58 protein-coding genes (2 of these 58 running past the window's edge) are annotated in these 56,605 nt (G+C 64.9%); 22 read left to right on the forward strand and 36 right to left on the reverse strand.

Features of this window, described 5'->3' with window-relative positions; genetic code table 11:
• The 7 genes from QA635_RS25555 to QA635_RS25585 form a co-directional block, all read right to left on the reverse strand.
• Positions 1-249 carry the 5' end (the start) of an amino acid permease gene (locus tag QA635_RS25555; protein WP_425249206.1) on the reverse strand. It extends 1,251 nt beyond the left edge of the window, so 249 of the gene's 1,500 nt are visible here — the first part of the coding sequence; it begins with the start codon at positions 247-249; the stop codon falls past the left edge of the window.
• 146 nt (positions 250-395) lie between these two features.
• Positions 396-704 (reverse strand): BA14K family protein, encoded by a 309-nt coding sequence (locus QA635_RS25560; RefSeq protein WP_283062039.1) that lies wholly within the window; start codon positions 702-704, stop codon positions 396-398.
• A 136-nt stretch (positions 705-840) separates the two neighbouring features.
• Complete coding sequence (locus QA635_RS25565) at positions 841-1,338, reverse strand: c-type cytochrome (RefSeq protein ID WP_283071802.1); 498 nt, start codon at positions 1,336-1,338, stop codon at positions 841-843.
• Between the two features lie 34 nt (positions 1,339-1,372).
• Complete coding sequence (soxC, locus tag QA635_RS25570; RefSeq protein WP_283062041.1) at positions 1,373-2,650, reverse strand: sulfite dehydrogenase; 1,278 nt, start codon at positions 2,648-2,650, stop codon at positions 1,373-1,375.
• 221 nt (positions 2,651-2,871) lie between these two features.
• Entirely contained in the window at positions 2,872-3,342 is a 471-nt protein-coding gene (locus tag QA635_RS25575) for a DUF1801 domain-containing protein (RefSeq protein ID WP_283071804.1), read from the reverse strand.
• A gap of 159 nt (positions 3,343-3,501) precedes the next feature.
• Positions 3,502-4,458: a catechol 2,3-dioxygenase gene (locus QA635_RS25580; RefSeq protein ID WP_283062043.1), complete on the reverse strand. Its 957-nt coding sequence runs from the start codon at positions 4,456-4,458 to the stop codon at positions 3,502-3,504.
• A gap of 179 nt (positions 4,459-4,637) precedes the next feature.
• Entirely contained in the window at positions 4,638-6,530 is a 1,893-nt protein-coding gene (locus QA635_RS25585; protein WP_283062046.1) for a putative bifunctional diguanylate cyclase/phosphodiesterase, read from the reverse strand.
• Between the two features lie 398 nt (positions 6,531-6,928).
• Here QA635_RS25585 and QA635_RS25590 point away from each other — a divergent pair, with 398 nt between their 5' ends.
• From QA635_RS25590 to QA635_RS25600, 3 genes are all read left to right on the forward strand, one after another.
• Positions 6,929-8,677, forward strand: coding sequence for an ATP-binding protein (locus QA635_RS25590; RefSeq protein WP_283062048.1), 1,749 nt, complete (start codon positions 6,929-6,931; stop codon positions 8,675-8,677).
• Between the two features lie 98 nt (positions 8,678-8,775).
• A complete protein-coding gene (locus QA635_RS25595) occupies positions 8,776-9,354 on the forward strand; it encodes a peroxidase-related enzyme (RefSeq protein ID WP_283062050.1) in 579 nt (192 codons plus the stop codon).
• 8 nt (positions 9,355-9,362) lie between these two features.
• Positions 9,363-9,875, forward strand: a complete 513-nt coding sequence (locus QA635_RS25600) for an MgtC/SapB family protein (RefSeq protein ID WP_225160662.1) — start codon at positions 9,363-9,365, stop codon at positions 9,873-9,875.
• Here the strand turns inward: QA635_RS25600 and QA635_RS25605 are convergent.
• Positions 9,836-10,462, reverse strand: coding sequence for a ParB-like protein (locus QA635_RS25605; protein ID WP_057019711.1), 627 nt, complete (start codon positions 10,460-10,462; stop codon positions 9,836-9,838). The two genes, QA635_RS25600 and QA635_RS25605, sit on opposite strands and share 40 nt — an antisense overlap.
• 420 nt (positions 10,463-10,882) lie before the next feature.
• Here QA635_RS25605 and QA635_RS25610 point away from each other — a divergent pair, with 420 nt between their 5' ends.
• From QA635_RS25610 to QA635_RS25635, 6 genes are all read left to right on the forward strand, one after another.
• Complete coding sequence (locus tag QA635_RS25610) at positions 10,883-11,224, forward strand: hypothetical protein (protein WP_057019710.1); 342 nt, start codon at positions 10,883-10,885, stop codon at positions 11,222-11,224.
• Between the two features lie 182 nt (positions 11,225-11,406).
• Positions 11,407-11,706, forward strand: a complete 300-nt coding sequence (locus QA635_RS25615) for an acyl carrier protein (RefSeq protein ID WP_024582229.1) — start codon at positions 11,407-11,409, stop codon at positions 11,704-11,706.
• Between the two features lie 9 nt (positions 11,707-11,715).
• Entirely contained in the window at positions 11,716-12,192 is a 477-nt protein-coding gene (locus tag QA635_RS25620) for a 3-hydroxyacyl-ACP dehydratase FabZ family protein (RefSeq protein ID WP_057019709.1), read from the forward strand.
• A complete protein-coding gene (locus tag QA635_RS25625; RefSeq protein WP_283062054.1) occupies positions 12,185-13,369 on the forward strand; it encodes a beta-ketoacyl-ACP synthase in 1,185 nt (394 codons plus the stop codon). The genes QA635_RS25620 and QA635_RS25625 overlap by 8 nt, the downstream gene beginning before the upstream one ends.
• A 27-nt stretch (positions 13,370-13,396) precedes the next feature.
• Positions 13,397-14,674: a beta-ketoacyl-ACP synthase gene (locus QA635_RS25630; RefSeq protein WP_253609154.1), complete on the forward strand. Its 1,278-nt coding sequence runs from the start codon at positions 13,397-13,399 to the stop codon at positions 14,672-14,674.
• Positions 14,675-14,691: 17 nt separating this feature from the next.
• Positions 14,692-15,627, forward strand: a complete 936-nt coding sequence (locus QA635_RS25635; RefSeq protein WP_092085559.1) for a lipid A biosynthesis lauroyl acyltransferase — start codon at positions 14,692-14,694, stop codon at positions 15,625-15,627.
• Between the two features lie 122 nt (positions 15,628-15,749).
• On the opposite strand, the gene QA635_RS25640 is transcribed toward QA635_RS25635, so the two are convergent.
• The 7 genes from QA635_RS25640 to QA635_RS25670 all read right to left on the reverse strand — a co-directional run bounded on the left by QA635_RS25640 (position 15,750) and on the right by QA635_RS25670 (position 24,234).
• Positions 15,750-16,859 carry a polyamine ABC transporter substrate-binding protein gene (locus QA635_RS25640; RefSeq protein ID WP_283062060.1) on the reverse strand — a complete coding sequence of 370 codons (1,110 nt, stop codon included), beginning with the start codon at positions 16,857-16,859 and terminating at the stop codon, positions 15,750-15,752.
• A 6-nt stretch (positions 16,860-16,865) separates the two neighbouring features.
• On the reverse strand, positions 16,866-18,035 hold the full coding sequence (locus QA635_RS25645) for an aminotransferase (RefSeq protein WP_283062062.1): 1,170 nt from the start codon (positions 18,033-18,035) through the stop codon (positions 16,866-16,868).
• Between the two features lie 8 nt (positions 18,036-18,043).
• The gene (locus QA635_RS25650; protein ID WP_283062064.1) at positions 18,044-18,373 is read right to left on the reverse strand and encodes a rhodanese-like domain-containing protein; all 330 of its coding nucleotides are present in this window, start codon (positions 18,371-18,373) and stop codon (positions 18,044-18,046) included.
• A 136-nt stretch (positions 18,374-18,509) separates the two neighbouring features.
• Positions 18,510-20,435: a potassium transporter Kup gene (locus QA635_RS25655; protein ID WP_028334288.1), complete on the reverse strand. Its 1,926-nt coding sequence runs from the start codon at positions 20,433-20,435 to the stop codon at positions 18,510-18,512.
• Positions 20,436-20,590: 155 nt separating this feature from the next.
• Positions 20,591-22,489: a potassium transporter Kup gene (locus QA635_RS25660; protein ID WP_038376908.1), complete on the reverse strand. Its 1,899-nt coding sequence runs from the start codon at positions 22,487-22,489 to the stop codon at positions 20,591-20,593.
• A gap of 112 nt (positions 22,490-22,601) precedes the next feature.
• A complete protein-coding gene (locus QA635_RS25665) occupies positions 22,602-23,432 on the reverse strand; it encodes an OmpA/MotB family protein (RefSeq protein WP_016848417.1) in 831 nt (276 codons plus the stop codon).
• A gap of 28 nt (positions 23,433-23,460) precedes the next feature.
• The gene (locus QA635_RS25670; RefSeq protein WP_016848416.1) at positions 23,461-24,234 is read right to left on the reverse strand and encodes a motility protein A; all 774 of its coding nucleotides are present in this window, start codon (positions 24,232-24,234) and stop codon (positions 23,461-23,463) included.
• A gap of 374 nt (positions 24,235-24,608) precedes the next feature.
• Between QA635_RS25670 and QA635_RS25675 the strand changes: the two genes are divergently transcribed.
• Together QA635_RS25675 and QA635_RS25680 are read left to right on the forward strand one after the other, a co-directional pair.
• On the forward strand, positions 24,609-25,589 hold the full coding sequence (locus tag QA635_RS25675) for an NADPH:quinone oxidoreductase family protein (RefSeq protein ID WP_092085567.1): 981 nt from the start codon (positions 24,609-24,611) through the stop codon (positions 25,587-25,589).
• A gap of 295 nt (positions 25,590-25,884) precedes the next feature.
• Complete coding sequence (locus QA635_RS25680; RefSeq protein WP_016848414.1) at positions 25,885-26,073, forward strand: hypothetical protein; 189 nt, start codon at positions 25,885-25,887, stop codon at positions 26,071-26,073.
• A gap of 54 nt (positions 26,074-26,127) precedes the next feature.
• Here the strand turns inward: QA635_RS25680 and QA635_RS25685 are convergent, their stop codons facing one another.
• On the reverse strand, positions 26,128-26,394 hold the full coding sequence (locus QA635_RS25685) for a hypothetical protein (protein WP_283062071.1): 267 nt from the start codon (positions 26,392-26,394) through the stop codon (positions 26,128-26,130).
• Positions 26,395-26,433: 39 nt separating this feature from the next.
• On the opposite strand from QA635_RS25685, the gene QA635_RS25690 reads away from it, so the two are divergent.
• The gene (locus QA635_RS25690; protein WP_028334283.1) at positions 26,434-26,667 is read left to right on the forward strand and encodes a hypothetical protein; all 234 of its coding nucleotides are present in this window, start codon (positions 26,434-26,436) and stop codon (positions 26,665-26,667) included.
• A gap of 20 nt (positions 26,668-26,687) precedes the next feature.
• On the opposite strand, the gene QA635_RS25695 is transcribed toward QA635_RS25690, so the two are convergent.
• From QA635_RS25695 to QA635_RS25705, 3 genes are all read right to left on the reverse strand, one after another.
• Positions 26,688-27,959: an NAD(P)/FAD-dependent oxidoreductase gene (locus QA635_RS25695; RefSeq protein ID WP_283062074.1), complete on the reverse strand. Its 1,272-nt coding sequence runs from the start codon at positions 27,957-27,959 to the stop codon at positions 26,688-26,690.
• 42 nt (positions 27,960-28,001) lie between these two features.
• Positions 28,002-29,663 (reverse strand): thiamine pyrophosphate-binding protein, encoded by a 1,662-nt coding sequence (locus tag QA635_RS25700; RefSeq protein ID WP_283062076.1) that lies wholly within the window; start codon positions 29,661-29,663, stop codon positions 28,002-28,004.
• A gap of 155 nt (positions 29,664-29,818) precedes the next feature.
• Positions 29,819-30,136: a hypothetical protein gene (locus tag QA635_RS25705; protein WP_283062078.1), complete on the reverse strand. Its 318-nt coding sequence runs from the start codon at positions 30,134-30,136 to the stop codon at positions 29,819-29,821.
• A gap of 401 nt (positions 30,137-30,537) precedes the next feature.
• On the opposite strand from QA635_RS25705, the gene QA635_RS25710 reads away from it, so the two are divergent.
• Entirely contained in the window at positions 30,538-32,028 is a 1,491-nt protein-coding gene (locus QA635_RS25710; protein ID WP_283062080.1) for a methyl-accepting chemotaxis protein, read from the forward strand.
• A gap of 149 nt (positions 32,029-32,177) precedes the next feature.
• On the opposite strand, the gene QA635_RS25715 is transcribed toward QA635_RS25710, so the two are convergent.
• The 5 genes from QA635_RS25715 to QA635_RS25735 are packed head-to-tail and all read right to left on the reverse strand — an operon-like array spanning position 32,178 to position 36,220.
• Entirely contained in the window at positions 32,178-33,323 is a 1,146-nt protein-coding gene (locus QA635_RS25715) for an acyl-CoA dehydrogenase family protein (RefSeq protein ID WP_057019698.1), read from the reverse strand.
• 12 nt (positions 33,324-33,335) lie between these two features.
• Entirely contained in the window at positions 33,336-34,163 is an 828-nt protein-coding gene (locus QA635_RS25720; protein ID WP_283062083.1) for an SDR family NAD(P)-dependent oxidoreductase, read from the reverse strand.
• Between the two features lie 8 nt (positions 34,164-34,171).
• On the reverse strand, positions 34,172-34,576 hold the full coding sequence (locus QA635_RS25725) for a MaoC family dehydratase (protein WP_283062085.1): 405 nt from the start codon (positions 34,574-34,576) through the stop codon (positions 34,172-34,174).
• Complete coding sequence (locus QA635_RS25730) at positions 34,573-35,028, reverse strand: MaoC family dehydratase N-terminal domain-containing protein (protein WP_283062087.1); 456 nt, start codon at positions 35,026-35,028, stop codon at positions 34,573-34,575. Before QA635_RS25730 ends, QA635_RS25725 begins: the two co-directional genes overlap by 4 nt.
• 7 nt (positions 35,029-35,035) lie before the next feature.
• Positions 35,036-36,220: a lipid-transfer protein gene (locus QA635_RS25735; protein WP_283062089.1), complete on the reverse strand. Its 1,185-nt coding sequence runs from the start codon at positions 36,218-36,220 to the stop codon at positions 35,036-35,038.
• A gap of 95 nt (positions 36,221-36,315) precedes the next feature.
• Here QA635_RS25735 and QA635_RS25740 point away from each other — a divergent pair, with 95 nt between their 5' ends.
• From QA635_RS25740 to QA635_RS25750, 3 genes are all read left to right on the forward strand, one after another.
• A complete protein-coding gene (locus QA635_RS25740; RefSeq protein ID WP_283062091.1) occupies positions 36,316-37,110 on the forward strand; it encodes a TetR/AcrR family transcriptional regulator in 795 nt (264 codons plus the stop codon).
• Complete coding sequence (locus QA635_RS25745; RefSeq protein WP_283062093.1) at positions 37,040-38,596, forward strand: acyl-CoA synthetase; 1,557 nt, start codon at positions 37,040-37,042, stop codon at positions 38,594-38,596. The genes QA635_RS25740 and QA635_RS25745 overlap by 71 nt, the downstream gene beginning before the upstream one ends.
• A gap of 192 nt (positions 38,597-38,788) precedes the next feature.
• Entirely contained in the window at positions 38,789-39,385 is a 597-nt protein-coding gene (locus tag QA635_RS25750) for a DUF2889 domain-containing protein (protein ID WP_283062095.1), read from the forward strand.
• A 110-nt stretch (positions 39,386-39,495) separates the two neighbouring features.
• On the opposite strand, the gene QA635_RS25755 is transcribed toward QA635_RS25750, so the two are convergent.
• Together QA635_RS25755 and QA635_RS25760 are read right to left on the reverse strand one after the other, a co-directional pair.
• A complete protein-coding gene (locus QA635_RS25755) occupies positions 39,496-41,109 on the reverse strand; it encodes a winged helix-turn-helix domain-containing tetratricopeptide repeat protein (protein ID WP_283062097.1) in 1,614 nt (537 codons plus the stop codon).
• Between the two features lie 79 nt (positions 41,110-41,188).
• Entirely contained in the window at positions 41,189-41,449 is a 261-nt protein-coding gene (locus QA635_RS25760) for a hypothetical protein (protein ID WP_283062099.1), read from the reverse strand.
• Between the two features lie 28 nt (positions 41,450-41,477).
• Here QA635_RS25760 and QA635_RS25765 point away from each other — a divergent pair, with 28 nt between their 5' ends.
• Complete coding sequence (locus QA635_RS25765; RefSeq protein WP_283062101.1) at positions 41,478-42,491, forward strand: methyltransferase; 1,014 nt, start codon at positions 41,478-41,480, stop codon at positions 42,489-42,491.
• A gap of 92 nt (positions 42,492-42,583) precedes the next feature.
• Complete coding sequence (locus QA635_RS25770; protein WP_283062102.1) at positions 42,584-43,924, forward strand: MFS transporter; 1,341 nt, start codon at positions 42,584-42,586, stop codon at positions 43,922-43,924.
• Positions 43,925-43,939: 15 nt separating this feature from the next.
• Here QA635_RS25770 and QA635_RS25775 read toward each other — a convergent pair whose 3' ends face one another.
• Positions 43,940-44,410, reverse strand: a complete 471-nt coding sequence (locus QA635_RS25775; protein ID WP_283062104.1) for a carboxymuconolactone decarboxylase family protein — start codon at positions 44,408-44,410, stop codon at positions 43,940-43,942.
• Positions 44,407-44,814, reverse strand: coding sequence for a cupin domain-containing protein (locus tag QA635_RS25780; RefSeq protein WP_141340552.1), 408 nt, complete (start codon positions 44,812-44,814; stop codon positions 44,407-44,409). The genes QA635_RS25775 and QA635_RS25780 overlap by 4 nt, the downstream gene beginning before the upstream one ends.
• Positions 44,815-44,902: 88 nt before the next feature.
• Between QA635_RS25780 and pdxR the strand changes: the two genes are divergently transcribed.
• Positions 44,903-46,357, forward strand: a complete 1,455-nt coding sequence (gene pdxR / locus QA635_RS25785) for a MocR-like pyridoxine biosynthesis transcription factor PdxR (RefSeq protein WP_283062106.1) — start codon at positions 44,903-44,905, stop codon at positions 46,355-46,357.
• Here the strand turns inward: pdxR and QA635_RS25790 are convergent.
• The gene (locus QA635_RS25790) at positions 46,335-47,162 is read right to left on the reverse strand and encodes an SDR family NAD(P)-dependent oxidoreductase (protein ID WP_016846301.1); all 828 of its coding nucleotides are present in this window, start codon (positions 47,160-47,162) and stop codon (positions 46,335-46,337) included. The genes pdxR and QA635_RS25790 overlap by 23 nt on opposite strands.
• Before the next feature lie 260 nt (positions 47,163-47,422).
• On the opposite strand from QA635_RS25790, the gene QA635_RS25795 reads away from it, so the two are divergent.
• Positions 47,423-47,776: a hypothetical protein gene (locus QA635_RS25795; RefSeq protein WP_092085604.1), complete on the forward strand. Its 354-nt coding sequence runs from the start codon at positions 47,423-47,425 to the stop codon at positions 47,774-47,776.
• A 179-nt stretch (positions 47,777-47,955) separates the two neighbouring features.
• Positions 47,956-48,588 (forward strand): TerC family protein, encoded by a 633-nt coding sequence (locus QA635_RS25800; protein ID WP_283062111.1) that lies wholly within the window; start codon positions 47,956-47,958, stop codon positions 48,586-48,588.
• Positions 48,589-48,651: 63 nt separating this feature from the next.
• Here the strand turns inward: QA635_RS25800 and QA635_RS25805 are convergent, their stop codons facing one another.
• The 4 genes from QA635_RS25805 to QA635_RS25820 form a co-directional block, all read right to left on the reverse strand.
• The gene (locus QA635_RS25805) at positions 48,652-49,371 is read right to left on the reverse strand and encodes an RraA family protein (protein WP_028344569.1); all 720 of its coding nucleotides are present in this window, start codon (positions 49,369-49,371) and stop codon (positions 48,652-48,654) included.
• 295 nt (positions 49,372-49,666) lie between these two features.
• The gene (pssA, locus tag QA635_RS25810) at positions 49,667-50,548 is read right to left on the reverse strand and encodes a CDP-diacylglycerol--serine O-phosphatidyltransferase (protein ID WP_283062114.1); all 882 of its coding nucleotides are present in this window, start codon (positions 50,546-50,548) and stop codon (positions 49,667-49,669) included.
• A 77-nt stretch (positions 50,549-50,625) separates the two neighbouring features.
• Complete coding sequence (locus QA635_RS25815; protein ID WP_016846296.1) at positions 50,626-51,324, reverse strand: phosphatidylserine decarboxylase; 699 nt, start codon at positions 51,322-51,324, stop codon at positions 50,626-50,628.
• 53 nt (positions 51,325-51,377) lie between these two features.
• Complete coding sequence (locus QA635_RS25820) at positions 51,378-53,366, reverse strand: ABCB family ABC transporter ATP-binding protein/permease (RefSeq protein ID WP_283062117.1); 1,989 nt, start codon at positions 53,364-53,366, stop codon at positions 51,378-51,380.
• 213 nt (positions 53,367-53,579) lie between these two features.
• Here QA635_RS25820 and QA635_RS25825 point away from each other — a divergent pair, with 213 nt between their 5' ends.
• Positions 53,580-54,185 (forward strand): LOG family protein, encoded by a 606-nt coding sequence (locus tag QA635_RS25825; protein ID WP_092085612.1) that lies wholly within the window; start codon positions 53,580-53,582, stop codon positions 54,183-54,185.
• A 160-nt stretch (positions 54,186-54,345) separates the two neighbouring features.
• On the opposite strand, the gene QA635_RS25830 is transcribed toward QA635_RS25825, so the two are convergent.
• From QA635_RS25830 to QA635_RS25840, 3 genes are all read right to left on the reverse strand, one after another.
• A complete protein-coding gene (locus QA635_RS25830) occupies positions 54,346-54,723 on the reverse strand; it encodes a VOC family protein (RefSeq protein ID WP_283062120.1) in 378 nt (125 codons plus the stop codon).
• A gap of 100 nt (positions 54,724-54,823) precedes the next feature.
• Positions 54,824-56,422 (reverse strand): citramalate synthase, encoded by a 1,599-nt coding sequence (cimA, locus tag QA635_RS25835; RefSeq protein ID WP_283062121.1) that lies wholly within the window; start codon positions 56,420-56,422, stop codon positions 54,824-54,826.
• Positions 56,419-56,605, reverse strand: the final stretch of a protein-coding gene (locus tag QA635_RS25840; RefSeq protein ID WP_168859235.1) for a GNAT family N-acetyltransferase. It continues 320 nt past the right edge of the window; 187 of the gene's 507 nt are visible here — the last part of the coding sequence; its start codon lies off the right edge, out of view — the gene reads right to left on this strand; the stop codon is at positions 56,419-56,421. Before QA635_RS25840 ends, cimA begins: the two co-directional genes overlap by 4 nt.

The raw sequence follows: 56,605 nt of genomic DNA on the forward strand, positions 1-56,605 counted from the left end.
CAGGCCGGCGAAGGCGCAGGCCACCGCACCAATCATGAAGGAGAGCGTGACCGCGGGACCGGCATTGGCGGCGGCCGCGTGGCCCGTCAGCACGAAGATGCCGGCGCCGATGATGCCGCCGATGCCGAGCGTGACCAGTTGCAACGCCGACAGCGACCGCCTGAAGATCGGCGTCTCCGCGTCGCCGTCGGCGCGCGCCGCCTCCCGCAACAGGTCCGAGGTCGACTTTCGGTCCCAGAAACCGGCCAGGGTGTCTGTCACGCCGGGTGCCCTCCGCCGCCCGGGTCCAGCGGGACCCGACACGATCGGCAGACTATAACGCGGCGAACGTCCAGTCGTTCGCGCGCCGGGCGAATGCCGGCGCCCTTATCCACCGCCAAGCGCGGTGCAGGGCCTTATCGGCAGGGATGGCGGCGGCCGTCGCGGCCAAGGAAGGTGCCGGACGCTGGATCGAATGAATGGTAGCGCGCGCAAGAGGAAGATGGCTCCGCCGCAGGCATGGCACCGTAGGCGTTCGCCGGATTGCCGCCGCGCTGCGCGGCCTCCTGGGACTCACCCCATGGCGTCAACGCGCCGCCGTTGATCGCGCTGCGTCCTGGATTTTGCGCGTCGAAATATGCCGGCTCCGACATCTGGGCCGCGACCGGCGTGAACGTCATTCCCACGAGCAGCATGGCGGCTGCGACTGCCCATGACCTGGTCATGCGGCCTCTCCTATCGATCATAAACGTGTGCCGGATGACGGCCGAGCCGCCCCCAAACGGAGATAGGGACGGCAATCCTCCGGGCACAGGGGCCACGACGTCACGATGCTGCGAGCCAGCCGGCCGTGCCTGCCGCTCAGTGGTTGTGCACGTCGGGCCGCGGATCGGAGACGAAGCCGTCGCGGTTCGGCATCTTGATGGCGGCGAGCGACTTGGCGTCGAGCACCGCATTGGCCGGCACGATGCCGTTCAGACTGAGGATATAGGCGGACACCGCGTAGACGTCCTCATTGCTCAGCGACTGCGGCGCGTTCTGCGGCATCGCGCGGCGGATGTAGTCGAACAGCGTCGGGGCATAGGGCCAATAGCTGCCGACGGTGCGGATCGGTTTGGGGCTCGCCAGCGTGCCCTGTCCACCGACCAAGCGGTCGCCGACGCCGCCCTGCCCGCTGTCGCCATGGCACGCCGCGCATTGCTCGCTGAACACCGTGCGGCCGTGCTCGACACTGCCGCTGCCCGGCGGCAGGTTGGAGCCGTCACGGCCGATATCGATATTCCAGCCGGCGATCTCGGCAGGCGTCGCCGCACGCCCGATGCCAAAGCGATCCTCGGCCTGCCCGGCAGTGGCGAGCATCGCGACCGCACTCACAAGGAACGCCGCCTTGAGCTTACGCCTGGCCATTGGTCACCTCACCATTCGCATCGATGCGCCAGGGCCAGATCGCGTTGTTGTGGTAGAACGAGTTGAGACCGCGCACCTTGACCAATTCCGCCAGTGTCGGCTGCACGTATCCGGTCTCGTCGATGGCGCGGCTCTGGATCACGGCAGGTTTGCCGTCCCAATGCCAGGGCAAGCGGAAGCGCGTGAGCGCGCGCGTCAACACCGGCTCCTGCAATTTGGCCTGCTGCCAGCTCTTGCCCTCGTCGAGCGAGACCTCGACGCCCTTGATCTTGCCGTGACCGCTCCAGGCGATGCCGGTAATCTCGTGAAAGCCCTGCGTCGTCAGCTTCTGCCCGCCGGACGGCCGCGTGATGATCGACTTGGCTTCCATATAGAAGGTGAATTCGCGCGACGTGCCGTCCGGCATCGGGTCGGTGTATTTCGAGGTCTCCTCGCGCGAATAGGCCGGCTCGGCGACGACCTTGAGCCGCCGCAGCCACTTCACGTTCATGTTGCCCTCGAAGCCGGGCAGCAACAGGCGCAGCGGGTAGCCCTGCTGCGGGCGCAGCCGCTCGCCATTCTGGCTGTAGACCAGCATGGCGTCGTCGAGGCATTTCTCGATCGGGATCGAGCGCGTCAGCGCAGCGGCGTCGGCGCCTTCGGCCACGATCCATTTGGCGCCGGCCTGCGGGCCCGCTTCGTCCAACACCGTCTTCAGCGGCACGCCGGTCCATTCCGCACAGCTCAGGAGGCCGACGAGGTCGGAGGCCGTCTTGCCGTAGGGCTTGGTGTAGACCGGATTGCCGGAGCATTCGAGGAAGTGGATGCGCGACTGCGACGGAAAGCGGCGGATGTCCTCCATCGTGAACACCAGCGGGCGATCGACCATGCCATGCAGCACCAGCCGGTGCTTGGCCGGGTCGATCGTCGGCACGCCGCCATGATGGCGTTCGTAGAACAAACCGTTCGGCGTGATGATGCCGTCGAGCTCCTGCAGCGGCGTGCGGCCCGAAGCGGAGATGTATTGCGGCAGCGTCTTCGAGATGTTCTTGACGACAGCCTTCTCGTGAACCGACGGCGTGCCATAGGGCTGGCTTCCCATCGGGTCGCCGGGCGCTTTCATCCATTCCGGCACATTGGGCGGAAGATTATTCCCCTGTTCGGCAAGCGCGGTAGAACCGGCAACTCCCGATATGGCGGAGCCACCGGCCAGTGCTGCGCCGGCCTGAAGGAATCGCCTGCGAGACGCCTCTCGCACGCGCTTGTCCGTCGTGTGTTCGCTCATCGACGTTTTCCTCTGACGTTACCAGAGCATGATCCGGAAAAGTGCGAAGCGGTTTTCCGAAAAGATCATGCCAGGACAACAATCCAAAGCGCGATGGCGATTCATCGGGCTTTGGTGCAGCCTAACACCAAAGGGCTGAGGCGAGGCAATGCTCTATCGCGCAGAGCTGCATCGACAGCGCGTCGTGGCCGCTGCTTACCGGTCCTGACCTGCGTTGCCACTCACATCCGTTCGCCGGGCAATTGACCGGCTTGCTTCACCCACGCGGTGAACTGGGCTTCGTCGAGCTCGTCGTTCTCGTGAATGTCGAGATAACGTGTGTGCTGCTGCTTTGACTCGCCCGGCGGCACCGGATGCAGCGAGGCGCCGCGAAAGAACGCCACCTTGACGTAGCGCGTGAAGACATGGATGCCGAGGAACCAGCCTTCCCCTTCCGTGCCGTAGAGCGGCGAGTTCCACTTCACCGCCTTGTGCACGCCGGGGACGGCACGCACGATGAGCGCGTCAAGCTTGCGCCCGACGTCGCGCTTCCACCCGGGCATCGCGGCGATATAGGCTTGCACCGGAGCATCGCCATGGCCTTTTGCGATCTGCGGATTGCCGCCCGCGAGCAGACGCGGCTTTGCAGAGCCACGCTTCGCGGCGCTCTTTTTCGCCCCCTTCGCCGACGTCTTTCGCGTCTTGCCAGCCATTGTGCCCGCTCTCACCGATTCACGTCTCGCGCGCAGCGCAGCGTCCGCCGTCGCGAACCGGATCATATCGGTTGCGCGTCGGTGTTGTCGTCAGCGAGCGCGCGTGTTCGCGGCGGCGTATCGACGCGCTCGGGCGGCTTTCGTGTGGCGGTCTCGCATCTAGTCGATTACTGGCGGGGTGCCGTGGGTGTGGAACGACTCGATCGTCTTCAACCCCCACGCCTGTCCCTTCCTGCGCTCTTCCTCGGTCCACACGATCGGCTTCCAGTCCGGCGCGAGGATCAGGCGTGCGCCGGCGTTGGCGACCTCGACGCGGTTGCCGCCGGGTTCATAGACATAGAGGAAGAAGGTCTGCTGGATCGCGTGCTTGTGCGGCCCGGTCTCGATATGCACCCCGTGCTCGAGAAAAATATCTGCGGCCCTCAGGATCTCCTCGCGGCTGTCGAGCGCGTAGGTGACATGGTGAAACCGGCCGCGCTTGCCGTAATGGTCGCGCGTATAGGCGAAGTCGTAGCTCTTGTTCGACATCGTCATCCACATCGCGGCTTCCGTGCCGTCGTTGAGCACGATCTGCTCGGTGGTGCGGCAGCCGAGGTAGTTTTCGAAGAACAGGCGGTTGGCCTTGATGTCGACCGCGAGGCAATTGAGATGGTCGAGCCGCCGCACATTGACGCCGCGCGCCGGAAAGCGCTGCGCCTGGTTTTTCAGCGCGGGCTTCAGCTCGGCCGGCGCCTCGTACCACTCGGTCTCGTAATAGAGCTCGATGACATGGCCGTCGGGGTCGCGGCAGCGGAATGCCGGCCCCTGCCCCATGTCACCGTCGATCCAGCCGATATCGAACCCCGAGCCCTTCAGCGCGGCAACGCGGCGTTCGAGCGCCTGCGGGCTGCGCGCCCGCAGCGCCATGTGCTCCATCCCTGAAGTCTTCGACGCCGTCAGCTTCAGCGAATAACGCTCGTAATCGTCCCAGCCGCGCAGATACACCGACTCGCCCTTGCGGCCGCTAACGGTCATGCCCAAGACGTCGACAAAGAACTTCAGGCTCTCGTCCGGCTTCGGCGTCAAAAGCTCCATGTGCCCGAGATGCGCGAGATCGAAGATCGGTTCCGGCTGCATGGGCGGTCTCCCTCCGCGACGACGCCGGATCGCCGATTTTTCGTTTGGGCGAGTGAGCGATGGCGTCGATTTGTACTAGTGTACAAATGATTAGGTCCCGTCAACAAATTATGGCGGCGGCAATCGCGCTCGCACGGCATTCCGTCGCCGGAATCACCTCGTGAAAGCGGTCCCAGGCGTCAGGCGACCGAGACGGCCTTCTCGCGATCCGACGACAGGAGCTTGCGGATTTCAGCCGATGACACCGGCCGGCTGAACAGATAGCCCTGCATCTCGGTGCAGCCGAGGATGCGCAGCAGGTTGCGCTGCTGCTCGGTCTCGACGCCCTCCGCGGTCGTGGTCATGTCGCTGGCAGCGGCGATGTTGACGACGGCCTGGACGATCGTGGACGACGCGCCGGTGCCGGCGAGATCCTTGATGAAGGCGCGATCGATCTTGATCTTGTCGAAGGGAAAGCGCTGCAGATAGCTCAGCGAGGAATAGCCGGTGCCGAAATCGTCGAGCGCGATACGGACGCCGAGTTCGCGCAGCTGATGCAGGATATCGAGCGCAGCCTCGTCGTCGCGGATCAGCACCGCCTCGGTGATCTCGAGCTCGAGCCGCGAAGGTGCAAGACCTGTCGCGGCGAGCGCGGCGGCGACGTTGAGCGCCAGCGTCTGGCTCTTGAACTGGATCGGAGACACGTTGACCGCGACATGAACATGCTCCGGCCAGTTCATCGCCTCGCGGCACGCGGTGTTGAGCACCCAGTGACCGAGATCGTTGATCAGGCCGGTGTCCTCGGCGATCGGGATGAAATCCGCCGGCGAGATGGTGCCGCGTTCGGGATGACGCCAGCGCACCAGCGCCTCGCAGCAACTGACCTGCCCCTCCTCGAGATGGAGCAGCGGTTGATAGTGCAGCTCGAAGCTGCCGTCGGCGATCGCCTGGCGCAGCTCGAGCTCGAGGCTCCGCCGCGCCTTGGCACGTGCGTCCATGCCGGTCTCGAAGAACCGGTAGGTGCGGCGGCCGTCGCTCTTGGCTCCGTAGAGCGCGAGGTCGGCATTGCGCAGCAATTGATCGATGTCGAGGCCGTCGGCGGGCGCAACGGCGATGCCGATGCTGGCATCGGTGGTGATCAGATGCCCGCTGCAGTCGATCGGCCGGCGGATCGCCTGATAGATCGCAGCGAGGAGCTGCATGGTCTCGGTCTGATCGCGGACGGCGGTCTGGATCACGGCAAACTCGTCACCGCCGAGCCGCGCCGCGACGTCGGTGTCCCCAACGCAGCCGCGCAGGCGGTCGGCGACCGCCCTGAGCAATTCGTCGCCGATCTGATGGCCGAGCGCGTCGTTGACGGCCTTGAACTCGTCGATGTCGATATACATGACCGCGAGCTGCTGATCCGGCCGGATCGCCTTCAGCGACCGCTCCAGGCGTTCGCGGAACAGCACGCGGTTCGGCAGGTCGGTCAGCGCATCATAATGCGCCATGTGGGCGATCTTGTTCTCGGTGCGCGTGCGCTCCGTGACATCCTGGATAGTCGCCACCCAGCCGCCTTCCGGCAGCGGCTTGTTGACGATCTCGATCGCGCGCCCGCCCGGCGCCTGCGTCAGCTGACGCGTGGCGCGGCCAAGCTTCACGTTGCCGATGATGGCGTCGCAGAAGTCGTCGACATCGCCGTCGAACGAGCCCGTCTCCTGTCTATGCGCAATCAGCCGGTGCATCGTGCAGCCGGGCTTGGCGACGTCGGGCGAAAGCCCGAACATCTCGATGTAGGGGCGGTTGCAGATGATGATGCGCGCCGATGCATCGTAGAGCACGAGGCCCTGCGGAATGTTGTTCACGGCGGTCATGAGATTGCGACGTTCGGTGGCGAGCCGCTCGTCGGAGATTTCGTGCCGCTTGAGCAACAGGAAGACGATCACGGCCATGATCGCGAATGCCGCCATCAGCAGGCCTTCGCGCTCGCTCCATTGCGCGGTCGCGCTTCCGAGCAGGCTGCCGACCAACAGGCCGGCACAGAACGCCAGCCCCTTGGTCGAGCCGGCGTCGGCATTTCCTGACGATGAATTGCGGTGTTCGATGCGCACGCGGATCTCTCCCAGGGCGCGGCATCGTTACGCAGCACAAATGGAAAGGTCGTTACAACTCGCAGTTAGCAATCGGTTACGCGATACCGGGCGACAGCGTATGACAAATCGCGCCCATTGCCCCGTAAACCTACGGAGCTGCCTATGCACTCCTCAGAGATGGTGAATCCCGCCTTAACGGAAAAACCGGGAAACAAACGCGGCTGTGCCGGAAAGCGACGATTCCACCGCCGATGCGCGCGACAGCGCGTAATCTCGCGGTATGACAGAAACAAATCGTCACCGGGAAGGTGTAGATTTAGCCGATGCGGAACCCCGGCGATTTAACGGTTTTTCCAATCCCGGGCGGGCATATTGGTCCGGACATTTAGATTTTGAGAACGAGCCAGGCTGGAACTGTGACACCCTTCGGACGTGTGATCTCTGTGCGCGGCTCGCAGGCCCGGGTTGGGCTGCTGGCGGGCGGCCAGATGCAACTTTCAGAGATGCGAGCGACCGTCGGCCGGTTCGTCAGTATCCGCTGCGCGAGCTCGGTCATCGTCGCCATGATCACCGAAGTGACGTGCGAGAACCTGCCGGCGTCCGACGAATACATGGCGACCGCCTCGGTCGACCTGCTGGGCGAGATCTTGGGCGGCGACCGCCCGAAATTCCAGCGCGGCGTCACCCACTATCCGACCATCGGCGACAGCACCGATCTGATCACGAACCAGGAGCTGCGCACGGTCTATGCGCCGAGCGGCTCGGACCAGATCAATGTCGGCACGCTGCAGCAGGATCGTTCTGTCATCGCCTATGTCGACGTCGAGGAGATGTTGTCCAAGCACTTCGCGGTGCTCGGCTCGACCGGCGTCGGCAAGTCGACCGGCGTGTCGCTGCTGCTCAACGAGATCCTGAAGTCGCGGCCGAACCTGCGCATCTTCCTGCTCGACGTGCACAACGAATACGGCCGCTGCTTCGGCGAGCGCGCCCAGGTGCTCAACCCGCGGAACCTGAAGCTGCCGTTCTGGCTGTTCAACTTCGAAGAGATCGTCGACGTGTTGTTCGGCGGCCGGCCCGGCGTGCCCGAGGAGCTCGACATTCTCGCCGAAGTGATCCCGATGGCGAAGGGCATCTACACCCAGTACCAGAACTCCGACCGGGTCGGTCTCGGGCTGAAGCGCATCGACCCCAAGCAGGTCGGCTACACCGTCGATACGCCGGTGCCCTATCGCCTTGTCGACCTGATCTCGCTGATCGACGAGCGCATGGGCAAGCTGGAGAACCGCTCCTCGCGCATCATCTATCACAAGCTGATCTCGCGCATCGACGCGGTGCGCAACGATCCGCGCTACGCCTTCATGTTCGACAATGCCAATGTCGGCGGCGATACCATGGCCGAGGTGATCAGCCATCTGTTCCGCCTGCCCGCCAACGGCAAGCCGATGACGATCATGCAGCTCGCCGGCTTCCCCGCCGCAGTCGTCGATTCCGTGGTGTCGGTGCTGTGCCGCATGGCGTTCGATTTCGGGCTGTGGAGCGACGGCGTCTCGCCGATGCTGTTCGTCTGCGAGGAAGCGCACCGCTACGCCTCGGCCGACCGCAATATCGGCTTCGGGCCGACCCGCAAGGCGGTGTCGCGCATCGCCAAGGAAGGCCGCAAATACGGCGTCTATCTCGGCCTGATCACCCAGCGTCCGGCCGAGCTCGACGCGACCATCATCTCTCAGTGCAACACGCTGTTCACGATGCGCCTCGCCAACGACCGCGACCAGGCGCTGCTGCGCTCCGCCGTCTCGGACGCCGCCGCCAACCTGCTGTCCTTCGTGCCCTCGCTCGGCACCCGCGAGGTGCTGGCGTTCGGCGAAGGCGTGGCGCTGCCGACCCGACTGCGTTTCAAGGAGGTGCCGCCGCACCAGTTGCCGCGCGGCGAGGCCACCATCGCCACGGTACCGTCGGTCACAGCCGGGCATGACATGCATTTCGTCAGCGCCGTGCTGGAGCGCTGGCGCGGCGCCACCTCGCATCGCGATAGCCCGAGCGGCGACGCCAACTTCAACTCTCCGGCGCCGGCGCGCACCATAGCGCCGGCCGAGACGCCGATGCTGCAGCCCTCGCTCGGCCTCGATCCGGACCGCTTCTCGCTGCTGAAGAAGCCGCTGCGTTAGCCGAATTCCGCCAAGGCGCCGATGCGCCTTGCGCCAGACCCGTCATCCACTATGGTCTCGCGTGACGCCGCATCCAGGCGGCACGCCGGAACCATCTCATGACGCAGCCGACCGCAAAACGCTTCCCGACGCCCGCTCTCGACAAGCTCCCCGAGGACATCCGCGCCCGCATCCTGGCGGTGCAGGAGAAGTCCGGCTTCGTGCCGAACGTCTTCCTCACCTTGGCCTATCGCCCCGACGAGTTTCGCGCCTTCTTCGCCTATCACGACGCGCTGATGGAGAAGGACTCCGGCCTCTCGAAGGCCGAGCGCGAGATGATCGTGGTGGCGACCAGCGCCGCCAACCAGTGCCAGTATTGCGTGGTCGCCCACGGCGCGATCCTGCGCATCCGCGCCAAGAATCCCGAGATCGCCGACCAGATCGCGGTCAACTACCGCAAGGCCGACATCGCGCCGCGGCAGCGCGCGATGCTCGACTTCGCCATGAAGGTGAGCCGCGCCGCCGAGGAAGTCTCGGAGGCGGACTTCGCCGCGCTTGCCGCCCAAGGCTTCAGCGACGACGACGTCTGGGACATCGCCGCGGTTGCGGCATTCTTCGCGCTGTCGAACCGGCTCGCCAACGTCACCGGCATGCGGCCGAACAGCGAGTTCTACATGCTCGGCCGGCAGCCGAAATAGAGGACGCCTTGGCGGACTGGAGCGAGATCGTCCTGCGTCTCGGCGCGGCCACCCTTGCCGGTTGCGCGATCGGGCTCGACCGTGACCTGCGCGGCAAGCCGATCGGCCTGAAGACGCTGGGTCTCGTCAGCCTCTCGACAGCCATGGTCGTGCTGCTGGCATTGCAGGCCGTCGAGCCCGGCAAGTTCACCGACGCGGTGAGCCGCGTGATCCAGGGCGTGCTGACCGGCATCGGATTCCTCGGCGCCGGCGTGATCGTGCGGCAGGGCGACCGCTTCCAGGTCCGCGGCCTGACCAGCGCCGCATGCGCTTTCTTCGCCGCTTGCGTCGGCATCGTCTGCGGCGCCGGACATTGGCCGATCGTCGTCACCGCCGTCGCGCTAGCGTTCCTGCTGTTAACCTTCGGCAAGCGGACCGAGCGGTGGCTGCACCACGCGCTCGGCGGCAGGGAGGATCAGCACAGGCCGGAGGCCGCGGCAGATCAGTCGTCGGATGCCGGCCCGCACCAGCCGGGCAAATAGACTGCGTCCTTGCTGCGGCCGAGCGCCAGTCCCTTCTCCAGCGCCTTGGCGAAATTATTCTCCACCGTCTTGCGCGGGATGTGGCGGCGCAGGAAATCGGCCCACAGGAATTCGCTGAACGGCGTCGTGTCCTTGGCAAAACCGCCCGCCCGGCGCATCTCGCCGGCGAGGCTGCGGAACGGATCGTCCCTCAAATCCTTGATCGATTTCGGAATGTCCTTGAAGTGGCGGCGCTCGCCCTTGGAATCGTAGGGATAGACCCAGCGCTTGTTGTCCATCACGCCCCAGAACACGTCACGCTCGACCATCGTGAGATCGCCGATCACCGTGACCAGGATGTCCTTGACGCCCTCGTCGTGCAGCGCCCGCGCCATGTGATGGTGATCGACCACGTAGTAGCGATCGTCGGGACCATGGACGACCGGGATCATGTGCTTGCCCAGCAGTTCGGCGCGCTTCTTGTCCGACTTGTGCTCGCGCCAGCGCTTCCGCTTCTCCGTCACCTCCTGCATGCCGACCGTCATCTGGGTCGGCCGCAGCGACAGGATCGGGACCGGTTTGACGTAAGGCTCGCGCGTGTGGGCCATGATTTATGCTCCCTTTTGACCGGCACTCCGGAACGGGTTCCACTATGTCATGAGCCCGCAGGCGGGTGAAAGAGTCCGGTGTGCCGGAATGGCTTCACGAAGCGGTGGGGGCCGATGGCCGGATGGTCCGCCCTCGGCTGTCGATGCTCCCGGGCTGTCAATGCCCGGGCGCGCAGCCTCAACCTCCGTGACGGCGTTGCAGCGCAAACTGTGCATGCGCGAAGGTCGAACGAGTATGTCGACATCGGCTTGGTCATCGCAATGCCGAGCATCCCGCGCTCCGCAGCAGCCGCCTCGACGGCAAGCCAGTTCCTGGAGGTGATCGACGCATGAATACCACCTCTGCGCGCACCAAGATTTTAGGTGTGAAGTGCAGCGAACATGCTAAACATAACCGGCGACGCGACCGGACTGACAACAGTGAAGACGCAGCGGCCAATCTCCTCGGATGCCGAGCACGTGGTGCTCAAATTCCGGCCGCGTACCTCGGCGCAGCCGCCCGGCAAGCGCGAGGAGCCGCACCGAACGACGCGCCCGGCTTCCGTTGCCAACGATCTCTCTCGCTATGAGAAGCCGCGCGAGGAGCCCGACGATTTCCGCCAGCGCATGCTCGCCAACATCGCCGCCTTCGCCTTCACGGTGGCGCTCACCGCGATCGGCATCTGGCTTGCCATGAGCATCGCCGATTTGCGCAAGACCCAGGATTGCGTGCTGATGGGCCGCCGGGATTGCGCGAAGATTACGGTGATGCCGCGCAGCTAGGCTGGCCGGAACCCTTGCCCAAAAACCGTCCTTGCGAGGCCGGCCAAGCTCCATTGAACTAACGGCCCTGCTCCGATATACGGGCACACGACTCCGGCACCAGCAATCGGGCATTCCGGGGCAAGGCGCCCGCCTCCTCTGAGCCGACCCGGAATTACCTTCAATATATCAAAGGTTTAATGATGTCATCCACATTCGAGCAGATCGCCAACATTATCGCGGAGACCTGCGACATCCCGCGCGACACGATCAAGCCGGAGAGCCACGCGATCGACGATCTGGGGATCGACAGCCTCGACTTCCTCGACATCGCCTTTGCCATCGACAAGGCCTTCGGGATCAAGATGCCGCTCGAAAAGTGGACCCAGGAGGTCAACGACGGCAAGGCCACGACGGAGCAGTATTTCGTGTTGAAGAATCTCGCCGACCGCATCGACGAGCTGGTTGCAGCCAAGAACGCGGGCACGGGCACGGGCTCGTAATCGCCCATCATGCAGCTCGAGATCTTTCAGCTGATTGATCGGATCGTCGACCTCAACCTCGACGCAAGGACCATTGTCGTCGAGGCGGATGTTCCGCCCGACAGCCATTCGGTGTTCGCGGGGCACTTCCCGGGCTACCCGATCATGCCCGGCGTACTGCTGACCGAAGCAATGGCCCAGAGCTCGGGCTGGCTGATCCTTGGTCTGACCAAGTTCGAGCGCATGCCCTTCCTCGCCATGGTCAAGGAAGCCAAGATGCGCGGCTTCGTCAGCCCCGGCTCGGTCCTGACCATCGAGGCCAAGATCGAGCACGAAGGTTCAGGCTTCGCCGTGACCTCGGCGAAGGTTCGCGTCGGCAAGGAGCTCAAGTGCAATGCCGAGCTGACCTTCCGTCACATCCCCTTCCCCAGCCCGGACTTGCGCGTGCACATGGATGCGATGGCCGCCAAGATCGGGTTTCCGCAGCAGGCAATGAGTAATGGCTGAGAAGGAAGTCTGGATCACCGGCGTAGGCCTGCTCTCCTCGCTTGGCGAGGGACTGGATGCGCATTGGGAGGCGCTCGGCGCCCGGCGCGTCAATGCCGACGAGAAGCGTCTCGCGCCATACGTGATCCATCCGATCGCTCCCGTCAGCTTCGACGCCCAGATCCCGAAGAAGGGCGATCAGCGTCAGATGGAAACCTGGCAGCGGATCGGCACTTATGCCGCCGGGCTGGCGCTCGATTCCGCCGGTGTCAAAGGCAATCAGGAAATCCTGTCGCGGATGGACATGATCATCGCAGCCGGCGGCGGCGAGCGTGACCTCACTGTCGACCTTGCGATCATGAACGCCGACGCACAGGGCAAGTTGCCGCCAGCCCTCCTCAACGAGAAGCTGATGAACGAGCTGCGCCCGACGCTGTTCCTGGCGCAGCTCTCCAACCTGCTCGCCGGCAACATCGCGATCGTTCACGGCGTGTGCGGGACCTCGCGCACCTTCATGGGCGAGGAAGCCTCAAGCATCGACGCGGCACGGATCGCGGTCGCGCGCATTGGAGCCGGCCAGAGTGACATCGCCTTGGTCGGCGCCGCTCATAACGGCGATCGCGGCGACCTCTTGATGCTCTATGCATTCGGCGATCTCGCCCTCAAGGACCAGCATAGCTCGGTCTGGGCCCGCAGGAACAACCCGGGCTTTGCCATCGGCTCCGCCGGCGCCTTCCTCGTGATGGAATCGCGCGAACATGCCGAGGCCCGCGGCGCAAAGCCGTACGCCAAGCTGACCAAGGTTGTCGCCGACCTTGCCCGACGCAAGGAGCCGGGCGCCGTGACGAAATCGCTGCAGGCGTTGTGGCCGCAACTCGGCGTCAGCGGCGACAACGGTATCCTGATCACGGGCGCGACCGGCGCCGAGCCTGCGACCGCCGAAGAGCGCGCATTCCTCAGCCAGCATGCCGGCTTTGCCGTCCGCGCCACCGGAACGACCTTTGGCCACACCATGGAGGCGCAGTTCCCGCTTGGGCTCGCGCTGGCCGCGCTGTCGATCTCGCGCGGCGCGCTCTATCCGGCCAACGACCCGACCGGGCTGGAGGTTGAAAAGACCGAAGCGCCAACCCAGATTGTCGTGTTGGGGGTCGGCCACTGGCAGGGCGAAGGCATGGCACTGGTCGAGGCCGTCAAGTAATTCGGCGCAAGCACCGACGGGGACACCATGACAGCACCACGCGATAAATTCGGCCGACCGATCGTCGTCGTGACCGGCATGGGAATCGTGACGTCGCTCGGCGGCGGCAAGACCGACAATTGGAAGCGCCTCACCGCGGGTGAGTCCGGCATCAAGACCGTCACACGCTTCCCGCTCGACAGTATGAAGACGACGATGGCCGGCGCCGTCGATTTCGTCACCGTCGACCCATTCTCCTCGACCAGCCTGTCGCAGCGTCTGGCGGAGATCGCGACCGAAGAAGCGCTCGAGCAAGCCGGCATCGGCAGCAAGGGCGACTTTCCCGGCCCGCTGTTTCTGGCAGTCGCCCCGATCGAGACCGAGTGGCCGCAGCGGCTCGAAGTCGCGCGCGAGGTTCCGACCAAGGACTTTGGAATCATCGAATACTTGGCGACCTGCAGTGGCGGGAAGTTCGCGCACTTTCACCGACGCTTCACCTTCGGCTCCGTCGCGCTCAACCTCGCCGAGACCTTCGGCACCAAAGGGTCGCCGATTTCGCTGTCGACGGCTTGCGCGTCCGGCGCAACCGCGATCCAGCTCGGCGTCGAGGCGATCCGCCGCGGCGAAACCGATGCAACGCTGTGCATCGCGACCGACGGCTCGGTCAATCCCGAAGCCATGGTGCGCTTCTCGCTGCTGTCGGCTCTCTCCACCCAGAACGACCCGCCGCAGGCCGCCTCAAAGCCGTTCTCGAAGAACCGCGACGGCTTCGTGATGGCGGAGGGCGCCGGCGCGCTGGTGCTCGAAAGCTACGACGCCGCGATGGCGCGCGGCGCGCGCATCCTCGGCGTCGTTGCCGGCTGCGGCGAGCTTACCGATTCCTTCCACCGCACCCGCTCGAGCCCGGACGGCAAGCCGGCGATCGGCTGCGTGCGCAAGACGCTCGCCGATGCTGGAATGGAGCCCGAGCAAATCGATCACATCAACGCGCACGGCACCTCGACGCCGGAAAACGACAAGATGGAGTATCTTGCGACGTCGGCCGTGTTTGGCGAACACACCAAAAACATTCCGGTGTCGTCGAACAAGTCGATGGTCGGCCACACCATCTCGGCCGCTGGTGCAGTCGAGGCGATCTTCTCGCTGCTCACGCTCGAGCATCAGCGGATTCCGCCGACGATCAACTACGAGGTGCCAGATCCCGCGATCCCGTTCGACGTGGTCGGCAACAAGGCGCGCGATGCTAAGGTGACCGCCGTGATGTCGAACTCGTTCGGGTTCGGCGGGCAGAACGCCTCACTGATCCTGACGCGCGAGCCGGCCTAGCGCCCTCGCCTCATCAGATGAAACGCCTGCTCCTTCGCACCAGGGCGCACCTGCGTGACGCCGCGAAGCCCGTGACCGACGCGGCGATCGGCGGGCTGACGATCGGCCTGCTGCGTACGACGCGCTACTTCGATCCCGAGAAGACCGCAAGATTCTTCGGCCGCGCCGCGCATTTCATCGGCCGCCGGCTGCGCGAGGATCGCATCGGCCGCGAGAACCTCAAGGCCGCCTTCCCGGAAAAGTCACCGGAGGAGATCGAGGAGATCCTGACGGGCGTCTGGCACAACCTCGGACGCATCGGCGCTGAATTCGCGCACATCGACCGCATCTGGGACCACGATCCCCAGAATCCCGACAAGCCGGGTCGTGTCGAATTCTCGGCGCGCAGCAAGCAGCTGTTCGACCAGTTGCGTGACGACGGCAAGCCGGCACTGTTCTTCGCCGCACATCTCGGCAACTGGGAGCTCTCTCCAATTGCCGCCGCAGCGCATGGGCTCGACGCCACCATCCTGTTTCGGCGGCCGAACATCGAAGCCGCCGACCGCGCCATCGAGCGCATCCGCGCAGTCAACCTGGGCACATTGGTCCCGGCCGGCCGCGACGCGCCGCTCAAGCTGGCGCAGGCGCTGAAGAACGGCCAGCACGTCGCGATGCTGGTCGATCAGTATTTGACCAACGGCGTTCCCGTCACCTTCTTCGGCCGCAAGACCACGGCGAATCCGCTGCTGGCGCGCCTGCGCCGGCAGATCGATTGCCCCATCCACGGCACGCGGATCATCCGCCTGCCCGACGGTCGCTTCCGCGGTGAGGTCACCGAGGAAGTCAAGCCGGTGTTCGACGCATCCGGCCAGATCGATATCCAGGGCACCATGCAGGCGATCACCGACATCGTCGAGGGCTGGGTCCGTGAGTATCCCGATCAATGGCTCTGGCTGCACCGGCGCTGGCGGTAGACGGAGACTGTCATTCGTCATTGCGAGCGAAGCGAAGCAATCCATCTCGCCACTTGCGGAGCCATGGATTGCTTCGTCGCTGACGCTCCTCGCAATAACGGCACGCTACTGCGACGAGTATGTCACTTCCCAGTCTTCACCCTCGTCCACAGGCGATTGATGATCCGCTGCGTCGCGGGATCGCGCGCCGTGATCACGAACAGCTTCTTCTGCATCGCCTCATCGGGATAGATGTTCTTGTCGTTGAAGATCTTCGGATCGATCAGCTTCTGGCTCGCCAGATTGCCGTTGGCGTAGGACAGGAAGTTCGAGTTCTTCGCCGCGATCTCGGGACGGTAGAGGTAGTTGATCAGCTCATAGGCCTCGGCGACGTTCTTCGCATCCGCGGGGATCGCGAGATTGTCGAAGAACATCTGCGCGCCCTCCTTCGGGATCGTGTAACCGATCTCGACGCCGGTGTTGGCTTCGTCCGCCCGGCTGCGCGCCTGCATGATGTCGCCCGACCATCCGACCACGAAGCAGATTTCGCCGGAGGCCAGCGCGCTGAGATATTCGGACGAGTGGAATTTGCGCACATAGGGGCGGATCTTGATGACGAGATCGGCGGCCTTCTCGAGGTCGGCCTGCTTGGTCGAGTTCGGATCGAGGCCGAGATAGCTCAGCGCCGCCGGCAGGATGTCGTCGGCGGAATCCAGCATGTGGATGCCGCAATCCTTGAATTTCGCGAGGTTCTCCGGCTTGAACACCATGTCCCAGCTGTCGATCTTCGCGTCGGGACCGAGAATCTTCTCCGCGATCTTGACGTTGTAGCCGATGCCGGTGGTGCCCCACATGTAGTTGGCGCCGTAGCTATTGCCGGGATCGTAAGTCGCAAGTTGGCTCGTCACCACGGGCCATGCATTGGCGAGGTTCGGCAGCTTCGACTTGTCGAGCTTGAGGAACACCTTCGCGGTGATCTGGCGCTGCAGGAAGTAGCCGGTCGGCACCACGACGTCGTAGCCCGACTTGCCGGCGAGCAGCCGCGTCTCCAGCGTCTCGTTGGCGTCGAACGTATCGTAGACCACCTTGATGCCGGTTTCCTTGGTGAAGTCCTCGAGGACTCCCGGCGCCATGTAGTTCGACCAGTTGTAGAAGTTGACCGTGCGCTCCTCGGCGTCGGCGGAAGCCGAGAGCAGCAGGACCGTCGCGACCGCGCCGACGAAGCTGACGAGACGACGGTTCTGCTCTCGCATTCTGGCCTACCTCTTGCGGCGGTGAACGGCGTCCGACAACCGCTCCAGCGCGGCGTCGAGCGTTGAGTCCTTCTTGGCGAAGCAAAAACGCACGACCGATGTCACCGCATCCTGCTCGTAGAACGCCGACACCGGGATCGCCGCAACCTTGTAGTCCTGCACGATCCGCCAGCAGAACTCCGCATCGGTCTCGTTGAGCCCGAGCGGCGACAGGTCCACGGTGAGGAAGTAGGTCCCCTGCGACTTCAGCACCGGAAAGCCGATGCTCTCCAACCCCTTGGTCAGGCGGTCGCGGCTCCGCGCCATGTCCTTGCGCATGTCGAGGAAATAGTCGTCGGGCTTGCCGAGGCCATATGCCACCGCCGCCTGCAGATTGGGCGCCGTCGTGAAGGTGAGGAACTGGTGCACCTTCGCAGCGACGCGCAGCAGCGGCGGCGCGGCGCAGACGAAGCCGATCTTCCATCCGGTCAGCGAGAAGATCTTGCCGGCGCTGCCGACCTTGATGGTGCGGTCGCGCATGCCCGGGATCGTGATCAGGGGGATGTGCTCGCGGCCGTCGAACACCACGTGTTCCCAGACCTCGTCGCAGATCGCGACCGCGTCGAATTCCTGGCAGAACCGCGCCAGCAGTTCGAGGTCCTCGCGCGGATAGACCACGGCCGCCGGATTGAGCGGATTGTTGAACAGCACCGCCTTGGTCTTGCGATTGAAGACGCTGCGCAGCATCTCCTCGCTCAGCCGCCACTCCGGCGGTTCGAGCCGCAGCAGCCGCGGAATGCCGCCGGCCTGGCGGATGATCGGCAGATAGGAATCATAGACCGGCTGGAAGCACACCACCTCGTCACCGGGCTCGACCACGGAGAGGATCGAGGCGGTCAGCGCCTCGGTGCCGCCCGAGGTGACCATCACCTCGGTCATCGGATCGAGCTTGAGTCCGTGCCAGTGGCCGTAATGCGATGCGATCGCCTGACGGAGTTCCGGGATGCCCATCATCGACGGATATTGATTGTAGCCGTTGATCGAGGCGTCCGCGGCGGCGCGGCGGATGTCCTCCGGACCGGGATCGTCGGGAAAGCCCTGGCCGAGATTGATGGCGTTGTTGTCGCGCGCGGCCTGCGACATCGCCTCGAAGATGGTGACAGGAAGGTCCGCGAAGACCTTGTTCATGGAGGTCATATCAGGGATCAGCCGCCGGTCTTGGTCGGCAGTCCCGCCGCCTTCCAGCCGATGATGCCGCCCGCCAGGTGCTTGTCATAGGGCAGGCCCGCGGCCTGGGCGGCCAGCGAAGCCGTCACCGAGCGCTTGCCGGAGCGGCAGGCGAACACCACCTGCTTGCCCTGCGGATCGGGAATCGCCGCCGGATCGAACGTCGACAGCGGCACTACGACGCCATCGGGATAGGCCTCGACGGCGACCTCGTTGGGCTCGCGGACGTCGACCAGCAGATAGCGGCCTTCCGCTATGCCCGTCGACACCTCGTCCGGAAACAAATCTTCCACCTTGTGGTCCGCCACGGAAATATCCTCCCGATATCAGCTTGGCGAGCGTCGCGCGGCCCGCCGTTCCGGGTCGCAAAGTCGCCTCTTGCGCAGAGAAAATCAAGCGTCCGAAACGGGTTAGATGACTCGCAGGATGTGACTGGCAGGACCGCTAGATCGTGACCTGCGTGCCGACCTCGACCACCCGCCCGGTCGGGATCTGGAAATAGTCGGTGGCGTCGTTCGAGGAGCGGCTCAGCGCGATGAACAGGTGGTCCTGCCAACTCGGCATGCCCGAATGCGCCGCCGGCTTCAGCGCACGGCGGGAGAGGAAGAACGAGGTCGACATGATGTCGAACTGCCAGCCGAGCTTGCGGGCGATCGCCAGCGTCTTCGGCACGTTCGGCTGTTCCATGAAGCCGAACTTCAGCGTCACCTTGGAGAAGGTCTCGCTCAGCTGTTCCATCCGCACCCGCTCGGACGGATCGATCCGCGGCGTCGGCGCGGTCTCGATGGTCAGGATGACGTTCTTCTCGTGCAGCACCTTGTAGTGCTTGAGGCTGTGCATCAGCGCGGTCGGCGCGCTGACGGGATCGCTGGTCAGGAACACCGCGGTGCCGGAGACCCGTTGCGGCGGCCGCTTCTCAAGCATCGCGACGAGATCGGCGAGCGGGAATTCCAGCTTGCGCGACTTCTCGAACAACAGCCGGCTGCCGCGCCGCCAAGTGTACATCACCACGATCATGGCGCCGCCAAGCGCGAGTGGCACCCAGCCGCCCTCGAACACCTTGAGCAGGTTGGCGGCCAGGAAGGTGATGTCGAGGAACAGGAAGGGCGCGACCAGCGCGGCGGCCGCGATCGGCGACCAGCGCCAGACCTTCCAGATCACGACAAAGCCCATCATCGCCGTCACCACCATGGTGCCGGTCACCGAGATGCCGTAAGCCGAGGCCAGTGCGCTCGACGAACGGAACATCAGCACCAGCACGATGACCGCGATGAACAGGAAGCGGTTGATGCGCGGCATATAGATCTGCCCGGAATGCGCTTCCGAGGTGTGGCGGATCTCGAACCGCGGCAACAGGCCGAGCTGGATCGCCTGCCGCGTCAGCGAATACGCACCGGTGATGACGGCCTGGCTCGCGATCACGGTCGCCATGGTCGCCAGCGCTACCATCGGGATCAGCGCCCAGTCCGGGAACATCAGGAAGAATGGGTTCTCGATGCCCTTGGGATTGCCGATCAGGAGCGCGCCCTGCCCCAGATAGTTCAGCGCCAGCGACGGCAGCACGATGAACAGCCACGCGGTCTGGATAGGGCGTTTGCCGAAATGGCCGAGGTCGGCATAGAGCGCCTCGGCGCCAGTCACCGCGAGGAAGACCGCACCGAGCGTGATGAAGCCGATCACGCCGTGATGCAGCATGAACGACACCGCGAGAATCGGATTGAGCGCGTATAGCACTTCGGGATGCCGCACGATCTGCGGCAGCGCCGCGACCGCGATCAGGGCGAACCACACGCACATCACCGGGCCGAAGAAGGCCGCGACGCGCGCGGTGCCGCGCGACTGCACCGCGAACAGGACGACAAGGATCACCACCGTGAGCGGCACGACATAGGGATCGAATGTCGAGGTGACGAGCTTGATGCCCTCGATTGCCGACAGCACCGAGAGCGCCGGCGTGATGACGGCGTCGCCATAGAACAGCGCGCCGCTGATGATGCCGAGCAGCACGATCGCGGCGCCGCCCTTGGTCGCCGCGCGCTGCGCCAGCGCCATCAGCGCCAGCGTGCCGCCCTCGCCATTGTTGTCCGCGCGCAGCAGGATCACGACGTATTTCAGCGTGACGACCACGATCAATGCCCAGAGGATCAGCGAGAGCACGCCGAGCACCGCATGCGCCGTCACCGCGCCCTCGCCGCCGGCGGCCGCAACGACGGCCTCGCGCAAGGCGTAAAGCGGGCTGGTGCCGATGTCGCCATAGACGACACCGATGCTGCCGAGCATCAGGGCCTTGAAGGTGGCGGTTGAATGCGCCTCACCATTGCCGTTTGCCGCCGGCGTTTCCGCCGCGGTGATCGCACTCTCGGATGACATGGGGAAGCTGTGCCTCTGTCTTCTGCCGCACCGCACAATGCCGGGTCGCAGCGCTATACTCCCGGCAGGAATGCATAGGTTAGCCCGGATTCAGGCCTCCGCCATGCACATCACGCATGGGTAACGGCCGATCAATGTCAGAATCCTGCGCCCGGTCAGATAGTTACCTGGGTACCCACTTCAACCACCCGGCCGGTCGGGATCTGGAAATAGTCGGTGGCATCATTGGCGGACCGGCTCATCGCGATGAACAGGTGGTCCTGCCATTGCGGCATGCCGGACTGGGCCGACGGCTTCAGCGAGCGGCGCGACACGAAGAACGAGGTCGACATGATGTCGAACTGCCAGCCGAGCTTGCGCGCGACCGCCAGCGCCTTGGGCACGTTCGGCGATTCCATGTAGCCGAAGCGCAGCCGCACCGCGGTGAACTTGTCGCTCACCTTCTCCATGTTGACGCGCTCGGATAGATCGACGCGCGGCGTCGGTGCGGTCTCGATGGTCAGGATCACGTTGTGCTCGTGCAGCACCTTGTTGTGCTTGAGATTGTGCAGCAACGCGGTCGGCACGAAGCTCGGATCGCTGGTCAGGAACACCGCGGTGCCCTTGACGATATGCGGCGGCCGCTTCTCCAGACTATGGATCAGGTCGCGCAGCGGCACCTCGATGCGTCGGGTCTTGGCGACCAGGATGGCGGCGCCGCGGCGCCAGGTCCAGATCATCGTCGCCATGACGACGCCGAACAGCAGCGGCACCCACGCGCCCTCGAACAGCTTCAGGAGATTGGCGCTGAAGAAGGTCATGTCGACGATCACGAACGGCAGGATCAATGCCGCCGCCGACGCCACGCGCCAGTTCCACAGCTTCCAGATCACGATGAAGCCCATGATGCCGTCGGCGACCATGGTGGTGGAGACAGCGATGCCATAGGCCGACGCCAGCCCGCTCGAGGTGCGGAATAGCAGCACCAGCAGCAGCACGCCGATCAGCAGCAGCCGGTTGACGCGCGGCAGATAGATCTGGCCGGCATGGGTCTCCGAGGTGTAGCGGACCTCGAAGCGCGGCAAGAGCCCGAGCTGCACCGCCTGGCTGATCAGCGAATAGGCGCCGGTGATGACCGCCTGGCTCGCGATCACTGTCGCGGCGGTGGCGAGCCCGACCAGGGGCAGCAGCAGCACGTCGGGCACCATGCGGTAGAACGAGTTCTCGATCGCGCTGGGATCGGACAGCACCAGCGCGCCCTGCCCGAAATAGTTCAGCAGCAGCGACGGCAGCACGAAGAACAACCAGCCGGACTGGATCGGCTTGCGGCCGAAATGCCCGAGATCGGCATACAGCGCCTCGCCGCCGGTCACCGCGAGGAACACCGCGCCCAGCGTCACCAGGCCGATGGTGCCGTGGGTCAGCATGAACTGGAGCGCGTAATAGGGATTGATCGCCGCCAGCACCGACGGGTCGTCCATGATGTGAACGAGCCCCATCACCGCCAGCGAGGCGAACCACACCACCATCACCGGACCGAAGGCGGAAGCGACGCGCGCGGTGCCAGAACTCTGCACAGAGAACAGCACGACCAGGATCAGGATCGTCAGCGGCACCACATAGTGCTCGAGATGCGGGGTGGCGAGCTTGAGGCCTTCGACCGCCGACAGCACCGAGATCGCCGGCGTGATCATGGAATCGCCGATGAACATCGAGGCGCCGACCACGCCGAGCGCGAGCAGCGGCCAGCTGCGCCGACCGATCGCGCGCTGGCCGAGCGCCATCAGCGAGAGCGTGCCGCCCTCGCCATTGTTGTCGGCGCGCAGCAGCAACAGCACGTATTTCGCGGTGACGACGGTGAACAGCGCCCACAGGATCAGGCTGAGCACGCCCAGCACCATGATGCGGGTGACCGGCTGGCCGTGCGCGGCGCCGCCGACCGCCTCACGGAATGCGTAGAGCGGCGAAGTTCCGATATCGCCGAACACCACCCCGATGCTGCCGAGTGTCAGGGCCCAGAAGCTGGAGGTCGGTTGTCCTTCCTGAGCTTCGGTAGATGAGACGCTGACAGCCATGGCGAGGTTGGAACGCCCGATCGGTTGATTTGATCCGCGCGGCTATCGACGCTTCCGCATCGCGTGTCAACCGCGCACCAGTGGTAGTTGACGGTAGTATGGTAACCCGGAGCTACGGCTTCAGATCCGGCGGCAGCGGCGGATTTTCCCGCATCAACGTGATGGTCACGCGACGGTTGGCCGGCAGCGTCGGGTCGTCGGGAAACAGCGGCTGGCCGTCGGCCTTGCCTGAAACCGCGAAAATATGCGACGGCGGTAGCCCTTCCCGCTCCAGGATCTGCCGCACCGCGTTGGCGCGGTCCGCGGACAGGTCGAAGCCGTCATAATCACTGCGCGCCGGCACGAAGCCTGCGGCCGTATGCCCCACGATCGCAACCCGCAGCGGCGTCGCCTTCAGCGGCGCAGCCAGCTTCTGGATCAGCCGGCGGGTGCGGTCGTATGGCTCCCTGGAGCCGTCGGCGAACATCGAGCGGCCGTCCTGGTCGACGATCTCGAGGTTGAGTCCCTCCTTGGTCTCCTCGAACATGATGTTCTTGGAGATCTCGGTCAGCTCCGGCATGTCCTGCAGCGCCTGGCGAAGCGAGGCCGAGGCGAGCGCGAATTCGCGGTCGATCTTCAGCCGCGCGCCGTTGATCTGGCTGCGCTCCTTCTCGTCCGGCGTCGGATTGGCCGAGGAGTCCTCCGGCGAGATGTGTTCGACGTTCTTCAGCTTCGGCCGGGTCGGCAGGCCGTCGGATTCGACGATGCCGGAATAGCGCACATTGGTCTGCACGCCGAAGGCATCGCGCATCGAGCCGGCGACGATCTTCAGCTTGTTGTTGTCCATGGTGGAAAACGCGACGAGCATCACGAAGAAGCTCATCATCAGGCCCATCAGGTCGGCGAAGGTCACGAACCAGCCGTGACCTCCGGTATGGGCGTCGCCGCGCTTTTTCTTGGCCATCGCTGCGTTTCCCGAAAGCGCCGTCCGGTCAGGCCGGAACCGGCTCGCCTTCCTCCTGGCGATGCTTCTCCGGCAGATAGGCCAGCAGCATCTCGCGCACCAGCGCCGGGCTCTTGGAGTCGCGGATCATCAGGATGCCGTCGATGATCAGCGTGCGGTTGGTCTCCTCGTCGAGCAGCTTGCCGTGCAGCTTGTCGGCGATCGGCAGGCAGAACAAATTGGCGACCAGCGCGCCGTACAGCGTCGCGAGCAGTGCGGTCGCCATGAACGGGCCGAGCTTGGAGGGGTCGGTCATGTTGGCGAACATCTGCACCATGCCGATCAGCGTGCCGATCATGCCGAACGCCGGCGCGCAGTCGCCGATCGCGCGATAGATCTTGCTGCCCTCGTCGAGGTGCATCAGGAAGTTGTCGCGGTCGCGCTCCATGTTGTCGCGGATGAATTCGAGGTCGTAACCGTCGGCGACGTAACGGATGCCCTTGGCGAGGAACGGCTCGTCGGTCTCGACCTTTTCCAGGCCGACCGGCCCCTGCTTGCGGGCGATCTCGGCGATGCGGGCGAGCTCGTCGACGAGGTCGCGGGCCGACAGCCGGCTCATGGTGAAGGCGAATTTGGCGCCGAGCGGCAGCCCGTGCAGCATCACGCCCAGCGGGAAGCGGATCATCGTCGCCGCGATCGAACCGCCAAAAATGATGATCATGGCGTGTTCGGAGATGAACATGTGCAGGTCGCCGCCCATGAACATCATCACCGCGATGACGATGATGCCAGCCAACAGCCCGGCGCCAGTCATGATATCCATAGGAGACTCCAACGCGTACGCAACCTGCCCGTCCTGGACGGCGCGCAGCCCAAGGCGGGCCGCATGGAAAACCCTAACGTTAACGCCATTAAGGACGCGTTACCGAATTTGGTAGGGATAACAACGGGTAAACGCCGGTCCTTTCGCGATGTCGTTGAAGATGCTGGCTTTCCGCATGCGAGCCTGCCGTCGCATGCGCAAATCCCCTCCCCGTAGAACAACGGACATGGGATAGCTTTGCCGGAAGCGTATTCGCGCGAACTGGCTACCGGCTCGCGTGAAGAAGACGCGTCAACACAAGAATCCGGGGCCCCGTTCCGATTCAATCGGAGCGGAAAAGGGTCTCGAGGAAACCAACCAATGAGCAGGACAGGATGAAGGCCGTCGTCGTCGAGCAATACGCGCCCATCGATCAGATCGGGCTGAGGGAGATCGCCACCCCCGAACCCGGCCCCGGACAGATCCGAGTCCAGGTCCACGCCGCGAGCATCGGCTTCGTCGATGGGCTGAAGGTCGAGGGCCGCTACCAAACCAAGGATGCCCTGCCCTTTACGCCGGGCGCGGAATTCGCCGGCGTGGTCGATGCGGTCGCAGGCGGCGTCGTCGGCATCGCGCCGGGCATGCGGGTGATGGGCGCGGCGCGCTCGGGCGCGCTGGCCGAGCACATCGTGGTGCCGCCCGACGCCGTCGAGATCATGCCCGACGGACTGTCGATGGAGGCCGCCGCGGCCTTTCGCACCAATTACCTCACCGCGCTCTATGCGCTCGGCGAGCGCGGCTCGCTCAAGGCCGGCGAGCAGTTGCTGGTGCTCGGCGCCGCCGGCGGCACCGGCATCGCCGCCATTCAAGTCGGCAAGCTGCTCGGCGCGCGCGTCGTCGCCGCGGCCTCGACGGAGGAGAAGCGCAACTTCGCCGCAAGCTTCGGTGCCGACGCTGTCGTCGACTACACGAAGCCCGACTGGCGCGACGCGCTGAAGGACGCGACCGGCGGCCACGGCGCCGACGTGATCTTCGATCCGGTCGGCGGCGAGGTCTCGCTGCAGGCGTTCCGCTCGATCGCCTGGAACGGCCGCCATGTCGTGGTCGGCTTCGCGGCCGGCAGCATTCCCGCATTGCCGTTCAATCTGCCGCTCCTGAAAGGCGGCCTCCTGATCGGCGTCGATGCCGCCCAGATCGCGCGGCGCGAGCCCGAGGCGCAGGCGCGCGTGATGACGCAATTGTCGGCATGGCTGAACGATGGCCGACTGACGCCTGTTGTCGGTAAGGTGTTCGCATTCGACGATTTTCGCGCGGCCTTCACCACCATGCAGACCCGCGCGGCGCTCGGCAAGATGGTGGTGCGGATCGGGTCGTGAGAGAGGCAGCGCTATCGCCTCATCCTCGCTGTCGTCCCTGCGAAAGCGGGGACCCATACGCCGCGGCGGATGTTGTGAACAGAGCTGGTCATTCCAGCGAAGCACACCAATCAGCACTTGTGGTTATGGGTCCCTGCTTTTCGCAGGGACGACACTGAATGTCGCAAGCCAAGCTTGCCCTGAGGGTCAGAAAAATACGCGACCGTCGCCAAGGTTCGCGAAAACTATCACAGGTTATTGTTGCGCGGTTCTGTGCCGCCTTAGCGTTGCGGAGTACGGCATTCGGGGACGAAAAATGCAGGACATGCTGACGCATCTCGAAAAGCTTCGCCGTGACGCGGCGGAATGTGCGTTGATCCGAGACTTGGCGACTGACATGCGCAAGCGCGAGTTGTTCAGCAAACTCGCCGAACATCTCACGGCCCTTGCCGCCGAGGTGGAGGAAACCATCAACGCAGCCCGCAAGGAGGACCAAGTCATCTAGCGAGGCCTACGTCGTGCGTTCGAAAGTATCGACACTTGTCGTGACGGCTCGCCATCAGTTCACCGGCTTCAGGGCCGCCGCTTCGCCCTCGCGGACCGCGACCAGCGCCTTGTCCGACATGGCAATTTGCCGGATGGAACCAACGTCGCAACGGCGCATTGTCATTTCACCCATCGGTTGACAGGTAATATGCCGCCAGTATCGGTAGACGTGCCGATGCTGTAGCATTGCTGGTTCGCCGAGGAGCCTATTCGCCGCAATGTGTTGTATTTCAGGATTCTTTGTCTTGGCACTTTTTGCACATCGAGCATCGAGCACCACGTCGCGATCGCGCGGGCGGATTACCACCAAAGAGGCGCGATGAAGACCGACAAGGCCATCTGGTACGTCTCGTTCGCCATGCGAAATCCTGACGCCGGGCATCACCGCTTCGCGCGCCAGACCCGTACCTTCACGACCGAGCAGGACGCCAAGGCGTTTGCGCGCACCCTGCTCGTTCAGACGCAGGACGTCAGCGCCGGAACGATCAATCCGCACATACCGAGACGCGTGATCGCACCGGCCGCGATCACGGCCTGGGCCGGCGACAGCTGAGACTTCGCCGCCGTTCCTTCCTACAGGAAGCGCGAGGGCGCAAACGGGGCGAGCGGAATCTCCGGCGCCTTGCCGCTCAGGAGTTGCGCGACCAGCCGGCCGGTGCGGGCCGATCCGACCAGGCCGACATGGCCGTGGCCGAAGGCGTAAACCACGTCGCGCGTGGCACGGGCATAACCGATGCAGGGGCGCCCGTCCGGCATGCTTGGCCGATGGCCGAACCAGGTCTTGATCCGCGATGGCGGAATATCCCTCGGCAGCTTCGGGAACATGCTGAAGAGGTGCTCGCGCAGGATTTCGGCGCGCTTCCAGTTCGGCGCGGCGTCAAGCCCCGCGATCTCCACCGTGCCGGCGGCGCGCAGGCCCTTGTCGGTCCAGTTGACGACCATCTTGGCATCGGAGGCCATCATCGAATTGCGCGGGCCGGATTCCGGATTCTCGATCATGACGTGATAGCCGCGCTCGGTCTCCAGCGGCAGCGGATCGCCGATCGAGGCGGTCAATTGCCTGGAGCGCGCGCCCGCGGCGACAACCGCGGCGTCGCAGGCGATCTCGCCGCTCTCGGTGATCACAGCGACAAGCCTGTCACCGGCAAGCCTGAGGCCCGTGGCCTTGGCGGCGACGCGCTCGGCGCCATTCGCGATGGCGTGCGCGGCGAGCGCTCCGACATAGGCACCGGGATCGCGGCAGCGTCCCGCCTCCTCCACCACGACGCCGAATTTGTAGCGCGGATGCAGATCGGGCTCGCGCTGGCGCATCTCGTCTTCATCAAGCTCCAGCCATTCGATGCCGACACGCTTGCGGATGCGCCAGCCGAGATCGCGGTCGAACGGCGCGCGTGAGGGAAACACGTGCATCACCCCGCGCCGCTCGATCAATTCGCCCACGCCGGCTTCCTCGGCGAGCTGCCGGTGCAGCAGCGGTGCATCCTTCAGGAGATCGCGCATCGCCCGCGCGGTGGCCTCGACCTGCGCCTCGGTCCGGCTCGACAGCAGATACTTGACCAGCCACGGCAGGGCCTTCGGCAGATAGGACCAGCGGATAGCCAGCGGCCCGAGCGGATCCATCAGATAGCCCGGCACCTTCTTCCAGGTGCCCGGCTCGGCCGGCGGGATCACCGAATGCGACGACAGCCAGCCGGCGTTGCCGTAGCTCGCCGCCTGGGTCCCGCCGGGCTCACCCGGATCGATCAAGGTTACGCTGTGGCCCGCACGCAGCGCCTCGATGGCGCTGATGACGCCGACCGCGCCGGCCCCAATGATCGCGACGTGACGGGACTCTTGTTTGGGCATGATCTCCTCGGAAAACCGCTTCGCACTTTTCCGGATCATGCCCTAGCGCGTGGCCTGCGACACAAAATCCTTGCCGACCGACAGCGCGCGCTGATCGACCAGGCAGTGCAGGATCGCCGGCTTGCCGGAGGCCAGCGCGCGCTCGAACGCGGGCGCGAAGTCTTCGGTGCGCTCGACCCGCTCGCCATGGCCGCCGAACGCCTTGGCATAAAGCGCGAAGTCCGGGTTCTTGAGCTGGGTGCCGACGACGCGGCCCGGATAATCGCGCTCCTGATGCATGCGGATGGTGCCGTATTGCGCGTTGTCGATGACGACGACGATCAGCGGCGCGTCATACTGCACGGCGGTGGCGAACTCCTGCCCGTTCATCAGGAAGCAGCCGTCGCCGGCGAACGCCACGACGACGCGGTCCGGATGATGCCGCTTGGCCATCACAGCCGCCGGCACGCCGTAGCCCATCGAGCCCGAGGTCGGCGCGAGCTGCGCGGCGAAAGCGTGGAAGCGATGGTGGCGGTGAATCCAGCCGGCATAATTGCCGGCGCCGTTGCAGACGATGGCATCCTTCGGCAGGCGATCGCGCAGCCAGGTCACGACCTCGCCATACTGGAAGCTGCCCGGCAGCTCGCGCGGCTTGTCGGTCCAGGCGAGGTAATCCGCGTGCGCCTTGGCCGCCTCGCCCTTCCAGGCCGGCGCGGCCGCCGGCTTCATGGTCTCGACCGCGGCGGCAAAGGCCGCAGGCGTCGCCTGGATCGCCAGCGCCGGCTGGTAGACACGGCCGAGCTCCTCGGCGCCGGGATGGACATGGATCAGTTTCTGGCTCGGCACCGGAATGTCGAGCAGCGTGTAGGACGAGGACGGCATCTCCGACATGCGGCCGCCGATCAACAGAATGACGTCGGCGCCGGTGATGCGATCCCTGAGCTTCGGGCTCGGGCCGATGCCAAGATCGCCAGCATAATGCGAATGGTCGGCGTCGAACAGCGAGGCGCGGCGGAACGAGGTGGTAACCGGCAGGTCGAAGCGCTCGGCGAAGCGCGCGATGCCCTTGGCGGCCTCCGCGGTCCAGGCCGAGCCGCCGAGCACCACGATCGGCGCCTTGGCGCCGGCGAGCATGCTGCCGAGGCGCTCGAGATCGGCCGGCGCCGGCCAGGTCGCCGCAGGCTCGACCTTCGGCGCGTCGGCGACCGAGGCGGTTTCAGTCAGCATATTCTCCGGCAGCGAGATCACCACCGGACCGGGCCGGCCCTGCAGCGCGACGCGGAAGGCACGCGCGACCAGTTCCGGAATGCGATCCGGACGATCGATCTCGACCGCCCATTTCGCCATCGTGCCGAACACCGCCTTGTAGTCGAGTTCCTGGAACGCCTCGCGCTCGCGCATGCCGGTGTCGACCTGGCCGACGAACAGGATCATCGGGGTGGAGTCCTGCATCGCGATGTGCACGCCATGGGCGGCATTGGTCGAGCCCGGACCGCGGGTGACGAAGCAGATGCCCGGACGTCCCGTCAGCTTGCCATAGGCCTCCGCCATCATCGCGGCCCCGCCCTCGGCGCGGCAGATCACGACGTCGATCGGGCTATCGTGCAAAGCGTCGAGCGCCGCCAGATAGCTCTCGCCCGGCACACAGGTGACGCGCTCCACCCCTTGCGCGACCAGCTGGTCGATCAGGATCTGGCCTCCGGTGCGGGCATTGCTTTTGGTCATGAGGGCTCCCTGCAAGTACTGGCGCGCGTTTGAGCTTCGCGCGGATCGTGGTCCCACGGGGTATGATAGACGGAAATGGGGTGCAAGGCCGAAGCTGCGTCTCGCGGCCGCAGCGGCGTCAAGCCATGCGGTAGGCAATGGGCAACGCAGTTTCGTCATCGATTTCCGCAGAGCGGACGATCGCCGGCAGGATTGAAGCCGCCGGCCGGCAAGCAACGCAGGTCACGATCGTCCGGCTCGAGGGCGATCTCGTTGCGCTCGCGCGGGACCACGACGCCGGTCTGTGACCCCGATCGGGTCTCGCGCGGCATGATCAACCTGCGCGGGCTCCTTTCACGAACACCCGCATCGACGATGCGGCAGCCTGTCATCACGGAGGCGCCGACCGACGCAACAGAGCGCAGGCGAAAGAATGCTCGCACGCCACGTTGCCAAGACCGACAGTGCGTGGCCGCCGAGACGATTGCAGTCAAGAGCTCTCCGCTGCGCGCGATGGCGTGGCACAATCTGCATGAGCCACCACGTTATGTGCACGATAACAATCATTAGGAGCGCACGCGTGTGCTTCCGTAAGATTACGGTGCAGCGATCGGCCGCTTCACATCTTCGTCGCAGGATCGCGCGGATTTCACGGCAAATCGCGGTGTTGTGCGACGTTTTCGGCTGCGCTCATCGCGCGTTCGACCTTGTGCGATCGCACGCGGCGCATTGCGTGCCCTTCTTGGTGGAATTCGAATCGCTTACCGTTCCACACAGTCAGAAATTGTAAATCGTGTAGCGCACCTGCGTGGGGCCGGCGGTGGAAGGCATTCCGCTGCCGATCAGGTGCACCGTTTCAATTCACCAAGATCATTATCAAGGCTGGAGGCAATGCATGTTGGGGATGAAGAGCGTCGCAAGCGTGATCGGCTCGGACAGTTCGTACCGGCTGTTCGACGACATGCCGATCAGTGTCATGCTCTGCGAGCTGGACAATTTCAAAATCACCTACATCAACGAGTCGACGCGGCAGAACCTGAAGAAGATCGAGCATGTGCTGCCGGTGAAGGTCGACGCGCTGATCGGGCAATCGATCGATATATTTCACAAGAACCCGCAGCATCAGCGCCGCCTGCTGTCCGACCCGAAGAACCTGCCGCACAAGGCGCGCATCACCATCGGCGGCGAGACGCTCGATCTCACCGTGACAGCCATGACCAATTCGCGCGGCCGCTACGCCGGCCCGATGCTGACCTGGGAGCTGGCGACCGAGAAGGCGAGGCTTGAAACGCAGACCGAACGGCTGTTGCAGATGCTAGACAACATGCCGATCAACATCATGATGTGCGACACCGACTTCAACATCACCTACATCAACCAGACCAGCCTCAAGACGCTCGACACCGTGAAGCACTTGCTTCCGGTGGCGCCGGACAAGATCCTCGGCAACTCGTTCGACATCTTCCACAAGAACCCGGCGCACCAGCGCCGCATCGTCGGCGATCCCAAGAACCTGCCGCATGCGGCCAAGATCAAGCTCGGGCCGGAAACGCTCGACCTGCGGGTCTCCGGGCTGACCGACAAGCGCGGCAACTACACCGGCGCGATGCTGAGCTGGTCGGTGGTGACAGGCAATGTGAAGCTGGCCGACGATTTCGAGAAGGACGTGAAGGGCCTTGCCGGGATGCTGGCGTCGGCCTCGACGCAAATGCAGGGCACTGCACGATCGCTGACGACGACCGCCGAATTCGTCAATCAGCGCTCGGCGAGCGCGGCGTCCGCGTCCGAGGAGCTGTCGTCCTCGGTCAACGAGATCAGCCGCCAGGTGGCCGAGGCGAGCCGCATCGCCCGCATGGCGGTCGACGAAGCCGAGAAGTCCGACAAGCTGGTCGCGGGCCTCGTGACCATGGCGCAGAAGATCGGCGACGTCGTCGCCCTGATCAGCCAGATCGCCGGCCAGACCAACCTGCTTGCGCTCAACGCAACCATCGAGTCCGCGCGGGCCGGTGAGGCCGGCCGCGGCTTCGCCGTCGTCGCCTCCGAGGTGAAGGCGCTGGCCAACCAGACCGCCAAGGCCACGGAAGACATTTCGGCGCAGATCAACGAGATGCAGGCCGCGACCGGCAACACCGCGACGGCGCTGAAGGCGATCTCGCAGGTCATCGTCCAGATCAGCGAGATCTCGACCGTGATCGCCAGCGCGGTCGAGGAGCAGGCCGCGGCCACCAAGGAGGTCACCGCCAACATCAACGGCACGACCAAGGCGATCGACGATGCCAGCAAGGCCGCCGAGAACGTGCTGGCGGCCTCCGGAGAGCTCGCCAGCAACGCTTCAGAGCTGGAAGTTCAGGTCGACAAGTTCCTCAAGAACGTGCGCGCGATGTAGCGGCGCGCGAAGGACATGAGCGCGCACTCACCTCTTCGCGTCATTCCGGGGCGATGCGCGAGCATCGAACCCGGAATCTCGGGCCGCAACTTCGAGATTCCGGGTTCACGCTTCGCGTGCCCCGGAATGACGGCCAAAGACGCGCTTGCCTACAGCGAGCGCGCGATCAGGAGCTTCATGATCTCGTTGGTGCCGCCATAGATCTTCTGGATGCGGGAATCGATGAACATGCGCGAGATCGGATATTCCTGCATGTAGCCGTAGCCGCCATGCAGCTGCAGGCATTCGTCGGCGGTCTCGACCTGCTTCTGCGAGCACCACCATTTCGCCATCGACGCCGTCACGGTGTCGAGGTCGCCGGCGACCAGGCGCTCGACGCACCAGTCGACGAACACGCGGGCGATCATCGCCTCGGTCTTGCGCTCGGCGAGCTTGAAGGCGGTGTTCTGGAATTCGAGCAGCGGCTTGCCGAATGCGGTGCGCTCCTTGGTGTACTCGGCGGTGATCCTGACCGCACGCTCCATCGAGGCGACCGCGCCGATCGCGAGCGACAGCCGCTCCTGCGGCAATTGCTGCATCAGCTGCACGAATCCGTTGCCCTCCTCGGCTCCGAGCAGGTTCTCCGGCGGCACCGTGACGTTGTCGAAGAACAGCTCCGACGTGTCTGATGCGTGCAGCCCGATCTTGTCGAGGTTGCGCCCGCGGCGGTAGCCCTCGGCGCCCGCGGTCTCAACCACGATCAGCGAGATGCCCTTGGCGCCCGGAGCCCCGGTCCGCGCGACCACGATGACGAGATCGGCGGCCTGGCCGTTGGTGATAAAAGTCTTCTGGCCGTTGATGACGTAGGAATTGCCCTGCTTCTTCGCCGTGGTCTTGACGGCCTGCAGATCGGAGCCGGTGCCCGGCTCGGTCATCGCGATGGCACCGACCATCTCGCCCGACGCCATCTTCGGCAGCCAGCGTTTCTTCTGCTCCTCCGAGCCATAGTTGACGATGTAGTGCGCGACGATCGCGCTGTGCACGGAGACGCCGGTGGTCAGCTCCGGCACCGTGCTCTCGAGGTCATCGAGCACCGCGGCGTCATAGGCGAAGCTGGCCCCTAAGCCGCCATAGGCCTCGGGCACGCTCGGCAGCAACGCGCCCATTTCGCCGAGCGCGCGCCAGGCCGAGCGGTCGACCAGCTTCTGCTCGCGCCATTTTTCGGCGTGCGGCGCCAGATCCTTGGCGAGGAATTTGCGGAACTGGTCTCGGAAAGTGTCCAGCTCCTCGGTCATCCAGGACGATCGGTAGTGCATTCTGCCCTCGTATTAAATCAGAAGACCGCCGCCGGCGACGATCACCTGACCACTGATGTAATTCGATTCCGGAGCGCAGAACAGATAGACCGCATCGGCCGCCTCCTCCGGCGTGCCGCCGCGGCCGAGCGGGATCATGCGGCCCATCGCCTCCAGCATCTGCGGCTGGACGCCGACCTTAATGTCGCGGCCGGCGACGTCGATGGTCTTCTGCTGGGTCTCGATCGGCTGGGTCAGGCGGGTGTTGATCAGGCCGAACGCCACGCAATTAACGTTGACCATGTAGCGGCCCCACTCCTTGCACATCGTGCGCGTTAGCCCGATCAGCGATGCTTTGGCGGACGAATAGCTCGCCTGCCCGGCATTGCCGTAGAGGCCCGCGATCGAGGAGATGTTGACGACCTTGCGGAACACCTCGCGGCCCGCCTCGGCCTCCCTCTTCGCCATCACCCGGATCGGCTCCGACGCCGCGCGCATGATGCGGAACGGCGCGACCAGATGGACGTCGAGCATCGCCTGGAACTGCTCGTCGCTCATCTTCTGGATCGTCGAGTCCCAGGTGTAGCCGGCATTGTTGACGATGATGTCGAGGCCGCCGAACTGCTCGATCGCGCTGCCGACGAAGCGGTCGGCAAAGCCGGCTTCGGTCACGCTGCCGTTGACCGCGATCGCCTCGCCGCCCATGGCCTTGATCTCGGCGACGACCGCATCGCCTGGCTCGGCATCGAGGTCGTTGACCACGACCCGCGCGCCCTCGCTGGCGAGCTTCAACGCGATCGCGCGCCCGATGCCTCGGCCGGAGCCTGAGACGAGCGCGACTTTGCCTTGCAGTTTCGACATGATCTCTCCTAAAGCGCGATAATGGCTTCCCCGGCGAGCTTGATCTCGCCGTTCTGATCCTTCGTCGTCAGCGCGAGTTTTGCGCGCTTCTCACCGCCCTGCTCAATCAGCTCGGTCACCGTGCCCTCGCAGGTCAGCTTCGCGCCGAGCTGGGTGATCGCCGCAAAGCGGGTCGAGAATGAGCGGATGCGCGACGGCGCCACCGCGTCGGTCAGCGCCTGGCCGAGATAGCCCATCACCAGCATGCCGTGCGCGAACACGTCGGGGAAGCCGGCCGCCTTCGCGAAATCGATGTCGACATGGATCGGATTGTGATCGCCGGAGGCGCCGCAATACAGCGCGAGGCGATGGCGGGTGATCGGTGGAAACTCCTTGTGGACGATGCGGTCGCCGACAGAGGGAGAGCTGCTCATGACGGCCTCGCATTGCGTACCACGACGGTGCGCGAGACGTCGGCGACATGGACACCGTTCTGGTTGGTGACGGGGGTGTCGACCACGATCAGCGTCATCGCCCCGCCCTTCTTGTCGGTCACGCCAGTGACACGCGGGTGGAAGGTCAAGGTGTCGCCGACGACCACGGGAGCGTGATAGTCGAAGCGCTGCTCGCCGTGCAGCACGCGGGCCAGATCGATGTCGAGCGCCGTGAGGAACTCGAACGGGTCAGGTGCATCCATCATCTCGAGGCAGAACAGATAGGTCGGCGGCACTGGCGCTGCCGTGAAGCCGGCCGCCTGTGCGGCCGCCTCGTCGCGATAGACGGCATTCGTCTCGCCGAGCGTATCGAGGAAGAAGCGCAGCCGCCCCGGCTCGACGCGCGCGGTCACGGGCGTAAATGGTCGCCCGACAGCGGATTGATCGACCATGACGACCTCAAGCGCGTTCGTAGAGCGTCACGACGCAGGCGCCGCCGAGGCCGAGATTGTGCTGCAAGCCGATCCGCGCGCCCTCCACCTGCGTCGCCGCAGCGGTGCCGCGCAACTGCCGCGTCAGCTCATAGCACTGCGCAAGCCCGGTGGCGCCGAGCGGATGGCCCTTCGACAGCAGCCCGCCGGACGGGTTGGTGACGATCCTGCCGCCATAGGAGTTGTCGCCGTCGTCGATGAATTTCGCGGCCTCGCCCTCGCCGCACAGGCCGAGCCCCTCATAGGTGATCAGCTCGTTGTGCGCGAAGCAGTCGTGCAGCTCGACGACGTCGAGATCATCAGGCCCGATACCGGCGGCCTCGTAGACCTTTTTGGCGGCATCGCGCGCCATGTCGTAGCCGACCACCTGCATCATGTCGGAGGCACCGAAGGTCGACGGCGTATCCGTGGTCATCGCCTGCGCCGCGATGCGGACCTGCTTGCTGAGGCCGTGCTGGTCGGCGAATTTCTCCGAGACCAGGATCGCGGCGGCGCCGCCGCAGGTCGGCGGGCACGCCATCAGCCGCGTCATCACGCCGGGCCAGATCACCTGGTCGTTCATCACGTCGTCGGCGGTGACCTCCTTGCGGAACAGCGCCAGCGGATTGTTCTTGGCATGACGGCTCGCCTTGGCGCGCACTTTTGCAAAGGCGGAGAGCGGCGTGCCGTATTTCTTCATGTGGCTGAGGCCGGCGCCGCCGAAATAGCGCAGCGCCAGCGGCACGCCGGGCGCGTCGACCAGCTTGTCGGCCGCGGCGTCGAAATCGTCGAACGCACTGGGACGGTCGGTGAACACGGCCCCGAGCGCACCGGGCTTCATCTGCTCGAAGCCGAGCGCCATCACGCAATCGGCCGCGCCCGACTCGATCGCCTGCCGCGCCAGGAACAGCGCGGTCGAGCCGGTCGAGCAGTTGTTGTTGACGTTGACGATCGGGATACCGGTCATGCCGACCGGATAGAGCGCGCGCTGCCCGCACGTGGAGTCGCCATAGACATAGCCGACATAGGCCTGCTGCACACGGCCGTAATCGAGACCGGCGTCGGCGAGCGCGAGCTTCGCCGCTTCGGCGCCCATGACGTGATACGGCGCATTGGCGCCGGGCTTGACGAACGGGATCATGCCGACCCCGGCAACATAGGTGCGTGACGTCATCGCGTGTCCTCCCGGAAATTACCCACTGGACTATTTATTACCCATGGGTAATATACGGGCGATCTTCCGGAGTCAATGCGACAACAGCCGACGCGATGGACGCCCGCTCCCCCTCTTCCAGCAACGAGTCGCCCTGGCTGCCGTTCGAAAGCCGGCGCCGCGCCCGCGACGAGAAGCGCGAGGCGGTGCTGCGCACGGCCGTCGCCCTGTTCCTCGAACAGGGCTATCACCGCGCCACGCTGAACGACGTCGCCAAGCGGCTCAACATCACCAAGCCGGCGCTCTACAACTACTTCCGCGGCAAGGACGAGATCCTGTTCGAGTGCTGGTCGATCGGCAATGAACTGGTCGACGAATGCATTGCCGAGACTTCGGCAGGCGGCGGCTCGGGGCTCGACAAGCTGCGCAAGCTCACCGTCCGCTATGCCGAGCTGATGACCGCGGACTACGGCAAGAGCCTGGTCCGGTTCGACATCCGCGACCTCAGCGAGGACAACCGCAAGATCGTGCAGACCGCCAAGCGGCGGATCGACCGCGCCTTCCGCGACTATATCGCGCAGGGCGTCGAAGACGGTTCGGTGAAACCCTGCGACCCGAAGCTCGCGGCTTTCGCCATTGCCGGCTCGCTGAACTGGATCGGCCACTGGTTCCAGCCGGGCGGCGAGCTGAGCGGACCTGCCGTCGCTGAGGAATTCGCGATCCGTCTCACCGAAGGCATCGCCAAAACAACAACGCAAACGACATCAACGCGCAAGACAACGGCGCATGAGAAGGCGGACAAACCGCCTCGCAAGGGAAACGCATCAAGGGAGGAGACGAGTGAACATCACACACGGACTGCGGCGCGCGCTGCAGGTCAATCCAAACGGGCTCGCAGTCGTCTGCGGTGAGCGGCGGCGCAACTGGCGTGAGGTCGGCGACCGCGTCGCCCGCCTCGCCGCCGCGATCCGCGGCCTCGGCGCCCAGGACGGCGACCGCGTCGCGATCCTGTCGTTGAACTCCGACCGCTATCTCGAGCTCTACCTCGCGGTCGGCTGGGCCGGCGCCGTGATCGTGCCGCTCAACATCCGCTGGTCTCCGATCGAGAACGAGGACGCGCTGCGCGACTGCCGCGCAACGATCCTGTTCGTCGACAAGGCGTTTGCGCCGGTCGGCACTGCGCTGGCAGGCGCCATCCCCGGCCTCAAGCTGGTCTATGCCGACGAGGGCGAGACGCCCGCCGGCATGGAGAATTACGAGACGCTGATCGCGCGCAGCGCGCCGATGGCAGATGCCATGCGCGGCCGCGACGACCTTGCCGGCATCTTCTACACCGGCGGCACCACCGGCCGCTCCAAGGGCGTGATGCTGAGCCACGGCAATCTGATGGCCAACGCGCTCAACGCGCTCGGCGAAGGTCTGTGGCCGAGCAGCACGATCTATCTGCATGCGGCGCCGATGTTCCACCTCGCCAATGGCGCGGCGATGTATTCGGTGCTGCTGTCCGGAGGATCCAACGTCGTAATCCAGGGCTTTACGCCTGACGGCGTCGCAGCGGCGGTGCAGAAGGAGCGCATCACCGACGTGCTGCTGGTGCCGACCATGATCCAGATGTTCGTCGACCACCCGACGCTCGGCAATTACGACCTGTCGTCCTTGAAGCGGATCTCCTACGGCGCCTCCGTGATCAGCGACGCCGTGCTGATGCGTGCCATGAAGGCGCTGCCGCATGTCGAGTTCACGCAAGCCTACGGCATGACCGAGCTGTCGCCGATCGCGACCCTGCTGCACTGGAAGGAGCATATCGGCGACGGCCGCGCCAAGGGACGGCACCGCGGCGCCGGCCGGGCGACGCTTGGCGCCGAGGTCAAGATCGTCGATGCGGAGGACAAGGTCGTGCCGACGGGCACCGTCGGCGAGATCGCGGTGCGTGGCGACATGGTGATGATGGGCTATTGGGAGCGGCCGGAGGAGACCGCGCGCGCCGTGATCGACGGCTGGATGCACACCGGCGACGGCGGCTACATGGACGAGGACGGCTTCGTCTACGTCGTCGACCGCGTCAAGGACATGATCATCTCCGGCGGCGAGAACGTCTATTCGGCCGAGGTCGAGAACGCCCTCGCCCAGCACGCGGCGGTGGCGCAATGCGCCGTGATCGGGATCCCGAGCGAACGCTGGGGCGAGCAGGTTCACGCCGTCGTGGTGATGAAGAGCGGCGCCAGCGCCACGCCGGAAGAGCTGATGGAGCACTGCAAGGTGCTGATCGCCGGCTACAAATGCCCGCGCAGCGTCGACATCACCGCGACGCCGCTGCCGCTCTCCGGCGCCGGCAAGATTTTAAAGCGCGAGCTGCGCAAGCCGTATTGGGAGAACCGCGATCGGCGGGTGAGCTGAGGGGCAGCTCTCAACGTCACCCCGTCATTCCGGGGCGATGTGAAGCTCGAACCCGGAATCTCGAGATTCCGGGTCTGGCGCTAACGCGCCATCCCGGAATGACGACGTCTCATGACGCCATTCGACCGCGAGCGTTGACATCGGAGCGCACGGCCGATTGGATCGGTTCGAGATTCAATCCAGCGAGTTCCGATGTCCGCACCCGATACCAATACCAACGGCAAGCCCCGCCGCCTGATGCACCGCCGCTCCGTCGAATGTCTCGGCTATCTCCGTGACGACGGATTGTGGGAAGTCGAGGCGCGGCTGGTCGACACCAAACCCTATGCCCGACAGGACAAGCATCGCGGGCTGCAGCAGCCCGACGATCCCGTGCACGACATCCGCCTCCGGCTCGCGGTCGACGACAGTTTTACGATCCGCGAGACCGGCACCACGATGGCCTCGACGCCCTACCCGTCCTGCCTCGACGTCGAGGGCATCTTGCAGCGCCTGGTCGGCGAACGCATAGGCAAGGGCTGGCGCGAACTGGTCCGTCGCAAGATCGGCAGGCTCGAAACCTGCACCCATCTCGCCGAGCTCCTGGGACCGGCGGTGACGACGCTGTTCCAGACCGCAACCTCCGGCAAGGATCCGCAGGGCCGCGGTGCGCTCGATCACCAGCGCGATGTTACCGAGCCGCCGTTCTTCGTCGGCGGCTGCTATTCATGGCGGCTGGATGGGCCTGTCGTGGCCGAGACCTTTCCGCAGTTCGCGCAGAAGTCGACCGAGGCGAAGCACAGTTCGTGAGCGGTGCCCCGCCGCTGGCCAAGGCGAGTGCATGGTGCGCCGCTGCTGGAGCTCAAATGCAGCTCCTCGTCGCAGCTTTATCCCATTCACGCAGATGATCGAACGCGGCACTAGCTCTCCGGCACGCCGGCCATGCGCATTCCCTCATAAAAGCGCTTACGCTTGGCGAGCCATACCGGATTGTCGGACAGGAAGACGACATTGACGTCGTATCGACGAATGCTGAAGTTGGGATCGAGTGCCAGTCCGGCTTTGGCACTGGATTGTGCTTCCTCGAGGTCTCCCATCATGGCCAACGCGCCAGCCAAGTGAAAGTGAGCGAGCGCAAAATTGGGATTAGCCTCAATGCTCCGGCGAAGCCAGTCCAGCGCCTCGAGGTCTGCGTTGGTGCAGGACATCAACTTGGCCATCCCGACAACCATGATCCAGAGAAAGGCACGCGTATCGCGAGGGGACAGTCGTAACGCCTCTTGAATATGCCCCTCGACTTCCTCACCACGTCCCAGCGCATGCTTCCCGAGGCCAATGAACCCATGCGCATCGGCCAAATTCCGATCGAGCGCCAGCGCCTGGCGACATTCAGCGATACCCTTTGCAGCGCGGTGCGTCCGAATTTGAACCGCGCCGAGCAACATGTGGGCTCGGGGGTGATTGGGTGCACGCAACAACACGCCATTCAGCGCCTTCTCCGCGGCCCTGAAATATGCCGGTCCGTCATCGGCCATGGAGGAAGAACCGATCGCAAAATCGACCTGAGCCGCGGCAACCGCTGCTTCAATATTGTCGGGATCAAGCGCGAGGGCGCGCATGAAGAAATCCCTTGCTCGCGCCATAACTGCAGGCGCTATTCCTTTGTTCAGGACAGCCCTGCCCTGAAAATAGAGATCCATCGCGTCCGGCTGGGGCAACCGTTCTGCCCGTCGTGCTTCGGCCTTGATAAGCTCGGCGTTCAATGTATTGGCGAGCCGGGATACGATCTCATCCTGCATGTCCAGCAAGTCGGCAGCGGGCTTGTCGAAGCGCTCGGCCCACACATGGGCTCCGGTTTCCGTGTCAGTCAACTGAACGTTCAGGCGAAAGCGATTGCCGCCGCGTTGCACCGACCCTTCCAGCGCGTAACGGACATTCAATTCGCGACCGATCTCCCTCACGTCCACCGCCTTGCCCTTGAAGGTGAACGCGGTGCCCCGGCCGATGACGAACGCGCCGGCGATGCGCGACAGGTCGGTAGTCAGACTGTGAGTCACGCCATCGACGAAATATTCCTGCTCCAGATCTCCGCCAATATTTGTGAACGGTAGAACAACAATAGACAGGTGTGGGATCGAAGATGAACCCGCTGGCTTTCCGGCGTTGTCCGGCATCGACGAGGTCGTGACACTGGCAGAAGCCGGGCGGTCGGCCTGCTCGCCATCCACGACCAGCATGTAGCCGCGGCGAGGCAAGGTTCTCAGGGCCAATCGGCCCGCCTCTCCCAGGGCCTGCCTGATGTCGCCGATGGCCTGGACAAGCGAGTCTTCCGTGACTTCGCAGTCCGACCAGACCTCATCCAATATCTCGTCCTTATGCACCAGGCGCCCGACGCGTTGCGCGAGGAGCCGCAGCACCGCCCAGGCTTGAGGACGCAACGGCACGATGTCGCCGCGCCCGTCGAGCAGCAATTCGCGGGCCAGGTCCAAGGTCCGGTCGCCGATCACAATCGAAGGCTGCGATGACTTAAGCAAGAATGCCTCGTTGGGCCATTTCGGAAAATATCGGCAGAATATCGGCGAGGTTTCGGGACCTGGCGGCAATTGTACAGCATCATCTTGCGGCGCGGGATAGCAAAACCGTCCCGAGCAGCGATCCACCAAAAGCGGTCAGCGCCAGGCAGACCTCCATGATCAGTTCTGTCATCCATACTGCGCTAAGTATTTCAGGTTTCAACCCTTCCCCGGTCGCGGGGACGGACCGACGATGCGGCCCCGGCGTCACCGACACCGAGATCAGGATCGGCCAGTCAATGCCGCGCAGCGCGCCGCTTTCGAGCCTGAGCAGGTTTTCCCGGGAGTGCTGGACCGGCACCAACGAGCAACATGAGGGGGAATGATTGATGGCCTCTGTCCAAGCATCCGCAAGATTGCTGCACCTTATTCAGTCGCAGCGCGTGACCGCGGTCATCTACGTCGCCGCGAAGCTGGGGATCGCCGAGCTCCTGCGCGATGGATCGCGGCCCCTTGGCGAACTCGTCGAGGCGACCGGTGCGAACAAGCAGGCGCTCCGCCGCCTGCTGACCGCGCTTTCGACCATAGGCATTTGCACGGTCGCTGAAGAGCGATACGCATTGACCGAACTGGGGGCTTGCCTTGACGGGGCCGCAACCCAGTCCCTCAAGAACTGGACGATCTTTGAAGGCCAGTTTCTGACCGAATCGTGGACCGGGTTGCTGGACTCGATCATGACCGGCAAGACCGCCGCGCAACTGCTTGACCATGAAAACAGCTTTGATCTGATGGCGCGCGATCCGGAGATGGTCAGCATATTTAATGCGGCTATGACGGAGGGGACCCGTCTGGCGATTCCGGATATCCTGGGGGCCTACGACTTCGGTGCGTTCGCTCATCTCATGGATGTCGGCGGCGGCTCCGGCGAACTCGTTGGCGCCATAGCCGGGCAGCATGCGCATATCCGAGGGACTATTTTCGACCTTCCGCGCTGCGCCGAATCCGCGACTGGCCACCTGAGGCGCAGCGGGCTCAGTGATCGCGTCGAATTCATGGCCGGCGATTTCTTCCAGACGATTCCATCGATCGCGGATGCCATCGTCATGAAGAACATTATTCACGATTGGAGCGATGAGCGCAGCATGGTCATCCTCGCAAACTGTCGAAGGGCGCTCCCCGGAGGTGGCGTGCTCCTGCTTATCGAACGGATCATGCCGGAATTCCCGAGCGTAAGCGATGCGCACAGGGAACAGACGCTGACCGATCTGCTCATGCTTCGCGGGCCTGGCGGTCTCGAAAGAACGGAAAAGCAGTACGCTTGGCTGTTTCGCGAATCCGGCTTTACTCACACCGCGACCTATCCGGCCGGGCGTCTCAGCGTCATCGAGGCAAAGGTCACCTGAGCTTTCGAGGTCAGACCATTGCTCCCGCGCAATGGAGCAGCGACTGGTTCGAAGGACATCATAGGCAAAAGCATACTTTGGAAGGAACAAGAATGCATCTGCCTGCTGCAAGCAAGTCGTCGTCGCCGATATTGGAGAACCCGGCGTACAAGGCCGTGTTCGCCAAGGTCGACTGGCGCCTTATACCTTTGCTACTGATCGCCAGCATGGTCGCCTTTCTCGACCGCATCAACATCGGCTTCGCACAGCTTCAGATGAAGCAGACACTGCCGTTTGATGATGCAGTCTACGGACTCGGCGCGGGCATCTTCTTCGTCGGATATTTCCTGTTTGAGGTGCCCAGCAATCTTCTTCTGGAAAGGATCGGCGCGCGCAAGACTCTGTTGCGGATCATGGTGCTCTGGGGATTGGCGGCGACCGCCATGATGTTCGTATCGACGCCGCTCCAGTTCTATGCGGCGAGGTTCTTCCTTGGTGTCTTTGAGGCCGGCTTCGCCCCGGGCGTGCTGCTGTACTTGACGTACTGGTACCCGTCGGTGAGGCGCGGGCAGGTCATCGCGATCCTCGCGTCGGCGCCCCCCATTGTGATGTTCATCGCTGGTCCGCTGTGTGGTTCGATCCTGAAGTATTTCGACGGCGTCAGCGGTCTTTACGGCTGGCAATGGCTGTTTCTGATCCAGGGGCTGCCCGCGCCAATCCTCGGCGTTCTCGTGTATTACCTGCTCAAGGACAAGCCGTTCCAGGCCGCGTGGCTCTCGAAGGGGGAGAAGGCGCTGCTGGACGATGCTTTACAGCATGACGAAGAGAACATCGTGAAGGCGACCTCGGGGACGTTCCGGCAGCTGCTGCGAGACCCGAAGGTCTACCTGTTGTCGCTGGCCTGTTTTTGTCTGCTGGGCGCCAACTACACGATGGTGTTCTGGATGCCGACCCTGATCCATAGCTGGGGAGTAAAGGATCCGCTGCTGGTCGGCGTCTATCACGCAGTAGCCAACGCTGCGGGTATCGTCTGCATGATCCTGATCGGTCGTCATTCGGACAAGCGGCGTGAGCGCCGCTGGCACTATGCGACCTGCGTCACGATTGCCGCCGGCGGCTTGTTCTTTCTCATGTTGCTCCACGGCACTTTTGTTGGTTCGATCCTGGCTCTCTCCTTCGCCGTCATCGGGTTTGTGTCAGCGCCGCCGCTCTTCTATGCATTGACCAGTGAGTATCTCTCAGCAGGCGCGGCGGCCGGCGGCCTTGCCCTCGTCACCAGCCTCGGAAATCTCGGTCCGGCGGTAAGCCCGTCGATCACCGGGTTCATCGTGCGGACCACCGGCGACAACATCTATGGCATGTACTTCGTCGTGGCGCTGTACTTGCTCTCCGGCGCACTCCTGCTGCTGAGCATGCGGCCCGCAACGAATGAGTTGCTCCTGTCGAGGAGTTGACCCATCCTGCCAAGATCAAGCCGCCGCAGCGGAATGCTCGACCACAGCCTGCGGCGGGTTGCGGAAGCCGATTGCGATGCGGTTGTAGGTGTTCATCAGGCCGATCGCGATGGTCAGGTCGACGAGTTGCTTCTCGCTGAAGGTGGCGCGCGCCGCTTCATACGCGTCGTCCGGGATCGCTGTCTCGGCCACGCGGGTGACGGTTTCCGCCCAGGCCAGCGCGGCGCGTTCCTCGCCGTCGAACAGTGCCTCGGCCTCGCGCCAGACCTGCAGCACCGCAAGCTTCTCGACCTTGACGCCCATCTTCAGCAGGCTGCGGGTATGCGAGTCCAGGCAATAAGCGCAGCCGTTGATCTGCGATATCCGCAGATAGACCAGTTCGACGAGCTGCGCGGAAAGCCCGCTTTGCGTGATGTAGCCATAGACGCCACCGAGCGCCTTGATGCCCGCTGGCGCGACCTTGTTGTAGTCGATCCGCATGCTCATTGCTTGTGTCCTTCCTTGTCGAACACAGTCAGCGCCTTGTCGTTGCTGTCGACGACGAACACCGCAAGCAGCTTCGCCGGTTCGGTCGCGCTGGCGTTGCGCCCGAGCACGTGATGCGCGCCGGGCGGCTCGAAGAAGCTGTCGCCGGCCCGATAGACATGCGCGGCCTCGCCTTCCAGCTGGCTCTCGATCGCGCCCTGCAGCACGTAGACATAGAGAAACGCCGATTTGGCGTGATGATGCGGCGCCGACGGCTCGCCGGGCGGGAAGTTGACCTCGACCGCGATCAGCGACTTGCCGGGAATGTTCGTGATCATATGCTCGAACTTCGGCGTCACCGATTGCGCCATCGCCGGGGTCGCTAGCGCCGCGCAGGCCAGCAGCGTCGTCATCAAGGTCTTCATCTCGTGCCTCCATTGCTACCGGATAGATGCGGGCACGCATGGCCAAAAAGAAGCACCAAGAATGAACCGAATTGGTGTACCACGAGCCATGCCCAACCCGCTTCCCATCGCGCTCGACCGGTCGGCCAGGACGCCGCTCTCCGAGCAGATCCGCAAGGCGATCGCGGCGGCGATCGACAACGGCGTGCTGGTGCCGGGCGCCCGGCTGCCATCGTGGCTCGACCTTGCCGCGCAGCTCGGCGTTGCGCGCGGCACCGTGCGGGCGGCCTACGACAAGCTGTCGGACGCCCAGCACATCGTGTCGTCGAAGGCGGGCGGCACCACCGTCGCGAGGCGGCCCAGGAAGGCCGCCAAGCCCGATGCGCCGGTCGCTCCCGGCTCGGTCGTGGAGATGTTTCGCGATCTGAGCGGTCAGGGACACTTTCGGATGGGCGTCCCCGCGCAGGATAGCCTCCCCGCCAAGCTGCTGGCGCGAATCCGCGCGCGCGCCGTCCGGGCGGAATTGAGCGCGGTGATGCGCTATGTCGATCCACGCGGCGAGCTCGAATTGAGACGCGAGATCGCGGCGCACCTCGCGATCGCGCGCGGTCTCGAATGCTCGCCCGCGCAGATCGTCATCACGTCGGGATTCAGCGGCGGGCTCGGCCTCGCGCTGCGCGTGCTCGGCCTCGAAGGCCGCCGCGTGTGGATGGAAGACCCGGGATTTCCATTGACGCGAAAGGGCCTCGAGCTCGGCCGGCTGGAGGTCGTCCCGATTCCTGTCGATGCCAACGGCATCGATGTCGAGCACGGTCTCAAGCACGCCCCCGACGCGGCACTCGCGGTCGTGACGCCGGGCCAGCAGGCACCGCTCGGCCCGCCGCTGTCGCCGCAACGTCGCGCGCAGCTGCTCGACTGGGCCGCCCAAACCGGAGCCTTCATCATCGAGGACGACTATCTCGGCGAGTTGCAGCTCGATGGCCGTGCCGCGCCGGCGCTTGCCTCGCTCGATCGCGCCGGCCGGGTGATCCATCTCGGCTCCTTCAGCAAGACGATCTCGCCGACGCTTCGCCTCGGCTTCCTGGTTGCTCCGGAGCCGTTGGCGGCGCAGTTCGCCGACGTCGCGACGTGCCTGGTCCCTGCTCCCGGCCCGGCGGTGCAGCTGTCCACCGCGGAGTTCATGCGCGACGGTCACTACATCCGCCATCTCAGGCGAACCAAGCGGGGCTATTGCGACAACCGCGATGCGCTGACGACGGCGCTACGGAGCTGGAGCAACGACGTGCGGGTTGCCGGCCTCGCCGTCATGCTGACGCTGCCGGACAAGACCGCCGATGTCGAGATCGTCAGGGCACTGCTCGCGCACGGGCTGGCGCCCGCCCCGCTCTCGCCCTGGTATGTCTCACCGAAGCGCGCGCAGCCGGGTCTCTTGCTCGGCATTGCAACGGTGCCGGATCGCGGCGTTCCGGCCGCATGCAAGCTCCTGTTCGAGGCGATCCGCGCCCAGGGTCGCATCCAAAGTGCGCCGGTCTCGCGCCGGATCAGGAAGCCCGCAGCCCGGTGAGCGTCAGGCTCAACGCCTTGAGCCGCTTGCGCGCCTCGGCGTCATAGGCCTGGGCATGGGCGCGGGCCTCGCGCTTGCCGTCGAAGAACAGCCCGCTCCGGCCTGCCACATCGTCGTCCTGGACCAGACGCAGGATGGCATCACCGCCCTGCTCGACGGTCGAGATCGGCGTCGCGCCGCTGGCGCGCACCATCGTGGTGTTCATGTAGGTCGCAGGGTGCAGCGAGTTGACGGTCACGCCGGAGCCTTCCAGCTCCGCGGCCAGGTCGATGGTGAACATGATCTGCGACAGCTTGCTCTGAGCATAGGCGCGCGCGCCGCTGTAGTTCTTCGTGATCATCACGTCGCCGAAATCGATCGGGTGCTGGCCGAGCGACGCGACATTGACGATGCGCGCCGGCGTGCTCGCCTTGAGCCGCGGCAGCAACAGATGCGCGAGCAGGAAACCGGCGAGATAGTTGACCGCGAAGCGCAGCTCGTGGCCGTCCTTGCTGGTCTGCCGCGCCGGCCCCTCGTTTTGCGAACCGATGCCGGCGTTGCTGACGAACACATCAAGGCGTTCCTGGTCGTCGAGCACCAGCTGGGCGAACTCGCGGACCTCGGCGAGCGAGGACAGATCGGCCTGGTAGAACATCGGCTCGCGGCCGCTGAGGCGCTTGATCTCGTCGGCGAGCGTCTGCGCCCGCTTGGTATCGCGGCCGTGGATCAGGACCCGGGCGCCGGCCGACGCCAGCTTCATCGCGACGTAGCGGCCGACGCCGTCGGTGGAACCGGTGATCAGCACCGTCTTGCCTGCCATATTCATCGAAATTGCCTTTCGACCGTTCGCCCAGCGCTGTCAGCAAAGATAAAGGCGCCGCGCGGACTTTGCCATGGCATGCCACCGCGCCGGCGGCGCCAAAATGGCGTCCAAGGTCACCCCCGGGGGCTCGGGCCTTCTCCGGAACCGCATACGTACATCTTGTCGCGCGGCCGGCGGTCGCGCGGCGCCGCGTCGCGCGTCAAGGAGATCGCGTTCTGATATCCTCGACGTGAACGACAAGTTAGGATCGGTAAAGGACCGGAATGTCCTCGATCATTCCAGACACGATGCTGCGAAAGACTCCCTCTCTGGAGCCGTTCGGCATGCTGCTGTTGTTCGGCGCGCTGACCGCGCTGCCGATCGTCCTGACGCTCCGTCTGGTTGAGCCTGCACTCGTGCTGCCCGTGCTCAGCCTGTTGTTGTTCGTCCAGGCAGCCATTGCTGCAATTGCGGCGCGCGTGATCCACGTGCGCTCAACCGTGGCGAACCTCACGCTGTGGGATTTTGCCGGCGCGTTCACCTTCATGGGGTGCGCAGCGGCGATCCTCGGCGAACCGGATCAGGCGGCGCTGTTCTTCGAGGAAGAAGCAGCAATGCGTCCGGTGTCACGACCGTAATCCCAGGCCGGGCCCCTCTGGCAGCCACAAGCTGCGATGTCGGACTGGAACTCAGTTGGAGTGGCCCTGCTTCGACCCGTGACGCGGATAAGCGTCGCGGTGGATTTGCCGTCCGCATGACGGCAAGAGCCGGTTTCGTCGAAAGGGTCCGCTCCCCGACCTCAAGGGGAACATGACCCATGTCCGAACTATTTTCGCCCGAATTGTTTTCACTCGACGCCCTCAGCGCATTGCTGCAAGTCGTCGTCATCGACCTCGTGCTGGCCGGCGACAACGCCGTCGTGATCGGCCTTGCCGCGGCCGGCCTGCCGGAGAAACAGCGCGGCAAGGCGATCCTGATCGGCATCGGTGCCGCGACACTGCTGCGCATCATGTTCGCCCTGGTCACCACGCAGCTGATGCAGATCGTCGGCCTGCTGCTGGCCGGCGGCATCCTGCTGTTGTGGGTGTGCTGGAAGATGTGGCGCGAGTTGCGCGCCGACGCGCACGAGACCGTGGCCGAACATGCCGATGGCGCAAAGGGGCAGCGCAAGACGCTGTGGCAGGCCACCACGCAGATCATCGTTGCCGACGTCTCGATGTCGCTCGACAACGTGCTGGCGGTCGCGGGTGCGGCGCGCGAGCAGCCGATCGTGCTGGTGTTCGGCCTCGCGCTCTCGATCGCGATGATGGGCGCGGCGGCCTCCTTCATCGCGCGGCTGCTGCAGAACCACCGCTGGATCGCCTATGTCGGCCTCGCCGTGATCCTCTATGTCGCCATCGACATGACGGTTCGCGGGGCGAACGAGATCGCGAAGGTTGCGCCGGCCTGACACTGAAAGCAAAACGGCGGGCCCTTCGGCCCGCCGTTCTGCAAATCGACAGCGCGTGCTGCCTCAGTGGATTTCCGCCGAACGCTTCAGCGCATCCTTGAGCTTCTCGAGCGAAAAATCCTTGCTGCGCGCGATGTCCAGGATCGGGGTCTCGCGGCGGCCGCAGAGTTCGGCGGCCTCGGGCAGCTTCGCCGCGACCTCATAGGGGATCACGATGGCACCGTGGCTGTCGGCGTGGATCAGATCGTCGGAGCGCACCGTCATGCCGGCGACGCGGACCTCGCCGCCGAAGCTCTCCGCATGCACCCAGGCGTGCGACGGGCCGATCGAGCCGGCCAGCGCCTGGAAGCCCGGCGCCCATTGCGGGATGTCGCGGATCGAGCCGTCGGTGATGACGCCGAGGCAGCCGAGCGCCTTGTGCACGTTGCTCTGCACCTCGCCCCAGAATGCGCCGTAGCCGACGTCCGGACCATCGATGTCCTGGATGACAGAGATGCGCGGGCCGAAGCCGGTGCCGACATATTCGTAATATTCGATGCGGCGCTTCGACTGCTCCTCGGCCGAGAGGCCGGATTTCAGCACCGAGCGGATCGTCGTGGTGCGGGCGTAGCCGACCATCGGCGGCAGCGTCGGGAACGGGCAGACCAGCGGCTTCACGGTGTAGCCGATCAGACGGCGCTCCGGCGCGACGATCTCCATCGCGTTGCAGATCGTCGGCGTGTCATAGCGCGCCAACGCTTCAAGGACGGAAGCAGGAAGCGGGGCGGAAGCGGATGTCGTCACGGCGTTTCTCTCCTGATTTTTGGCGTTCGCTGGGCCGTCTCAGCCTATAGCCGAGATCGCAGGCGAACCCAACCGAGGCACGCTCATGGCTGATATTTGGGAAGGCGCAACCAGCTCTATCACCGTCACCCTGAGGAGGCCGCGCAGCTGCCGTCTCGAAGGGTCGACGGCCCCGCTGGTGGCCGTCCATCCTTCGAGGCTCGCTGCGCTCGCGCCTCAGGATGACGGGTTAGGCAAGTGCACCAGGTCGTCGCGGCCGGGCTGGTCCCTGGCATGACGGAGAAGATCGGCGCACTCAATGCAGATGCGTCGGACGATCGTCGCGGTCACTCTCCGCGACCGGCGCCGTATAGGGAGCAGCGGCCTGCGCCGCCACCGGCGCGCTTGCCGCTTGCGTCTGCGCCGCGAGCTGGCGCTCCTGGTCGCGGTAGGACTTCCAGCCCCAGGGCAGGCTGATCAGATAGAGCACCGAGCCCGCCGACAGGATGTGCCAAGGATAGCCGATCAGCAGCGCGACGAAGAACACCACCGACACGAACACCGGCAGCACCATTTCCGGCGGCACGCGCATCTTCACGGTCTTGCCGGAGAACACCGGCAGCCGCGACACCATCAGGAAGGCGATCAACAGCGTGTAGAACGCCGTCAGCGTCGCCGGCGGCATCGGCACGCCGAGGAAGGCGAGATAGATCGGCAGCAGCACGGTGATCGCACCGGCCGGCGCCGGCACGCCAGTGAAATAGTTGGCGGCGAAGGCCGGCTTGTTCGGATCGTCGATCGAGGCATTGAAGCGCGCAAGCCGCAGGCCGCCGGAGATCGCGAACACCATCGCGGCGATCCAGCCGCCATTGTTCAATTCATGCAGCTGCCAGAAATACAAGATCAGGCCCGGCGCGACGCCGAAATTGACGAAGTCGGCGAGGCTGTCGAGCTCGGCGCCGAATTTCGACTGGCCCTTGATCATGCGGGCGACGCGGCCGTCGATGCCGTCGAGGATCGCGGCAAACACGATCGCGGCAACCGCCAGCTCCATCCGCCCTTCCGTCGACAGCCGGATCGCGGTCAGCCCGGCGCAGATCGCCAGCAGCGTGATCATGTTCGGCACCAGCATCCGCACCGGGATCGGGCGGAACCGGCGGCGGCGATACTCGGTGGAATTCGGATCGAATGGCGTCATGGCCTGATGAATATAGCAAGCGCCGCCCGGCTCCGCCATTGCGGCGGGAACCGGCTGATGGGGCTGGCGAAACAGAGTTAATCGGCGCGGTAGGTCCGGCCCGGATCGGCGTTGCGGAAATCCGCCAGAATCGTCTCGCCGGCAACCGCGGTTTGCCCCTCGGAGACCAGCGCCTTGGTGCCCTCGGGCAGATAGACGTCGAGCCGAGAGCCGAAGCGGATCAGGCCGAAGCGCTCGCCGGCGCCGATCGACTGGCCCTCCTTGACGAAGCAGACGATGCGCCGCGCCACGAGGCCCGCGATCTGGACCACGCCAATGCGCCCGTTAGAGGTCGAGATCACGAGCGAATTGCGCTCATTGTCCTCGCTCGCCTTGTCGAGCTCGGCATTGATGAAGGCGCCGGGCCGGTAGGCGATGCGGTCGATGCGGCCGACCACCGGGCTGCGGTTCACATGGCAGTTGAACACGCTCATGAACACCGAGACCCGCGGCAGCGGCTTGTCGCCGAGCCCGAGCTCGGCCGGCGGCAGCGCCTGCACCACCATCGAGACGCGGCCGTCGGCCGGCGATACCACGATGCCGTCGCGCAGCGGCGTCACCCGGACCGGATCGCGGAAGAACAGCGCGCACCAGACGGTCAGCAGCGTCCCGATCCAGCCCAGCGGGGTCCAGATCCAGAACAGGATCAGGCTCGCCAGAGCGAAGCCGCCGATGAAGGGATAGCCCTCGGGGTGGATCGGCGGGATCTGCGCGCGGATGGAATTGGCGATCGACATCAGAGCTCGCTTGCGTTTCCCCGCCCCATTTGGCGGGAGAGGCCCTAAATCGACTATTCCGCGGCGGTCGGCAAGGGTTTCTCACCCGCATCAGGGGTGGAATCCTCCGACGATTCGGTGACCACCGGCGGCAGCCGATTCGGCGCGGTGCCGCCGTCATCGACCTGGGCGAGCCGTTCGCGGGCCTCCTCGGCCTCGCGTTGCCGGTTCCACATGCTGGCATAGAGGCCGTCGGCGGCCAAAAGCCGCGCGTGGGTGCCGCGCTCGGCGATCCGGCCCCGGTCCAGCACAATGATCTCGTCGGCGCCGATGATGGTCGACAGCCGATGCGCGATCACCAGCGAGGTACGGTTGCGCGAGACCCGCTCCAGCGCGCCCTGGATCTCGTGCTCGGTGTGGCTATCGAGCGCGGAGGTCGCCTCATCCAGCACCAGGATCGGCGGCGCCTTCAGCACCGTGCGCGCGATCGCAACGCGCTGCTTCTCGCCGCCGGAGAGTTTCAGACCGCGCTCGCCGACCTGCGTCTCATAGCCCTGCGGCGACATCCGGATGAAGCCGTCGATCTGCGCGAGGCGCGCCGCCTCCTCCACTTCGTCGTCGCCGGCATCCCAGCGACCATAGCGGATGTTGTAGCGGATGGTGTCGTTGAACAGCACGGTGTCCTGCGGCACCATGCCGATCGCCGAGCGCAGCGAGGCCTGCGTCACGGTCTTGATGTCCTGGCCGTCGATCAGGATGCGGCCGCTCGAGACGTCGTAGAGGCGGAACAGCAGCCGCGAGATCGTCGACTTGCCGGCGCCGGAGGGACCGACGATCGCAACCGTCTTGCCGGCCGGCACCTCGAAGCTCAGGCCCTTGAGGATCGGCCGGTCCGCCTCGTAGGCGAAGCGGACATCCTCGAACCGCACGCTGCCGGACGACACCGCGAGCGGCTTGGCTCCCGGAATGTCCCTCACCTCGGGATCGCGCGCCAGCACGTCGAACATCTTCTCGATGTCGATGATCGCCTGCTTGATCTCGCGATAGACCATGCCCATGAAGTTCAGCGGCTGGTAGAGCTGGATCATCATCGAATTGATCAGCACGAAATCGCCGACGGTGTGGGTGCCGTTGCGGATGCCGAACGCGCACATCAGCATGGTCGCGGTCAGCCCCGCGGTGAAGATGATCGCCTGCCCGGTGTTGAGCACCGCGAGCGAGGTGTAGGTCTTCACGCTGGCCTGCTCGTAGCGCTCCATCGAGCGATCGTAGCGCCGCGCCTCGCGCTCCTCGGCGCCGAAATATTTCACCGTCTCGTAGTTGAGCAGCGAGTCGATCGCCTTGGTGTTCGCCTCGGTGTCGGAATCGTTCATCCTGCGGCGGATCTCGATCCGCCACTCGGTCGCGATATAGGTGAAGTACATGAACACGACGACCGTGAGCAGCACCGCGAGCACGTAGCGCCAGTCGAACTGCCAGAGCAGCACCGCCGCCAGCAGCGCAACCTCGACGATGGTCGGGATCAGCTGCAGGATCACCATCCGCACGATGGTCTCGATGCCGGAGCGGCCGCGCTCCAGCACGCGGGTCAGGCCGCCGGTCTTGCGCTCGAGATGGAAGCGCAGCGACAGTTCGTGCATATGCACGAAGGTGATATAGGCGAGCCGCCGCACCGCATGCATCGCGACGCGGGCGAAGATGCCGTCGCGCCACTGCGTCAGCACCGCCATGATGATGCGCACCGCGCCGTAGCTGATCGTCATCAGCACCGGCGAGGCGATCAGCCATACCACCCAGTTCGAGGCCGCAACCGGCGCCGAGCCGGTGCCGTTCAGCGCATCGATCGCCCATTTGAAGGTGAACGGCACCGACAGCGTGGCAAGCTTGGCGAGCAGCAGCAGCACCACCGACCAGATCACGCGTGTCTTCAAATCGGCGCGATCGCCGGGCCAGATATAGGGCCAGAGATGAACGAGGGTGCCGAGCAGCGTCCCTTTCTCGGCGGCCGGCGGCGTGGCGGTGGGCTGTGCCGCGCCGGTCACACTCTGTTGCGGCGGCACCATCAGGCGCCCGCCCGCGCGGTCACAGCGCGGCGGTCCGCCGCCACATCTTTTCCACGGTTTGCCATTGTGCCCGTCATATAGATCGTTTGAACGCGGCGTACAGGCTTATGACGAAAATTGTTCGCGATTCGCGGGAATTTACGGGATTTTTCGGCTATCCATCCCCATATGGGAGTCTTGACCCTGTTTGCGCTGCAGTGCCACAAGGAACGTATGAACCAAATCAAGACTGTCTGTGTTTATTGCGGCTCCGGCCCCGGTAACAATCCCCGTTTCGTTGAAGCTGCCGTCGCACTCGGCAAGAGCTTTGCCGAAAGCAACGTTCGCCTGGTCTATGGCGGCGGCTCGATCGGCCTGATGGGCGCGGTCGCGAAATCCACGCTCGACCACGGCGGCTCCGTCACCGGCATCATTCCCGAATTCCTGCGCGCGCGCGAGAACGCGCTGACCTCGGTTCAGGAGATGATCGTCACGCCCGACATGCATGAGCGCAAGCGCCTGATGTTCGAGCGCTCGGATGCGTTCGTCGCGCTGCCCGGCGGCATCGGCACGCTCGAAGAGCTGGTCGAGCAATTGACCTGGCAGCAGCTCGGCCGTCACCACAAGCCGATCCTGCTCGCCAACATCGACAATTTCTGGGAGCCCCTGCTCTCGCTGCTCAACCACATGCGCATGACCGAGTTCATCCGCCCGACGCTGCCGATCAACGTGCTGATGGCCGATCGCGTCGATGAGATCCTGCCGCGGCTGCGTTCGGCGGTGGCACGCATGCCCGAGGCCGCGAAGGAACTCGCGCCCGAAGTGGCGCGGCGGCTGTAACTGTTCGCCGCACTTTCGGCTCCATGACCGTCATGCTGAGGAGGCCGCAGAGCGGCCGTCTCGAAGCACGACGGCCCCGCTGGTGGCCGTGCATCCTTCGAGACGCGCTACGCGCTCCTCAGGATGACGGGTCGAGACAAGTGCTAGCCTGAAATCCTTACTACTCGCTCGGAAACGTCACGGCCTCGATGCGGTTGCCGTCGGGATCGAGGACGAAGGCCGCATAGTAGCGCACGCGGTCGTGCGGGCGCAGGCCCGGAGGACCATCGGAGAGGCCGCCGGACGCCAGCGCGGCGGCGTGAAAGGCATCGACCTCCGCGGTGGTCTTCGCGCGCAGGCAGATATGGGTGCCGCTCCCATGCGGCACCTGCGCCATCGTGGCGCGCAGATTGATCCAGAATTCGGGATAGGCCTTGCCGAAGCCGATCGTCGCCGGCCGCGTGACGAGGCGGCTCAGGCCAAGCGCGGCCAGCGTCGGCTCGTAGAACCGCGCGGCGCGCTCGAGATCGCGGACGCCAACGGAGACGTGGTCGATCATGGGCCTCCTCCCGGACTTGTAGCCCGGATGAGCGAAGCGACATCCGGGGAAACCGATCGAGACGCCCCCGGATATCGCTTCGCTCATCCGGGCTACAGTCTCACGCCTGCGCGCCTGACTTCACCAGCTTGTAGAACACCGAATCCATCAGCGCCTGGAACGAGGCGTCGATGATGTTGGGCGAGACGCCGACCGTGGTCCAGCTCTCGCCGGTCTCGTCCTCGCTCTCGATCAAGACGCGCGTGACCGCCTCGGTGCCGCCATTGAGGATACGCACGCGGTAGTCGATCAGCTTCAGGCCATCGATATATTTCTGGTACTTGCCGAGGTCCTTGCGCAGCGCGACGTCGAGCGCGTTGACCGGGCCGTTGCCTTCGGCGGCCGAGATCAGCCGCTCGCCGTCGACATCGACCTTCACCACCGCGAGCGCCACGGTGACGCGCTGGCCGTTAGCGTTGTAGCGCTGCTCGACATTGACGTCGAACTGCTCGACCTTGAAATATTCCGGCACCTTGCCGAGCGTGCGGCGCGCCAAGAGATCGAACGACGCGTTGGCTGATTCATAGGCAAAGCCGGCGGCCTCGCGCTCCTTCAATTCCTCGACCAGCCGCGTCAGCCGCGGATCGCTCTTGTCATAGGCGATGCCGGCACGGTCGAGCTCGGCCATCACGTTGGAGCGGCCGGCCTGATCGGACACCAGCACCTTGCGGTGATTGCCGACGGAATCCGGCAGCACGTGCTCATAGGTCTGCGGATCCTTCATGACAGCCGAGGCATGGATGCCGGTCTTGGTGACGAATGCGCTCTCGCCGACATAGGCCGCATGACGGTTGGGCGCGCGGTTCAGCATGTCGTCGAGCGTGCGCGATACCTTCACCAGCGTCGCCAGCTTCTCCGTGGTGACGCCGATCTCGAACTTGTCGGCAAACTCCTGCTTCAGCTTCAAGGTCGGGATCAGTGAGCAGAGGTTGGCGTTGCCGCAGCGCTCGCCGAGGCCGTTGAGCGTGCCCTGGATCTGCCGCGCGCCGGCCCGCACCGCGGCGAGCGAATTCGCCACCGCCTGCTCGGTGTCGTTATGGGCGTGGATGCCGAGATGGGCGCCGGGCACCTGCTTGATGACTTCGCCGACGATGGTCTCGATCTCATGCGGCATGGTGCCGCCATTGGTGTCGCACAGCACCACCCAGCGGGCGCCGGCCTGATAGGCCGCCTTGGCGCAGGCGAGCGCGTAGTCGCGGTTCTCCTTGTAGCCGTCGAAGAAATGCTCGCAGTCGACCATCACCTCGCGGCCGAGCGCCTTCGCGGCCGCGACGCTATCGCGGATCGAGGCGAGGTTCTCCTCATTCGTGGTCTCGAGCGCGACGCGGACCTGGTAGGCGGAGGATTTCGCGACGAAGCAGATCGCGTCCGCCTTGGCCTCGAGGATGCCGGCAAGCCCGGGATCGTTCGACGCCGAGCGGCCCGGCCGCCGCGTCATGCCGAAGGCGGTGAAGCGTGCGTGGTCGAACGCAGGCTTCTTGCTGAAGAACTCGGTGTCGGTCGGATTGGCGCCGGGATAGCCGCCCTCGACATAGTCGATGCCGAGCGCGTCGAGCATGCCTGATATCACCTGCTTGTCCTGCAGGGTGAAGTCGACGCCATTGGTCTGCGCGCCGTCGCGCAGCGTGGTGTCGAACAGATAGAGGCGCTCGCGGCTCACGCGTGGCCTCCCGGGGTCGCGACACCATCGAGCTGCTTCTGCATCGTGGTGTTGGCGAGCCACTCGTCGTTGATGGTGACAGAGTTGCGCTGCTGAGCGACGTAGCCGCGCTTGCGGAAGAATTCCAGCGCGGTGTCGCTGGCATCGACCTTCAGGGTCTTGGTGCCGCGGGCGCTCGCGATT

It is taken from the genome of Bradyrhizobium brasilense, from assembly GCF_029714345.1.
Lineage (GTDB): Bacteria > Pseudomonadota > Alphaproteobacteria > Rhizobiales > Xanthobacteraceae > Bradyrhizobium > Bradyrhizobium australafricanum.

Coding starts and splice junctions, on each gene's coding strand:
- QA635_RS25560 (WP_283062039.1), bottom strand. CDS start 704: ATGACCAGGTCATGGGCAGTCGCAGCCGCCATGCTGCTCGTGGGAATG.
- QA635_RS25565 (WP_283071802.1), bottom strand. CDS start 1,338: ATGCTCGCCACTGCCGGGCAGGCCGAGGATCGCTTTGGCATCGGGCGT.
- soxC (WP_283062041.1), bottom strand. CDS start 2,650: ATGAGCGAACACACGACGGACAAGCGCGTGCGAGAGGCGTCTCGCAGG.
- QA635_RS25575 (WP_283071804.1), bottom strand. CDS start 3,342: ATGGCTGGCAAGACGCGAAAGACGTCGGCGAAGGGGGCGAAAAAGAGC.
- QA635_RS25580 (WP_283062043.1), bottom strand. CDS start 4,458: ATGCAGCCGGAACCGATCTTCGATCTCGCGCATCTCGGGCACATGGAG.
- QA635_RS25595 (WP_283062050.1), top strand. CDS start 8,776: ATGACGCAGCCGACCGCAAAACGCTTCCCGACGCCCGCTCTCGACAAG.
- QA635_RS25605 (WP_057019711.1), bottom strand. CDS start 10,462: ATGGCCCACACGCGCGAGCCTTACGTCAAACCGGTCCCGATCCTGTCG.
- QA635_RS25615 (WP_024582229.1), top strand. CDS start 11,407: ATGTCATCCACATTCGAGCAGATCGCCAACATTATCGCGGAGACCTGC.
- QA635_RS25620 (WP_057019709.1), top strand. CDS start 11,716: ATGCAGCTCGAGATCTTTCAGCTGATTGATCGGATCGTCGACCTCAAC.
- QA635_RS25625 (WP_283062054.1), top strand. CDS start 12,185: ATGGCTGAGAAGGAAGTCTGGATCACCGGCGTAGGCCTGCTCTCCTCG.
- QA635_RS25630 (WP_253609154.1), top strand. CDS start 13,397: ATGACAGCACCACGCGATAAATTCGGCCGACCGATCGTCGTCGTGACC.
- QA635_RS25635 (WP_092085559.1), top strand. CDS start 14,692: ATGAAACGCCTGCTCCTTCGCACCAGGGCGCACCTGCGTGACGCCGCG.
- QA635_RS25640 (WP_283062060.1), bottom strand. CDS start 16,859: ATGCGAGAGCAGAACCGTCGTCTCGTCAGCTTCGTCGGCGCGGTCGCG.
- QA635_RS25645 (WP_283062062.1), bottom strand. CDS start 18,035: ATGACCTCCATGAACAAGGTCTTCGCGGACCTTCCTGTCACCATCTTC.
- QA635_RS25655 (WP_028334288.1), bottom strand. CDS start 20,435: ATGTCATCCGAGAGTGCGATCACCGCGGCGGAAACGCCGGCGGCAAAC.
- QA635_RS25660 (WP_038376908.1), bottom strand. CDS start 22,489: ATGGCTGTCAGCGTCTCATCTACCGAAGCTCAGGAAGGACAACCGACC.
- QA635_RS25665 (WP_016848417.1), bottom strand. CDS start 23,432: ATGGCCAAGAAAAAGCGCGGCGACGCCCATACCGGAGGTCACGGCTGG.
- QA635_RS25670 (WP_016848416.1), bottom strand. CDS start 24,234: ATGGATATCATGACTGGCGCCGGGCTGTTGGCTGGCATCATCGTCATC.
- QA635_RS25675 (WP_092085567.1), top strand. CDS start 24,609: ATGAAGGCCGTCGTCGTCGAGCAATACGCGCCCATCGATCAGATCGGG.
- QA635_RS25680 (WP_016848414.1), top strand. CDS start 25,885: ATGCAGGACATGCTGACGCATCTCGAAAAGCTTCGCCGTGACGCGGCG.
- QA635_RS25690 (WP_028334283.1), top strand. CDS start 26,434: ATGAAGACCGACAAGGCCATCTGGTACGTCTCGTTCGCCATGCGAAAT.
- QA635_RS25695 (WP_283062074.1), bottom strand. CDS start 27,959: ATGCCCAAACAAGAGTCCCGTCACGTCGCGATCATTGGGGCCGGCGCG.
- QA635_RS25700 (WP_283062076.1), bottom strand. CDS start 29,663: ATGACCAAAAGCAATGCCCGCACCGGAGGCCAGATCCTGATCGACCAG.
- QA635_RS25710 (WP_283062080.1), top strand. CDS start 30,538: ATGTTGGGGATGAAGAGCGTCGCAAGCGTGATCGGCTCGGACAGTTCG.
- QA635_RS25715 (WP_057019698.1), bottom strand. CDS start 33,323: ATGCACTACCGATCGTCCTGGATGACCGAGGAGCTGGACACTTTCCGA.
- QA635_RS25720 (WP_283062083.1), bottom strand. CDS start 34,163: ATGTCGAAACTGCAAGGCAAAGTCGCGCTCGTCTCAGGCTCCGGCCGA.
- QA635_RS25725 (WP_283062085.1), bottom strand. CDS start 34,576: ATGAGCAGCTCTCCCTCTGTCGGCGACCGCATCGTCCACAAGGAGTTT.
- QA635_RS25730 (WP_283062087.1), bottom strand. CDS start 35,028: ATGGTCGATCAATCCGCTGTCGGGCGACCATTTACGCCCGTGACCGCG.
- QA635_RS25735 (WP_283062089.1), bottom strand. CDS start 36,220: ATGACGTCACGCACCTATGTTGCCGGGGTCGGCATGATCCCGTTCGTC.
- QA635_RS25740 (WP_283062091.1), top strand. CDS start 36,316: ATGGACGCCCGCTCCCCCTCTTCCAGCAACGAGTCGCCCTGGCTGCCG.
- QA635_RS25750 (WP_283062095.1), top strand. CDS start 38,789: ATGTCCGCACCCGATACCAATACCAACGGCAAGCCCCGCCGCCTGATG.
- QA635_RS25765 (WP_283062101.1), top strand. CDS start 41,478: ATGGCCTCTGTCCAAGCATCCGCAAGATTGCTGCACCTTATTCAGTCG.
- QA635_RS25770 (WP_283062102.1), top strand. CDS start 42,584: ATGCATCTGCCTGCTGCAAGCAAGTCGTCGTCGCCGATATTGGAGAAC.
- QA635_RS25775 (WP_283062104.1), bottom strand. CDS start 44,410: ATGAGCATGCGGATCGACTACAACAAGGTCGCGCCAGCGGGCATCAAG.
- QA635_RS25780 (WP_141340552.1), bottom strand. CDS start 44,814: ATGAAGACCTTGATGACGACGCTGCTGGCCTGCGCGGCGCTAGCGACC.
- pdxR (WP_283062106.1), top strand. CDS start 44,903: ATGCCCAACCCGCTTCCCATCGCGCTCGACCGGTCGGCCAGGACGCCG.
- QA635_RS25790 (WP_016846301.1), bottom strand. CDS start 47,162: ATGAATATGGCAGGCAAGACGGTGCTGATCACCGGTTCCACCGACGGC.
- QA635_RS25795 (WP_092085604.1), top strand. CDS start 47,423: ATGTCCTCGATCATTCCAGACACGATGCTGCGAAAGACTCCCTCTCTG.
- QA635_RS25800 (WP_283062111.1), top strand. CDS start 47,956: ATGTCCGAACTATTTTCGCCCGAATTGTTTTCACTCGACGCCCTCAGC.
- pssA (WP_283062114.1), bottom strand. CDS start 50,548: ATGACGCCATTCGATCCGAATTCCACCGAGTATCGCCGCCGCCGGTTC.
- QA635_RS25815 (WP_016846296.1), bottom strand. CDS start 51,324: ATGTCGATCGCCAATTCCATCCGCGCGCAGATCCCGCCGATCCACCCC.
- QA635_RS25820 (WP_283062117.1), bottom strand. CDS start 53,366: ATGGTGCCGCCGCAACAGAGTGTGACCGGCGCGGCACAGCCCACCGCC.
- QA635_RS25825 (WP_092085612.1), top strand. CDS start 53,580: ATGAACCAAATCAAGACTGTCTGTGTTTATTGCGGCTCCGGCCCCGGT.
- QA635_RS25830 (WP_283062120.1), bottom strand. CDS start 54,723: ATGATCGACCACGTCTCCGTTGGCGTCCGCGATCTCGAGCGCGCCGCG.